Source organism: Proteus sp. G2675, assembly GCF_963886535.1.
GTDB lineage: Bacteria > Pseudomonadota > Gammaproteobacteria > Enterobacterales > Enterobacteriaceae > Proteus > Proteus mirabilis.
Genome location: NZ_CAWPCB010000014.1, coordinates 115,343 through 173,013 on the forward strand (window position 1 = coordinate 115,343; position 57,671 = coordinate 173,013).

Sequence of the window (57,671 nt, forward strand, 5' to 3'; positions counted from 1 at the left end):
ATACATCTCCCTTAGTCATATTCGTTTATTTATGCTGTAGATGGTAAATAGCCTGAACGTCTATAACAAGTTATATTGTTAGATAAAGATGAAATATAGTCTTTTTCAATGAGTCATGTATACAAATTATTCTACCAGTTAACAAAAGTTTGCTTTATCCTAGACAAAATCATTCTTTCTTCTTTTTATGGAATAAATTTAATATGTTTAATTTCAAAAAGATACTCGCACTTTCTATCTTGCTTCCTATGTCAATAATGGTGAAAGCTGAAGAAATTGGTTATGTCGATACGGTTTTTAAGTTTTTTGGTGCCAATCATAAAATTGTCATTGAAGCTTTTGATGATCCTGAAGTCAAAAATGTCACTTGCTATTTAAGCCGTGCTAAAACAGGGGGCATTTCCGGTAGTTTAGGGCTTGCTGAAGATACCGCCGATGCGGCTATTTCTTGCCAACAAGTAGGGCCAATCGAATTAAGCGAAAAAGTCTTAAAAGGTAAAAATCGTGGTGATGTTGTTTTTCAAAAAAGAACGTCACTAGTCTTTAAAAAGCTACAAGTGGTGCGTTTTTACGATAAAAACCGCCATGCACTGATATATCTTACTTACTCTGATAAGGTTATCGATGGCTCACCGAAAAATGCCATTAGTGCAGTACCCATCATGCCATGGAAAGAGTAATTTTTTTAATTAATTAACAAAATTAATAAGATTAAGTGTAAGAAATTTTTTTAGTTGATAAATTAGTTTCTATTTAAAATAGTCGCTAAGATCAATTTTTATCTTTTATGCTTTAATAAAGAAAAACCCCGAAACTGAAATCCGGGGTTTTTAGCATTATTTTTTACTAGGGTAACACTGATATCACTCGTCTAAATCACCACAGAAACGATAACCTTCACCATGGATAGTGGCGATAATTTCAGGTGTATCAGGGGTTGATTCAAAGTGTTTACGAATACGACGAATGGTAACGTCTACAGTACGATCATGAGGTTTTAATTCACGACCCGTCATTTTTTTCAGTAATTCTGCACGAGTTTGGATTTTTCCTGGGTTTTCGCAGAAATGTAACATCGCACGAAACTCACTACGAGGTAATTTATACTGTTCACCTGTAGGGCTAATAAGAGAGCGACTATTAATATCTAGCTCCCAACCATTAAATTTATAGCTTTCAACTAAACGACGCTCTTCTGTGCCATTCGCTAAATTCATAGTGCGTGACAATAAGTTACGAGCACGGATAGTTAATTCACGAGGATTAAATGGTTTAGTGATGTAATCATCGGCACCAATTTCAAGGCCTAAGATTTTATCAACTTCATTATCACGACCTGTTAGGAACATTAATGCAACACTTACCTGTTCACGTAATTCACGGGCTAATAGAAGACCGTTTTTACCAGGAAGATTAATATCCATAATAACCAGATTGATATCATGGTCGGACAGAATATTATGCATCTCGTTGCCATCAGTGGCTTCGTGTACGATATACCCTTCAGCTTCGAATATGCTTTTCAGGGTATTACGAGTAACTACTTCATCTTCAACAATCAGAATGTGCGGGGTTTGCATATTTGCTACCTAAAATTACCAAAAATAGAAAAAGGATATCTGTGTGTAACTTCTGTGTGTGCAAGGTGTGTGGTTATTCATTTTTGTTATTAGCACGCCAAAATTAGACCCAGATGAAAATTCGATAAATAACCATCACGTTATTAATTACAAACATGACCTATTTTACTGACAATGGACGTTAAAATCAGAATGTAAAATGCCCATAGTCTATTAACAGCAATATAACACCTGTTGTATTAAATACCATCTAAAAAGCTAACTTTTGTTGACACATATCAAAATCAAGATAACAGCTTAACCTTGATTTCAATAGTTAACTATATAATTTGATTTATGTAATGCAAAAGAAAAATATATGTTAAATATAGTGAGATTTTATCTTTTTACCAGTTTTGTTACAAAAAAAGAAGTGAAATAAAATACCTTATTATTTGTAAAAGTACAAATGTCTAAGTAACTCTTAAATGGTAGCGTTATTTTCTGTAACTCCCCCTTATTAGTAGTAATATGTATACTACAATATAAGTAATGCTCGAATAAATTTTATTTAAATTGTAGGTAAATTGAGGCAATAGAAAAGAAAAAATTTGACATCTCTCTCGCTTTGCTTTAACCAGTATAGGGTCAAACTAATTTTGAGACAGACAGGATTGTTATGCGTACTTACAGCCCAGTGACTATGAATACAATTATTACCACCACCACCACCGGAATTTTATATTGCGGGGCGGGCTGTCGCATATAAAAAACAAAAAACGAAAAAGCCCGCATTGAGAAATGCGGGCTTTTTTTTGGCGAAAAATCAGGAGAGCTGTATGCGAGTGTTAAAATTTGGGGGAACTTCAGTTGCCAATGCAGAAAGGGTGCTGAATGTTGCTGATATCGCTGAGAAAAAACGAGAGCAGGGACAAGTCGCTCTGGTATTATCAGCACCTGCCAAGATAACGAATTACTTGGTGGCAATGATTGAAAAAACGGCAGAAGGAGAAGAACCTCTCACTCAAGTACGAGAAGCAGAGCAAATCTTCGCTAATCTATTGCAAGGTTTACGAGAAAATCAACCTGGTTTTGATTACCAAGGTTTAAAAGACAAAGTTGAGCGTGAGTTTGCTGAGATTAAACATATCCTGCATGGTATCTCCCTATTAGGGCAATGTCCTGATAGCATCAATGCTGCGATGATTTGTCGTGGTGAAAAGCTTTCGATTGCCATTATGGAGTCGGTGTTACAAGCTAGAGGATATAACGTTACCGTCATTGATCCGGTTAAAAATCTCCTTGCTCAAGGTCATTATCTCGAATCGACAGTGGATATTCCTGAATCAACTCGCCGTATTTCCGCCCTTAATATTCCGAAAGATCATATGATCTTGATGGCAGGTTTCACTGCCGGTAATGAAAAAAATGAGCTTGTGGTTCTCGGTCGTAATGGCTCAGATTATTCAGCCGCCGTATTAGCCGCGTGTTTACGTGCACAATGTTGTGAAATTTGGACGGATGTTGATGGTGTTTACACCTGTGATCCACGCCTCGTCCCAGATGCACACCTATTAAAAGGCATGTCCTATCAAGAGGCGATGGAACTTTCTTACTTTGGTGCCAAAGTCCTTCATCCACGCACTATTGCACCTATTGCTCAATTTCAAATCCCTTGTTTAATTAAAAATACGGGTAATCCAGAAGCACCGGGTACGTTAATTGGTGATGGTCAAAAAGATGACAGCACGCCGGTAAAAGGGATCACTAACCTGAATAATATGGCAATGATCAATGTATCAGGGCCGGGTATGAAGGGAATGGTGGGTATGGCGGCTCGTGTCTTTTCCGTGATGTCGCGAGCAGGAATATCGGTAGTATTAATTACTCAATCTTCATCTGAATACAGTATTAGTTTTTGTGTACCGCAAAAAGAGCTAATTAGAGCGCAAAAAGCACTGTCAGAAGAATTCTATCTAGAGTTAAAAGATGGCGTACTTGATCCGTTAGATATTATGAACAATGTTGCTATCATCTCGGTTGTCGGTGATGGTATGCGCACCCTTAAAGGGATCTCAGCCCGTTTCTTCTCTGCTTTAACTCGAGGCAATATTAATATTGTTGCTATTGCTCAAGGCTCTTCTGAACGCTCTATCTCTGCAGTTATTGCTAATGATGCAGCGACGAATGCGGTGCGTTTATGTCACCAAATGCTCTTTAACACTAACCAAATCGTAGAAGTCTTTATTGTCGGTGTCGGTGGTGTTGGCAGCGCGCTAATCGAGCAGATCCATCGTCAACAAACATGGTTAAAAAACAAACATATCGACCTACGTGTTTGTGGGATTGCCAATTCACGTGCGATGCTAACCAATATGCAAGGTATCGATTTAGATAATTGGCAACAAGCGCTACAAGCAGCTAAAGAGCCTTTTAGCTTTAGTCAGCTTATTCGCTTAGAAAAAGAGTACCACTTCCTCAATCCTGTGATTGTTGATTGCACTTCAAACGAAATGATTGCACAGCAATACGCCAATTTCTTACAAAATGGCTTTAACGTTGTTACGCCTAATAAGAAAGCCAATACGATGTCGATGGATTACTATCATCAAATTCGCCAATCAGCGGAAGCATCACGTCGTAAATTCTTATATGACACTAATGTTGGTGCGGGTTTACCTGTTATTGAAAACTTACAGAACTTGCTTAATGCTGGCGATGAGTTGGTGCAATTTAATGGTATTCTTTCTGGCTCACTCTCTTATATTTTTGGTCAGCTAGATGAAGGAAAAAGCTTGTCTGAAGCGACACTTTCTGCGAAAGAAAAAGGCTTTACAGAGCCAGATCCAAGAGATGATCTCTCGGGAATGGATGTTGCACGTAAACTGCTTATTCTCGCTCGTGAAGCGGGCTATCAATTAGAGTTGAGTGATATTGATGTAGAACCTGTTTTACCTAGCTCATTTGATAGTACAGGTGATGTCGAGAGTTTCTTAAACCGCTTACCTCAAGTAGATGTTGAGTTTGATGCTAAAGTCGAAGAAGCCCAAAAGTCAGCGAAGGTATTACGTTATGTGGGGATCATCAATGAAGGGAAATGCCAAGTCAAAATAATGGCCGTTGATGCTAACGATCCTCTCTTTAAAGTAAAAAATGGTGAAAATGCGCTAGCCTTCTACACTCGCTACTATCAACCAATTCCTTTAGTTTTACGTGGATATGGTGCAGGAAATGATGTCACTGCTGCTGGGGTATTTGCAGATGTATTACGTACACTATCATGGAAATTAGGAGTTTAAAGGTGGTTAAAGTTTATGCACCGGCGTCAATTGGCAATGTGAGTGTCGGTTTTGATGTGTTAGGAGCCGCAGTTTCGCCTATTGATGGTCAATTATTAGGAGATTGCGTAACCGTTGAAGCGGCGCAAGAATTTCAACTTCACAGCAAAGGACGATTTGTTAGCAAATTACCTTCTGATGCTAAGCAAAATATTGTTTATCAATGTTGGGAGCTATTTTGTGAAAAATTAGGTAAACAATTACCTGTCTCGATGACACTTGAAAAAAACATGCCGATAGGCTCAGGATTAGGATCAAGTGCTTGTTCTGTTGTGGCTGCACTTGTTGCATTAAACGAATTTGCTCACAAACCATTTAGTGAAAGCCACTTATTATTAATGATGGGAGAGCTGGAAGGCCGTATTTCCGGTAGTGTGCACTACGATAATGTCGCGCCATGTTATTTAGGTGGTCTACAACTTATTTTGGAACAAAACGACATTATTTGTCAGCCTGTGCCAGCTTTTGACGATTGGTATTGGGTGATGGCTTATCCGGGGATCAAAGTCTCAACGGCACAAGCAAGGGCTATCCTCCCTAAACAATACGATAAAGCTGATATTATTAATCATGGTCGTTATTTATCTGGATTTATTCATGCTTGTCATACACAACAACCAAAACTTGCCGCAAGCTTAATGAAAGATGTGATTGCAGAGCCCTATCGAACACAGTTGCTCCCTGGTTTTGATAAAGCGAGAGAGGCTGCATTACAAAAAGGCGCGCTTGCATGCGGTATTTCAGGCTCAGGGCCAACGCTGTTTTCTATTACTGATTCATTGGCTATTGCCCAAGATGTGGCGCAATGGTTACAACAACATTATGTACAAAACGATGAAGGCTTTGTACACATCTGCCGTTTAGATACTCGTGGCGCAAGAGAGATAGGGTAAGTAATGAAATTATATAATTTAAAAGATAACCAAGAACAAGTCAGTTTTGCTCAAGCGGTTAAACAAGGTTTAGGAAAACAGCAAGGACTCTTTTTTCCCAAAGACTTGCCTTCATTTTCTCAAGCAGAAATTGATGCGCTATTAAAATTAGACTTTGCAACACGCAGTAGCCGTATTTTAAGTGCTTTTATCGGTGATGAAATTCCTGCTGATGTGTTAGCAAAACGTGTGAATACGGCATTTGCTTTTCCTGCGCCAGTGACACAAGTAGAAGAGGATATTAGTTGTCTTGAACTCTTCCACGGACCGACACTGGCTTTTAAAGACTTTGGTGGCCGTTTTATGGCTCAAATGTTATCAGAAGTCGCGGGTGACCAGCCTGTTACAATTTTAACGGCGACATCCGGTGATACAGGAGCAGCGGTCGCTCATGCTTTCTACAAGTTAGATAATGTCCAAGTCGTGATCCTCTATCCCCAAGGAAAAATCAGCCCATTACAAGAAAAACTATTTTGTACATTAGGGGAAAATATTCATACTGTTGCTATTCAAGATGACTTTGATGCTTGCCAAGCATTAGTCAAACAGGCATTTGATGATGAATATTTAAAGAACACCATGCATTTAAACTCGGCTAACTCGATTAATATTAGCCGCCTACTGGCACAAATCTGCTATTACTTTGAAGCAGTTGCACAAATTCCAGCTGAAAAACGTCAACAATTAGTCATTTCTGTACCAAGTGGTAATTTTGGTGATCTCACTGCAGGATTACTGGCTAAATCTATGGGATTGCCTGTTAAGCGTTTTATTGCGGCGACCAATGTGAATGATACCGTTCCTCGCTATTTAGATAGTGGTAAATGGGAACCACATCGGACAATAGCAACACTTTCAAATGCGATGGATGTTAGCCAGCCTAATAATTGGCCTCGTATTGAAGAGTTATATCGTCGCAAAGGTTGGCTGTTATCGGATCTTTCGCATGGGGCTGTGAGCGATGAAACGACGGAAGAAACCGTACGTGAACTGGCACAAAAAGGCTATATTTCAGAGCCTCATGCGGCGGTTGCTTATCGTCTATTACGTGATGAGCTACAAGAAGGAGAATATGGGGTATTTTTAGGTACAGCTCATCCGGCGAAATTTAAAGAAAATGTCGAGCGTATTTTAGGTGATACATTACCTTTACCAAAAGAATTAGCTGAGCGTGCTGATAAAAAATTACTATCGCATCTTTTACCGGCAGATTTTTCTCAATTAAGAGCATTTTTGTTAGAACGAGCACCTAAATAAATATAATTATTTATATTAATTAATTTTGTTTTTATTAAAAAGCTCACTATAAGGGTGAGCTTTTTTATTGTTTTAAATAATTTTATACCCAAATAAAAATAAGAAAATAATCATTTAATGCTAAGGAGAATTACACTAGTTTTTATCTCTTAATGTAATTAACAATAAAGAGGTAGACTATGGGTAGATTTAAGAAAATTAATATCAATGATGATATTGAAAGAATTACACTAGAAATAGTGAAATATATTAAAGAGCATAGTGTTGAATTACCTTTTAATATTGATTCAGTAAGACGCGTTTTAATTGAGAATTATATTTATATTCTTACTTATAAAAATGAATATGCTGCTAATGACTTTCTAATAAAAATAGAAAGTAATTTATCTCTTTATAATCGGGATAAATTTACTAAAGCGATTGATTTTATTGTAAAAGAGATTAATGCAAGTATAGAGAATTTATTTGTTAATAATTCTTATCTTACAAACAAAAATTATCAAAAGCTAAATAAAACACGTATTAATTCAGTATTTCAGCATTACCCATCAGGATTTTTTCACTTAAAAATAGAAAATAAAAACTTATTTATACAGATAGATAATACCAATCAATTATTTAAAATCATTGACTTTGAAGGTACAGTGGAATTCTTTTCTAAAAAAGATGACCTTATTCATACTATTAATCAAATGGTTAAAAACAGTGTTGCTGATAACTCTATATCTTACCGATTTTACGCTAAGAACGAATATTTTAATTTCTTTACTCTCGATAAATATTGGCAAGTAACACCTAAAGATATTTATGCCGAAGTTATTAATGATATTAAGGCAAAAAAACAGGTACATATTGATAGTCATTTAACTATTGAATTAATAGATAGCTATTCATATAAAAATATTTTTATTGTTAGAGACTCTAATGAAAACTCAGAAAAAATACTCCATATATATCTTAATAATATTGATGAAGCATTCTTGATTGCCGTAGCTAAACATCGTCAGCTAAAAGAAAATGGTGAACATTTACTTTATAAATTAAATAAGGATTGGTTCTTTACTAAAATGAAAGATAAATCCGTTAAATATTTTTCACAAACTTCTGATTTATTAATACCATTAGAAAAGATAATGGGCAGAATTAATCTTGTCGCTTCAGCTGAAAATAATTATAATTTTAGCCATTTTGATCCACTTTCAGGAGTATGTTATGGAATAAGTTTGAAATATTTATTGGAGGTTAGAAATAATGGTATAGAAGGAGGGAATAAATATTTACATTGGCTAAAGGAAAATATTAATCTTTACAAGGATAAAAAAGAAAAAATATCTGATAAGCTTGAAAAAATTATATTTGATAGTGTACAAGAATATGAAGTGTTAAAATTGATTAAAGAGATCAAAGAAATTAAATTTGCACAGATTTTTCAAATGGAGAGAATATATGAAAAAATAAATTATACAATTTTTGATTTAACAAAGGCGACCGAATACCGAAAAATTTTAGCAGAAAATGGCTTGAAAGCATCGAATGCAAATAGGCTAGAAAGTAGTCTCTCACAAATAAATTATCACTTAGAATATATAATGCAATATTATAATGAATATTATGCGATTATTGCATTTAAAACGCATGCCATTGCTCTTGCTTATAAGAGATATTCTAATAATCATTATAAATTTACGCTATTTGATTCTAATTCTGAATTGACGGAATTTTCTAATATAGAATCAATAAAAGACGCTTTGATAAAAACAATGGGCTCTTATACTCTAAATAAAGCTGATGGAAAAGAATATTTTATAATTGATGAATATAAAAGAAATCCTACAACAAAATATCGTAGTTTATGGGATCAAAATGAAATCGAGTTACATAAAGGTATTGCTGAAAATATAAAAAAAATTGGTTTTTCATTGCCTTTTAAAGATGGTGTTGTTGGACGAGTTATTCATTACAGTGAACAGCGTGAACTCATTTTAGAACTTAAAATAAATAGTAAATTAGTTGAAGTCGTGGCCAAAAATGTTTTTGTTGATGAGGGAATATTTTTAGTTAAAAATAATTTAGATAAAATTCTTGAGAATAATAAATCCAGTAAAGTAATTATAATGAGCAATAGTGATGGTATTGATATTCAATTTACTGAATTTAATGCACATCAAAAAATGAGTAAGCCAAAAGGATATCTGGAATTTAATGATGTTTATTATCGAGATTTAATTAAGATTAATAGTTATTTATTAAATGGTAAAAAATCATTTTCATTGAATAAAATTGTTTCATTAATTGATACACTAAGGGGGAATATTTATTTTGATAAAATAACAGCCAGTTTTTCTATAATTGATGAAATTATACTATTTAATCAAAACAATGAAAATATTTCTCTTGTTGATATCCTGAATCAAGTGAAACAGAAAATAGAAGATAAATTATTCTATGGCGATCTCCTTTATGGAAAGGAAAAGTTAATTGCATTAGCACAAAAAAATAGCCTAGTAGCAGCAATTTTTTATCGAATGATGGTTAATGAAATCAATGAAGGTTATACTGGAATTAGTAATTTTATTTATGAGCAAATTATTGATAACCATTTTTTAATATTAGATAAAAATAGAAATATCGGGGTTGTTGGTTATGATTATACGATTAATTTTAAAAATAATTATAAAGCGTTAAAAGAAATTATTGATGGTATTGATGTTTCTGAAATAAAAAATATTTTTCTTTTAGATGATGAAAATAGACTGCACTTAAAATTAACTTATCAAAGATTATCAGAATATAGAAACAACAAGTATGTTAATAAGCTTCTTCATTTGATTGAAGATGAAATTGATTCTATAAAAAAAACAGATGATACAGGTATTTATCGTGATTTATATCTTGAGTTTTTTAGCAATCATCAGTTTAATAATAGAGTGATTATTCATGAAATAGCACAATTAGAAAGTTATTTTAATAATAATTATCAGGAGCGAAACCATGGCTATCATCCTAGTAATTTTTATATTAATGAAAATGATCCTCTTACCCTACTAGAAAAGTCATTTAATCAGAACAAAAATGAAATAGATGGTAGTTATCTGTTATTTAATGAAAGTAAAGAAAATTTTGATTTTTTATTTGTTGATAATAATTTTATTACTAGAGATTTTGTAGATAATATTATTATTGAAAGCATTAGTAGCGTTTATCAAGATGATATCGTCATTTATTTCTATAATGGTGTAAAAAGTGAACAATTAACACAATACTTAAAAGATAAACCAGAAATAGGCCGTTTTCTTGATTATTGTTTAAAACATGAAATAAGAGTGATTGCTGCTGGAAATGAAGAATACTTTCCTGCCACCAATGCGCTTGTTAAGCAGAAAAGCCGTGTTGAATCACTACAAAATGTTATTTTACAACATCAATTTGTTGGTGAAAGAACAATTGTTTTTGCCAATAAGGAGACTTTATTTAGTTATCAAAGTGGTCATTTATTTATTGAAGGGATTGCTCAGCGGCTAAATATGCCTATTTATACGGTGACGGATAACAGTGTTATACTTGAAAATGAATACATTATGGTAAAACCGACGACTGAAAGTCAGTTTATTGGTCACCCTTTACTTGCTGATACAGGTGCATCTAATACGCTACTTACTGAAACAGTACCTAATGAGCCTAATACAGTGTCTAATAGGCAAAGAGTAGATATTGAAAATAAAAACTATGCTGCAGAAATCTATCAATTCGTCTCACACAATTACACTAATTATAGAGATAATCAAGAGTTTAAGTTAGGTTATCAGAATGAGATTAGCACTATTTTTCCTGACTATTCTGACAATATGACCATTGCTGATATTTTAAATTACATTCAGTTAAATCGCTATCAGATCAATTATGCTCAATTAGGTGCAATTATTAGGAAAGTCGATCAAATTAACCTTAAATATCATAAAGAAAAGCTTGCAGAGTTCAGTGATAAAATAATAAATCACGATTTACTCATTGATAATGCAATTGAGAAATATTTGGTTGAATTATCGGCAATATTTAATACGTCAGATAATAGTTTAATAAAAAGGAATTTAATTCAATCACTTTATGATCCCTCTGTTAATAAAGAATTTAACCAATTTTTAATGGATGGAACGAACTTTGAACAGTGGCAAGAAATAACTAATAAAGACTATGGGAACTATAGTTTAACGGAAAGAACGTATCAAGTTATTGAAATTATTCATGCGATTTATGATACTCCTCACTTAATAGATAATTTAAGTGAACTATCTAAAAATAGGCTTAATGCTTTTTTTGATGAGGGTAATAAAGGTATTTTATCACGAGTATTATTGAGCAAAATTTCAAGCTTTGAACTCTATAAAGAGACCATAAATAATTTAAAAAAACTCGCTGTTATCAGTCAGTCTGATGAAGAGATTAGCGCTTTATCACCAGTAGAAGCATTAAATAAACTCAATGAGTTTAAAGGTGAAGTTAACTTAGCCACAAGTGAAGATAGCTCTACCATTTCTTCTAAAGTGGAAATTAATAATCTTGTCATTGACAAAAGATTACTCTGTTATTTAGGTGCAAAGATAAATGGTGAAAGTATCGATGCGATAGATCTTAATCAGATAGAGAACTGGGATAAAAAAATTACTTTTGATCCTCAGCATCTTAATGATTATTTTTTATCTGTGACGGGCAATGAAAAAGATAAAGAAGTTATTGCATTATTACGTTATCTATTAAATAACAAACAAGATAAAATTAAATATTTTCTTTCTCATATGTCCAGTAGAGCTGATTATGTCGCGGCTCATGAAAGATTAATGAAAATAATAGCATTAGGTAGTAAACAGTATAATCAGCAAGATTGGGAAAATTTAAGAATACCTTCATTAAAAATTCCCAGACATATGAGAGTTATCAGTAAAATTGGTTACGCTAATATTAGCTTCGGTATATGGCAATCAATCAATTCAACCTTTATGCTTGCTGAGCAACTTAATAATCCGCTATTAACCCCTCAAGAGCATAGAGAGACCATCAATAATCTTGCCATAACATGGTCAGAAATGGCCTATAATGGCTTATCTGAACTCATTGAAATCGCTTTAGCTAAAGGATTATTAAAGTACCGTAATAATCCTTTGGAGTATATTAGTAAAACCAGCACTCGAATAGGTATCGGGCTTAATATCCTGTCTATTGGATTTGATATCTATAATATCTACGATAACTTTAGTCGTATCTCAGTAGAAAAAAATGAAAAACGACGGATTGACTATATTGTGAATGGCTCTTTAGCTATAGTTTCCGGATTGGTTACTTTGGGGGTTTCTATCGCAATGCTTGCTGGCTCGACGGTCGCGGGGCCTATTGGTATTGTCGCGGGCGCTGTTATCGCCTTAGCCATTTCAATTTATAATGCCGCAAGACTGATAGAAGAAGCGAAAGAAAAAATAGGATTTACACCACTAGAAGAACTTAATAATGGTTTTTATGCATTTTTAATGGGGGATATCTTACCAAGCAAAAAGAATGAAATCATCTATTTAGAGACAATATCACAGTTAGAAACCATGATTGACCAAAATGCGCAAGAACATCTTAAAGAAATAAAAAAACAGGAGCCTCACAGTTATTATTTTTATACGAATGAGAAACAACTTTATGAAGAACATCATTATTATAAAGTGATCCCTCGTATATTGGGGAAAACGTTAGATAATATACTTAATCCGTTTGGAGAAATTGTTGTACAACGAGTGGCGAAAAATTTAAGTAAAGAAGAAGCAGAAAAGATAGCTGCGCTTTCTCATTATCTTAGTGTCGAAAGAACGGAATATAAATACTATGTTCCTAAAGAAGCCATCGCAACAGATGAAATTCTCATTTTTGATATGGATTTTTATGTTAATCAATTAAATCGTTATACGATTAATTTTGCATTTGAAGATGATAATCCTGTTTTTGAGGATGAGGTGGATATCTCTTTTTTTGATAAAATAAGAACAACAAAAGAAAAAACATGGCAAAATTTATCATCAGGAGAATTAACAGATGATTTAATTAAATCAACAGCTGAAAAACAATATTTTGAGCCAAGTTGGCGTGAGAATGAGCTATTTTATTTTAATACTTATAATGGGGATGATATTATTGCTGCACCATTAATAACACAAAATATATTTGATGTTCATAATGGGACTAAACGATTAAGTGGAGGAGAAAAAGATGACACCTTTAATGTGTTCACTTCTGAATCTCCTCGTTATGCCAGCCGTTTTTATGGTAGAGAAGGTAATGATACATTACGTATTATTCAGACAGAAAAAAAATATATAGGGTATGAAGTTAATTTATCTAAAAATTATATTAAATTTATCGGGGGAGAAAATAAATCCAATAGCCAGAGTTTTCATGCCAGACTTTTTATCTTTCAAGAGCAAGGACAAATCTATACCCATAAATTAGCGGATACAATGCCTAATATAACACTACAAAGACAACCCGTTATTGCCTATTTAGAGAGTATTGAAAATGTAGTAGGCAGTGAAATAGGTAATGATATTATTTATGGTGACCAAAAAAATAACTATTTAAATGGCATGGGAGGAGTAGATTCATTATATGGATTAGCTGGAGATGATACGCTGGTATTACGGGAAGGTTATGCACAAGGAGGGGCAGGAAATGATAGTTATACTATTCTAAGAGCATCAAATACAGATAATAATGTTAAACAACTTGAAACTATTATTGATGAAGAGACGCATACAGAAGCTAGTCTTATCCAGTTAAATTATACTTTTGATGAAATTGCTGCTATTTCTCGTCGTGAAACAGATATTGTTTTTACGCTTAAAGTTAGTAATGATAAAGATCCTGATCAATTTATCGAGCATTTAATTGCATTAAGTCATGTATACCAAGATAAAAATAGTCAATTATTAGCCCATCGATATACCATTGTGACTATGGATGGTTTTATACTTACTATTAATGAAAATAATAATCAACCAAGAGAGGTATCATATAACTTTAGTTATTTAGAAAAGTATAATCAGCAAGAGAAGCTTCAACAGCTTTCTATTAATGACGATAAACGCACATTGTCTATTCAATCTGAAAATAAAACTAAACTTATTCAATTATTACCTGAGCTACAATACAGTGGTTTCTCTTCTGGAGAACATTTAAAGCTTAATCTACAGGGTAATAGCGAGAATAATCATTATGCTGGAATTGCGGCTCATTCATCAATTAAACTGAGTCGCGGTTATGACAATTATCAAATAAGCTCATTGCTAGCTAAAAATAGAAATGAAAAGATCATTATTTCTCTGAGTGATAATGATAAACAATTAACATCTGATTGTACTAGTCATTTCTTTTTATCCGATGTGAGTGGATTTGATTTGATGTTTAGTGATGGCGTTTTATCTCATCGCTATAATCCTGATGCTCATATTAAACTTGTTTTCGATACGGAAAGTGTTAGTGCTATTTTTAACTCAGGAATGACACTTCAATTTATTGATAAAGATAATCGAGTTTTTCATTTGCCTAAGCCAGACAGCGGTCAGCGTTTACTGATCCCCACTATCACTTTGGATGTTAGGTTGAGTCATCAAAGTGATGTTCTGATGATCCCACCCTCCCTACGTTTAAATAAAGAGGCATTATCATTGTATCCTCAGTATTTTCATAGAGAAGAACCATCATCACGTTCAACGCAATTACAGCGTATTATATCCACTCAAACACTAGAGCCTTATCCATTAAAGGTAACAGAATTACTGAGAGATGATATTGCTGTTAATGATAATCAACCTGTTAATTCTATTTTGTCTCTCAATAAACTATTTTCAAACAGATCACAAGATATATTCTCTCAAGCTATAGATTTATTACCAATGATAGAATTAATGGATGGTGATGATATTGTTGTTAATCATAATCAAAGTAGCTCAGTGATTGATGGGGGTAAAGGTGATGATCATATTGTTGTCAATGAAGGGCACCATATTTTAATTGCTGGAGAAGGTAATGATAATCTTAATGGCGGAAGTGGACATGATCTGTTTATTTCAACCTCAGGAAATGATTATCTAGGTGGAGGAAGTGGTAATAATGTTTATGTGGTACAAAAACGTCATGGTGAAGTGACGGTGTATGATGAAGGTGAAATGAGCCATATTTTTGTATCAGGATTATCTGAGCATGAAAAATTAATATCCTCTCAAGCAGGTAAAGATAAACAGTATCGAACGGCTGATAATCAATTTGTCTTGACTGTTAAAACAAACCGAGTAGAGAAAATAGAAACTGATCCTGTGAAGGTTATCGAAAAAGAACAGACATTATCAATGGGATCCCTTGCGACAATTATTCAACAAATGGCTCAATTTAATCAGCAACAACTATCGACGATGCAAGGCAGTGACGTTATTCCCTCATCAAACTGGTCGCCTTTAGCTGTGGTCGTTAAGCATTTATAATTTCCCTTGTGACCCAATAAAAATAGCCCTATTTTCAGGGCTATTTTTATGAATTACTATCATTTGATAGCAAAAAATGAGGCTTATTTTGCTAGATGTTCTGCACGTTTAAAGACAAGGGTATTGCCTTCAGACTCGGCGGCATTAAATTGATAACCCTCTAGATTAAATTCTTTAAGTTGTGCCTTATCACTTAATCTTTCTTGAATAATAAAACGGCTCATTAAACCTCTTGCTTTTTTAGCATAAAAACTAATCACTTTATATTTGCCATTTTTCTCATCAAGAAAAACAGGTTTAATAATTTCCGCATTGAGTTTTTTTGGGTTGACTGATTTAAAATATTCATCAGAGGCTAAATTAACCAAGATATTATCCCCTTGAGCTTCAAGGGCGTTATTTAACGTTTCAGTAATTATGTTACCCCAAAACTGGTATAGATCACTGCCTTTTTTATTGTTCAGTTTTATGCCCATCTCTAAGCGGTAAGGTTGCATTAAATCGAGTGGGCGCAATACGCCATATAAACCGGAAAGGATACGTAAATGCTGTTGTGCAAATTGAAAGTCGTCATCTGTGAAAAGTTCAGCGGCTTGCATTCCGGTATAAACATTACCTTTGAACGCTAAAATGGCTTGTCGCGCATTATCGGGTGTAAAGTCAGGTTGCCATTCACCAAAGCGAGCCGCATTTAGTCCTGCCAATTTATCACTGATTTTCATTAAGCTTGCGATATCACTGGACGACAGTTTTCGACATTCTGTAATAAGTTGTTGGGAATATTTTAGCAATTCAGGCTGGGTGAACTGCGTTGTTGCTAAAGGCGATTCGAAATCCAGTGTTTTAGCTGGTGAAATAGTAATTAGCATAATTCCCTCAATAGTTATTTTGATTTAGTTCTACTATAGCAAATTGTTTGGTAGATAAGTTAAATCATAATAATAGGAAAAAACAATACTTTCACCAATGTGCCATAAAATAGACATATTAAACGATTCAGCCTGAGTTGTTATTCTGTTTTTTGCTACTTTTGTTTTGCGAAATCGTTTGGCATTCAAATAATTGCTTTCGATGAATCTAAGCATCTTGTAGTGTGAGCAGTCCATGTTATTATCAATAGATATCCGCAGGTGACTGCAAACAGATTTACCTAGTAGATGAGATAAACAAAATGACCAACAAATTAACTTCTTTGCGTAAACTGACTACAGTTGTAGCTGATACAGGTGACATTGCAGCAATGAAACTGTATCAACCTCAAGACGCAACTACCAACCCTTCTTTAATTTTAAATGCAGCCCAAATTCCTGAATATCGTAAATTAATCGATGAAGCGATTGAATGGGCGCGTTCACAAAGCGATTCTCGCGAGCAACAAATCGTTGATGCGTGTGATAAACTTGCTGTCAATATTGGTTTAGAAATCTTAAAACTGATCCCAGGTCGTATTTCAACAGAAGTAGACGCACGTCTTTCTTATGATACCCAAGCCTGTATCGTCAAAGCGCGTCGTTTAATTAAACTGTATAACGAAGCGGGTATTAGTAACGATCGTATCCTGATTAAACTTGCTTCTACATGGCAGGGTATTCGTGCAGCTGAGCAATTAGAAAAAGAAGGTATCAACTGTAACCTAACTTTACTGTTCTCTTTTGCTCAAGCTCGTGCATGTGCAGAAGCTGGTGTATACCTGATCTCTCCATTCGTTGGCCGTATTATGGATTGGTATAAAGCCAATACAGATAAAAAAGAGTTTGCACCAGCAGAAGATCCAGGTGTTATTTCTGTAACTGAAATTTATAACTACTATAAAGAGCATGGTTATAACACCGTCGTTATGGGAGCTAGCTTCCGTAATATTGGTGAAATTTTAGAATTAGCAGGTTGTGATCGCCTAACTATTTCTCCTGCGTTATTAAAAGAGTTATCAGAAGCACAAGGTGAAGTAGAGCATAAACTATCCTTTAATGGTGAAGTTAAATCACGTCCTGCGCCAATCACTGAAGCTGAATTTTATTGGCAACATAATGCTGATCCAATGGCCGTTGATAAATTATCTGATGGCATTCGTAAGTTTGCAGTTGATCAGGAAAAATTAGAAAAAATGATTGCAGATTTATTATAATCTAATCTCTTATTCTCATAAATTAAGTTAATACCAATTGTAACTTGAATGAGATAATTAGGTTACAATTCCTCAAAACCCCATGTAATGCACATGGGGTTTTTCTTTAGCGATACTATAAACGCGACTTAATATATTATCATCGATAGAGTTCTTATAATAATTCATTCTGTGGATATGATTATTCATTTTATATCTGGAAAATAAAAATATTTATATTATATATAAATATAGTTTTAATATATTCTTAAATGTATTGTTATCAATAATATTATACCTGTTTTATTCATTAATCCTGTAAACATGATATGCAATATAAATAGTATATTGTTCAAAGAGTTAATTTATGAAAGTGATAATTAATATATTGTATAAAATATTATTTTATAGCTAATCAATATTAAATAATCAATATTTTTTGGAAATAAAAGGAGTTTATATGAATAATCATGTAATAACAATATTAGATAAAATTTTTGATCCTCTTGCTAAAAGAATAAAAGAATATATCAAAAATAACATAACAGATAAAACTATAGATTATAATGAAATAAAAAACTTACTTTTAGAAAAATATTTAATTCTCAGTATTTATAAAAATGAAGATATTGCACAAGATTATTTATCAGAAATAGCAGAAGGATTTGCTATTTATGATAGAAATAAAGAAACAAAAAATATGCAATCTATCAAAAAAAAGTTAGATGAGAATATACAATTATTTATTAACGAGATAGAGGCAAAAAAAGCAAAGAAAGCAAAGAATAAAATTACTACCAATAAAAGATCGTTAGAGTCATTATTCACGAATAATGAATATTGTATTTATGATCTTAATTTTTCTGGAAAGAGATTTTTTATTTATATTAATAATGAAAAAAATAAATATGAAATTATTAGTAACAATAAGAAAAAGCGTTCATTTAATAATAGAAAGCTTTTATTAGATTATTTATTTAACAATATAACTCATATAGATGAAAAAATTCAAGTTCAGTTAACTTCTTATAAGAAAAAAGAATTCACAAAATTAGCGAACAATATAGAGAAATGGGGAATAAATGAACGTTTTTTAAGTAAACAGATTATTAATAGTATAAAGATTAAAGAAGTTGTAAAAGTTAATGAAGATTTCTCCATTAAATTAGTAGAGTTATATAACTACAAAAAGATTTTTTTAGTAAAAAATAATAAAGATAATAGTGAAGTGATTGTTCATATCTATACAGATAATATTGAAAATGCAATTTCTTTGCTAACTGAAAACTATTCTAAAATTAAAAACAAACCTGAAAGTTTAATTTATCAGAAAAATAATAAATGGATGGTTGAAAAAATAAATGGCGAGAGAGTCGTATTTTCACCCGGTAAAGATTTAGTTTTACCCTTAAGAAATATGTTAGAACGACTAGATATAGCTATGAGTAGTTATACAGGGCAGTTGTTAGATATTGTGATGGAAGGATTAAATTTAAGATATTTAATAGAAGTTAGAAACAGTGGTATTGAAGGTGCAGAAAATTATCTAAAATGGTTAAGAAATTTTGCCGATCTATATAAAACTAAACCTAGTGATCAGAATGATGGAGGATTCAAGGAAAAAATACAAAAAGCTATTTATGAATACAAGTTGATGCAATTAACAGAAGAAACTAAAAATATCATTTATTTTCAGGCTTATCAACAAGAAAGAATTAATGGAATAATACATCACTATAATAGTTTTGATGGTCAAATTCCATATACCAAGGTATTAAAAGGTCTTGGATTAGAACCAGTTAATAAAGAAAATAAATTCTTAAATGAAGAGTTACTTTTTAAAAAAATAGATGGATTACTTACAGGAAAGGATAGCAGATATATATTTGTCGGGTATGAACGACATCAAATAGCGATCACTTATAAAAAATATTCGGAAGGAAAATATAAAATTTCTTTCTTTGATCCGCAATTTGGTACATTTGAATTTGATAACATCGAAGACTTAAAAAACATTATTAGAGAAAAACAAAAAACTTATGGGCTTACTAAAATAGAAAATGAATCATTGTTTTATTTTGATGAGTTTATTGAAGTTAAAAGTGAAAATTATAAACCTTTATTTAGTAATGATAAGTTATCAGAAAATAGAAAAACCTTTATAAATAAAGGTATTGCAGAAAATCTAAAAACAGTTGATTTTTCATTAGAACTTGCGAAAAATGTTACAGCTAGGGTAATACATTATGATGAAAGAGGTATTTTAATTGTACAAATAAAATATAATGATAAATTAATAGATATAAGTATTGTTGAAAGTGATGTAGAAGATGCACTTTATTTACTAAAAGATAATATAAATAAAATAATTGAATTTGAAGATGCCAGTAAAATAATCTTAAAAAAAACAAATAAAAATGTCGCCATTACACCAATAGAATTTAACACAGTATGGGGCGGGGATAGCCTTGCCAGATATATTAAATTTAATCATAATGAATACATTAGTATTATTAGTAAAGATCTCCACCGTTATAAGGGAGAGATTAAAAATAATATAACAAAAATAACAAAAATAATCAAAAAATTAAATTCTAATATTTACTTTGAAAAGCTAAAATCCAGTTTTGATTTGATTAATAATATTTCATATTTTATTAATAAATATGAAGAATTACCTATAAGTAATAAATTGCTAGAAATAAAAAAAAATATAGAAGACCTTCTTTTTTATGGTAAATTAGAGTGGGAAAAAAATAAAATTCTTACTCTGGCAAAAAAAAATAGTACTATCGCAACTAAGCTTTATCAAGTTATGGTAAAGGGAATAAATGATGGTAATTTTCAACAGAGTAAATTTATTTATGATAAAATTATTAATCATAAATTCTTAAGTGATGATATAAAAAGGCCTCAAGGGATAGTAAGTTATGACTATACAATAGTACTTGATCACAATAAAAAAAATATATTAGAAATAATAAAAAAAATAGATAATAATCAACTTAAGAATATGATTTATTATGATGGTAATAATCAAATCCATTTGAGATTAACATATGATGAATTAATGACATTTAACAATAACCAAGGTGTTAAAGAACTATTATCAATTATAGATAAAAAAATTGATAAATATAAAAAGAATAGTAATAAAACAAGACAAGAAATTTTTACTGAAGTATTCATTAATAATGAATATGTGAATAGAGTATTACAATTAGAAATTAATGAATTAAATAATTTTTTTCTTACTACAGAAAATCAATTAATTCAGCAAGATAGCAGTCAATATTCTCATCTTGATCCTATTGTTTCAGAGGGGGATATAAAAGAATTAGCTATTAAGAATATTAAAAAGGCAGGCATAGGTTTTATTTTATTTGAAAATAACGAAAATAGTGTCGATTATATAATAAATAACCCATCAAAACTAGCAAGCAATTTTAAAAAGATTATCACAGATTTAATACCGCGTATCTATCAGGAGGATTTAAATAATTATCTTAATGGAGTAAAAAATAATACTCGAATTATTAATTTATTAGAAAGTAATGAAAAATTAGCTAAACTAATTAAAATATGTAGAAAATATAATATTTCACTTATAGCTACGGGGGAGAATGACACTAATGGACTTCATAATGAATTTATTAAAAAAAATATTAGTATCAAAAAATTTTTTGATTTAGCTATAGATAATACAATTGAAAATGAAACAGTTTTAATTGTTGCTAATAAAGATAAGCTTTATAATTTTAAAGAAGGGATTATATATGTAGAAGGGCTTTCCAGTAGATTAAACACACCTATTTTTAATGTAGAAAATAATCAAATTAGAAGAACCCAAAATGATACTATTTATATTCCTTCATCAATAAATAACGAAAATACAATATGGAGGGAACATGATGGTTTAGCTGGAGAGTATGTCGCTTATGAACCTATTATAGGTGAAATAAAAGATAGTGATAAAATAAAAAAATATTTAGATAATATTTTTTACGCTAATAAAATATATGAAAACTTATCAATCTTATATCCTTTGCTGAGATATGAAAAAAGTTTTTTATTAGGATATCAAGATGATATAAAAGCAGTTATTCCTGATTATTATCATGAAATGACGATAGAAGAAATATTAGATTTTATCATATTGAATAAATATACTCTGAGTAAAAGACAATTAGGTGCTATTGTCAAAGAAGTAGACTTAAGAGTGGAAAGATCAGGAGCAAAAAATAAACAATATAAAAATTTCACTCTATTATTTGATAAAGTTAATAATAATGATGGTATAGATAATAAAGCAAAGTTATTATTATTTCCCCAGAAACAACTTCTGCTTAATTCAGAAAATAGTGCAGAAGGGGGAAATGAAGCACTGACAATGCTAATGTTAGTTGCAAAATATTTAGAACATATGGGGGATGTTGGAAGAAGTCGCAATTTTATTAGTAATTTAATGGCAGCATTATCAATAATAAATAATAAAAATTATGATGAATATAATTTAAGACAATTAAGTCAGGAACTTGTGTCGTGTTTTAATGAATTAAGTAAAAATCATCATGAAATTTCTAACACTGTAGGAAGCGTAAATAGTGATAAACGTTCATTAGATTATGTTATTAATAAGCTTACTAATAAAAAGCTTAATTCAGGTAGTTGTTATCTGCAATTATATACATCAGATCACGTTATTACCGTTTGGGCTAATTTAGATAAAAATAATGATAATTTTGGTCTTTACGATCCTAATTTTGGTATGGTTGAGTTTTCATCTAAAAGAAAATTCATATCTTATCTTAATAGATTTTTTAAATCTAATGAAATCAATGCTGGACTGCTATATGGTTTAGAAAAAAATAGTAAAAATAATTTTATTTTCAAAAAAATTATTGACATTAATGCTACAAAACTTGCTGAAATAAAAATAAATAATAAAACTTTAGATAGTATAGTTGGTAGTAATATTATTAATTATCAAGGAATAGCAATAAACCAACAAGAAAATGAAAAAATTAGTCATAATATCAAATATAAAGAATTATTTATTAGAAATAAAATAAGAGAAGGTGACTTATTAGCTATTAATGCAGCAGGAGTAAAAGGTTACTATTCCTTTTCTGATAAAAAACGAAGTACAATGAGAAAAGTTGTTCTACTTTTATCCGATATTGATAATTTAGAGACTCATTATTTAAACTTTGCTCAAGAATATCATAATGCAGGCTATGATTTTTTTATTATTGATGCTTCAACAGATATTGATGCAGGTGAAAAAGCATATGATTATTTAATTAAAAATTATAATGTTGATTTAGATTCAATATTGCTACATGGACATAATAAAAGTGGTGACAAAGTTTTTGATTTATGTCATTTACTAGGTAAAAGAGGTTATTTCCCTGAAGGGATCGTCTTAAGTTCATCTAATAATGATTTAATCTCAGTTGTAAACAAAGTAAAGCAGTTAAAATATAAAACTGGTATTTATATTGCCCATGATCATCAAATTACAGATGAAAATAATTTTTTAATCGATAGGATCTTAAGATCATTTGGCCATGAAGTTAAAAAATTTAGTTTCAGTCATCGTGAAGAATATAATAATTTTTACAATTGCAAATATCATCAACCAGATCCAGTTAGAAAATTTTCTATTTATCAATCAAGAAACTTGACGTTAGCGCCTATTGGGCAGGAGCCTATTCCTACTATTGGTATGCCTGAAAATGATCAGAAAGCATTTAGGCAGGCAGCGGATAGTGAAAATGTGATTATTGGCGTTAGACCTATAGATGCGCGATCAACGACATTAATTCAATCTAGAGAATACAGCAGTAAAGGGCTTTTAATTAAAGGGAAAAGTTCTGATTGGGGGCCTATGGCAGGGTTTATTCCTGTTGATCAATCTCTTGCTAAGTTATCAGCTAGAAACAATGTGGCTAAATATAATTTAGCGAATCAGGAAGCCCTCGATAAAGGGTATGCTATCTCAGTGCCACTCACACTTTCACCAGAGCGTGTTAAAGAACTGCAGCAAAATAATATTTTAAATTATTCTGATCTCTTAACAGATATTATTCAGGTGACATGTCGTGTTGATAATAAAGAATATTATTTCTATTTATCTAAAGTTGATCAAGACGGAAAAGTCGCCTATACAGTTAATTCTTACGATAATGGAAAATTAATCCCTGTTAATGTACTGGCTGATCCAATATCGAAAAAACCTATGATTGCAGATTATGATTTATTTACTGTTATGTATTCTTATAATGATTTAAGTGAGAAATCAACAGTAAGAAAAGCTATTCCATGGGAAGAATGGAGAAGTAGTGTTAATTATGATGAGTTATCACCTACTTACCAAGAATATTATAATAATAAAGATCTCTATGATCGCTATGAAGGTGAACAATTAGGTATAATTAGCCAACATGTTAAGAATATAAAAAATAAACTCAATAGATTATTACAGAGAGAAAAAGGAAAAGAGATGATCCATCATGGTGCTGATGATGCAAATCCTTTTTCAGTTATAACAGATAATTTTCCTGCGACTTTTTTTGTACCAAATGAGTTATTAGATAAAAAATTAAATGCAGATAACAATACATTAAGAGATTTTTTTGTTGTTACTGAGAACAATGTTATTATCATACGTGATGCAAAAGAATTTTCAGATTTTCAGCAATTAGTAATAAATAATGGATTTATATCACCTTTAAATGAAAAGTGGAATGAGGTAATCGAAGGAAATTATTTTTCAAGAAGAAGAAAGTCCTCTGAAAATTATCTAAATAATAGAGAGCTATTGGAAAAAATATTTTCAGCTAAAAACAAGTATAAATCACCATTAAATAAAATTAATAATGAATATTCAGATTATGAATTAAAACTAATAAGAAGTAATAAATTAGAAAATATTATAAATACAAGCTCACAACAAGCCGATAAAGAAATCGAGCTATTAAAATCGTCTTACAATCACATTAAGGCGGATAAGAAAGATATAGATAGTAATGGTGTTTATAACAAATTACCACTAAACTTAAAAAAACGAATTAATCAGTATAAAAGAGATTTATATTGGTTTAAGCGAGGGGGATATAATATTTTTAATTTTATTATGTCTACTCCAGAAAATTATTTAAACCGTTCTGATTCTATTCGGTTAAATAATATATTTAATATCATATTAGATTTGCCTGAAATAAAAGAACCAATTTATAAATCTATTTATGTTGATGATTTATCCACTTATACAAAAAATATTGATACCGGAGCAGTGATTGCCAATAATAGTGTTCTTAGAGGCAGTGTAAATGCTCAAAAGATAAAAAAAAATGACAATAATGTTTTTATATCTATCTTAGGAGAACACAATGCTAGAACGATGATGGGTATTAGTAATGGATTTACTGATCAGGTGATGATTGCTCCGGGTAAGCATTTTCGTGTTGTATCGCAAAGAAAAGAAAATAATAAATATTATGTTGTATTAGAAGCAACGGATATATTAATCCCAAGTGAGCCTATTTTTGATCTTTATGATGCAAGTTTAAAAGGCGTTGCTATCGATACTCATCGAAGCACCGTTACTGAAGCTTTAGAAGCTGTAATATCTGATAAACGATTACTTGATACAATTAATAAAATTAATACTGAATATATTGATACTACCATTGAAAATAATTTTATTGATAAAATCATAAATAAAAAGCTAACCCCAGAATATGCAGGTTATCGCTATTCTCAGGAATTATCAGAGATATTTGGAACTGAGAAAAATTATGTGGATATATTAAAACAAATTATTAATGATCCACTTTTAAATAAAAAATATAATCAATATATAAATAAAAAAATAAGCAGAGATGAATGGTTGGCTAGCTTTAATAGTGATTATTATTTAAATGATTTATTAAAAGAAAAGTTTATTAATGTTAAATTATTGGTTGATGCAACTTATGATCAACCTAGTTGTATTGATACATTATCTGATGCCTCTAAATCACTATTAATGGAGTTTTTTGCTGCTGATTTTGATACATTACGTGGTAAATTATTAAAATTAGTTTCTAATCAAGAAAGCTATACTCATTTTATTAGTGATATTGAAAAAACTCAGTTTTACTTAACACAAAAACATAATTTTAAAGATAATTCTATCCATGATGTTTTTTATGCTGTTAAGCAAATAGAGACAAATAGACAAAACATTAGCCATGCTATTTTCTTATTGAAGAAAAAATTACTTCAATCTTCTCAGAATAAAAATCAATATGATACGTTTATTTTAAGACTACCTTTTGATAATAACAGTGAGACCTCTTCTTTATTAACATTGCTATATGCTAGTTTAAATGGAAAAGTTAATTATGATACTTTAATGACACATATTAATCTATTAGAAAAGTTATATATAAAATTAGCGTATAATGAATTAACGCCACAGCAATTAGAGTACTTGTCTATTTTTAATGCATTACTGACCGATGTTTCACAAAAAGAAGTAATGAATAATAATATGTTTAAAATAGCAGATGGCATTCTTAATAATAAAATAAGCCAATTATCTATAGGTAATTATCTGTTAGAGATAAATACTAAAAAAATTAATTTAAATATATCGACTACAGAAGATGGTCGCTTTATTTATCGTGTTTTTCTTTCTGACGTCGGTGTAATTCATATAATAGGTAGTGATAGGGAACAAATGACCGTAGAGTTATTTAGTTTCTTAAATGAAATAAATAATGTTAAGAATAATATTGCAGTGGATTATTCAAATGAAACCTCTGTTTCTGGAGTTATTTATCATGTTAATGAAGAAGGAATTATCTCCTCTGAACTATTTGATAAATTTAATATACTTAAAAATAAAATTTCTAGTGATATAATTCAACAGAATATCATTAAAATTGCTGGCATTGAGATTGATAAAGCTATTTTATTTGATCTGGGATGTCGCGTTGATGGGAAGTCTATCATCAGTATTAATCTACAGGATATTCCAAATTGGCAAAATAAGTTAAAGTTTGATGCAGAAAAATTAAATGACTTTTTTTTATCCGCCTCTGGCTCTGAAATAGATCATAAAATAGTTTCTTTATTAAAAAAATTTCTAAAGAATAAAGAAAAAAATATTAAAAATATCCTTTCAGTAGATACGTCGAGAACTGATTATATTGTAGCTAAAGAACGGTTAATGAAAATTATTGAGTTAAATAATAGCAATATTGATTCTAATTATTGGCATGAACTACGAAATCCTTCTCTGAAAATACCTCGCCATATGAGGATCATATCAAAAATTGGTTATGTAAATATTGGTTTTGGAGTTTGGCAAACTATAGTTTCAACTTTAAATATGATTGAATCACTTGAAAATGGAAATTTAAAACCACATGAACGCAAAGAGATAGTAAGAAATTTAGCAATAATGTGGTCTGAAATGGCATATAATGGAATTTCTGAAATCATTGAAATTGCTGTTGCGAAAGGGATGTTAAAACATCGTTCTAATAAGTTAGAATATGCAGGGAAAATAAGTACTCGTATAGGCATTGCTTTAAATATCCTTTCAGTAGGTTTTGATATTTATAATGCCTATGATAATTTTAGTCGTATATCTTCTGAAACTGATACTAGAAAAAAAATCGACTATATTGTTAATGGTACTTTTGCTGTTGTTTCAGCATTAGTCACTATTGGGGTTTCAATTGCTATTTTAGCGGGATGTGCAAGCGCAGGCCCTATCGGAATTGTGATTGGTGCAGCTATTACCGCTTTTTTAGCTATCTATAATGCAGTAAGGGTAATTGAAGACGTTAAAAAAAGAATTAATTTTACTGTTAGTGAAGAGATAGAAAATGGGCTATCTGTTCTTTTTACTGGGGATTTAACTTCATCTAAGAAAAATGAAATAACATTACTTGATACCAAAAACTATTTTCGTACTAGAGTCGATGAGAATAGTAAGGCATTTTATAAAAAGCTTATTGAATCTAATCCTCAAAGTTATTATTTTTATACAAATGAAGAATATGAGTTTGTTGAGAAGAGATATTTCTCACTTTCTAATATACCCAAAGAGATTGAGTCTGGTTATGTTATTATAAATAATAAGCCAATAGTATTGACTATTGGTGAACTATATACTGAAACTGAAGCTGCTCAAATGAAATCTTTTTCAAATTCATTTGGGTTTTACTCAACAAGCCTTAGATATTATGAGCCTAAAAAAAATATAGGCACTGATGAAGTACTTATTTATGATATTGATTTCTATGTCAATGAATTATATAAATATAATGTTGAATTAGAATCTAATGAATATTTAAACTTAACAAGGAATACAAGAGAAAATATTAATTATAATAGAAGAAGTGCTGATTTGGGAACACATAATGTTAATGAGGTTTGTGCTGTATATGATTATTTAGGAAAGGATGATGAGTTTTTCTATTTTAATACGAATAATGGGAATGATATTATTTCAGCCCCAGCATATGCTCATAACGTATTTGATATTTATAATGGTATAAAAAGATTAAGTGGTGGTAACAATAATGATATTTTTAATCTTTATGTTACTGAATCACCTAATCATGCTAGTCGCTTTTATGGGCGAGGCGGCATAGATACTTTACGTATCGCTGATAATTCACCATTATACTCAGGTTATAATATTAATTTAAAAGATAATTATGTTAAATTTGTAAGATCTAAAAATCAGTTTAATAGTATTGGATTTGAACCTTCAACATTCTATTTCTTTGATAAAGAAACAGGAATAACCTCACCATTTATAATAAATGATTCAATGCCAAACATTTCCCCTAGAACTGATGAAGTTATTGCTTATTTAGATAGCTTTGAAAATATTGTTTGTAGTGGAAATAGTGATGATATATTGATGGGAAGTGATAATGATAATTATATTGATGCAGCTTATGGTAAAGATTATGTCTTAGGATTAAAAGGGAATGATACGATTAAGCTATCTGAAGGTTTCGCTAATGGTGGTGAGGGGCATGATACTTATATTATTTCACGACTAAATGCTTTTTATAAAGGGAAAGCAGAAGTATCTATTATCATCAATGAAGTAACTGGAGATGAAAAGCTAGAAAATAATCAAAATACTTCTGAGCAAAATATTGTTAAACTAGAACATAACTTAAAAGATATAAAATCAATAAAACGTATTGGTTCAGATATTGTTTTTTTATTAGATAATGGCTTTATTATCAATGAAGATAAGACACAAACGCCGCTTCCTGCAACATCGATACGTTTAAAAAACATATTTAAAAATGAGAACAGTTTTGATGTACTAACTAATTATTGTATTATTACAAATGATGGGTTTATTTTAAATAATAATAGCGATGCTAATTGTAATAGTGATCCGTTATTTAACTTTAGCTATATGGAGAATTATTCAAATCTTGATGATAAATATGAATATATATACATAAATAGCAATAATCATGAGTTTAATCTTCGTTCACGCTCCTGTTCTGTTAAATATAATATACTGCCTGAATTAAAATACAGCGGACTTGCTAATGGTAACTCGATAGAATTATCTATTGAAGGTGATAGTGGCAATAATACTTATTTAGCCATTGATCATAATGCGCGAATAACATTAACCGCAGGTGTTGATGTTTATCAGCTAAAAACGTTTATAGCTCAAAACAGCAATGAGCGTATTGAGATATTTCCTAGTAAAACAGTTGATGATGAAAGTGTTGATAATCTATCTACCTTTATTTTACCGGATGTTAGTGGGTATGATCTTAAGTTTGAAAATGGTGTTATCTCTCATCGCTATAATCCAGCTGCTCATCGCTTTATAGATATAAACATGACTGAAAAAAGTTTAAATAAAATTTTAAATTCAGGTATTCAAATCAGATTTATTGATAAAGATAATAAGATGTTTATTTTGCCAAATAGTGATAGCGCTGAACAGTTGTTAATACCTGTTGTTAAAGAAAAATTATCTATCAGTTATTTTGATGATTATGTTATTATTCCTGAATCCCTTATCTTAAATAAGATAATGATGGAAAATAGTAATGTTTATTTATCTCCGCCATTACAACAACACGCATTCTTATCTAATTTGCTTAAACATCATTCAATTCAAAATATTGAATTATTACCTATTATCGATTTGCTAACAGGTGATGATATGTTGATAAATAAAAATCAAGGTTGCTCTGTAATTGCCGGAGGTAAAGGAAACGATACTCTAATTGTTGAGGGCGGACAGCATATTTTATTTGCCAATGAAGGGGATGATAAGCTCTATGGTGGTAAAGGGAATGATGTTCTTATTTCAGAGAGTGGTAATGATTATCTGGAAGGTGGAGAGGGGGATGATATCTACCTAATTAACAAACATCATGGTGAGATCACGATTAACGATCATGTAGGGAAAAATGTTATTTTTATTACTGGGTTGGATAAAGATGAAGTGATGTTATCTTCCCGTGATAATGATGATGAAGTTCTTCTTTCTCAGGATAAAAGTTTTACTGTGAGAATAAAAAATAAATATAAAGAGGAGCTGCAGAGCACTTATCAGATTGAACAAAGGGAGGAGGTGCTGAGTGATGAAGCATTAGTCTCTATTGTGCATGAAATGGCTCAGTTTAATCAAACTCAGTTGTCTTCTATGCAAGGAACCTTTTTGCCTGAAGCTAAAGAATGGACTTTAATGCCAACCATCACTAAGCATTTAGGTTAAATATCAGATGCTCTAAAGTAAGTTATTATTTTATCTATTAATTATTCAGCTCATGCCTCAGTGGTGTGGGCTGAATTGCGAGTCATTTTCTAGGGGGGCTCTAATCTATCATTTCTTTTATTGTGGTTCAATTTGGTTAAAATGGTTGCGTGTTTCTTCTAATTTAAAATTAAATTTTCTTATTTTGTGACTTTTCATCTCTTTATAGTTAATTGTTGTCTTTTTTTTTAAATTTAAAAAATGTTTTGATTGATTTTAAGATTAAATTGATTGGAATAAATAATTTATCCGGTAATAATTATAGAAATTAATTATTAAAAACATCCTATTTATTATTGGTGAATTATGAAAAAGATGGTTTTGGCAACAGTACTGGCATCGCTCTTTTTTAGTAGTGTTGCTATGTCAGAAGATAAAACAGCCTTCTCTTTACCTGCGATTGAAAAAAGTGCGGAAGAAGGGAATGCCGCTTCTCAGTATCAACTTGGTGTTAAATATGAAGGTGGCGAAGGTGTAGAACAAAATACACAAAAAGCATTGGAGTGGTACACAAAAGCGGCTGAACAAGGTCATGCAGAAGCGCAATTAAATTTAGCGTTAATGTATGATATGAATGATGATATTGAGCGTGATGCTGAAAAAGCGGTTTATTGGTATAACAAAGCGGCTGTTCAGGGACTCTCTTTAGCACAATACAATTTGGCCGTCTCTTTTGATGAAGGGGATGGTGTAGAGCAAGATCATGAAAAAGCAGTGTATTGGTATACAAAAGCCGGTGAGCAAGGTGATAGCGATGCGCAGTATAATTTAGCGATTTCATATGATGAAGGTATTGGTATCGAACAAGATCATGAAAAAGCGGTGACTTGGTACACTAAAGCCGCAGAGCAAGGTCATGCTGATGCACAATACAACTTAGCTGTCTCTTACGATGAAGGCGAAGGGGTCGAGCGTGATGGTAGCAAAGCGGTATTCTGGTATACCAAAGCGGCAAATCAAGGTAATCGAGATGCGCAAAATAACCTTGGTGTGATGTATGACGAAGGTGATGGTGTAGCAAAAGATCAACGTAAAGCGAACGAATGGTATAAAAAAGCTGCGCTACAAGGTAATGGCTTGGCACAAAATAACCTTGCAATAAACTATTATTATGGCAAAGGGGTTAAACGTAACTTGAAAGAAGCCTATGCATGGTTTGCTGTTGCTGTAGAAAATGGTGAAGGTGATGAGGCTATGCTAAAACGAACCGCCCGAGCCCTCAATGCTGCCCAATTAGCAGAAGCTAAACTTTTAGCTGCTTCTTATATTGCTAAATATCTTGATGACTAAGATTAAATCATTAATGTGATAAAAAACGGGAGTATAAAACTCCCGTTTTTTATAGCTAAAATAACATAATAGCTTTTACTGAGATTGTTTTTAATTCACCCGTGTTCTCGTGTTAATATCAGCACGCTAATTGGCAGTTATTGATTAATTTGAGGTTGATATGAATGAATTACGTATAGGACTGGTTTCTGTTTCTGATCGTGCATCCAGTGGTGTTTATGAAGATAAAGGCCTGCCCGCTTTAGAAGCTTGGCTAAAAAAAGCAATCACAACCCCTTTTCATATCGAATCACGTTTGATCCCCGATGAGCAACTGATGATTGAACAAACATTATGTGAACTGGTTGATGAAGCAGGATGTCACTTGGTTTTAACAACGGGAGGCACAGGGCCTGCTCGTCGTGATGTTACGCCTGATGCAACATTGGCGATTGCTGATAGAGAGATGCCAGGCTTCGGTGAGCAAATGCGCCAAATCAGTTTGAAATTTGTTCCTACGGCGATTTTATCTCGTCAAGTGGGAGTTATTCGTAATCAAGCCTTAATTTTAAATTTACCGGGACAGCCTAAAGCGATCGCAGAGACATTAGAGGGATTAAAAGACAGTGAGGGACAGGTGATTGTCAGTGGTATTTTTGCCAGTGTTCCTTATTGTATTCAATTATTGGATGGCCCTTATATCGAAACTAACGAAGAAATTGTGGTTGCCTTTAGACCTAAATCAGCACGCCGTTCTACATCTGCTTAATACATTGCATCGGTTGTTTTTGTTATTAATATTGAATGTGAGTACGTTTTGCCCTAATAAGATTAAATAAGAACAACCTGCTATTTTTACCTATGAGTGATGCTTCTGTTGATGATTTATTGATCATTGAGATAACCCACTTTGTGTAATAATTGATTGAAACTGTTATATTTCAATTAGTTATTTTTTATATTAATGGATTATCGCTGTTGTTTTACATCATCATAATGGGTTAAAGACAATACTTGCTATAACCTATTGATATATAATATTTATTTTTTATATTGTTATTTTACTAGATCTTTTTTTTATCTTTTTACTATTTTTTTTTATTTTTCCCCTTGATGAATGTATTTATGACCCCATCTATTTTTCAACTGCAATTACCACTATTGAGTTGCGTTGATGTTTATCCGCTTTGTGATGATATTGAGTCCATTAATTTTTTGACTTGAAAAATGAATATTCATCCTCATATAGATTGGTAATCAAATTGATAAAGAATTCTCTTTGGAGGCGTTTAAATGGGTAAAATTATTGGTATTGACCTGGGTACAACTAACTCTTGTGTTGCTGTAATGGACGGTAAGAATGCCCGGGTTATTGAAAACGGTGAAGGCGATCGTACCACTCCTTCGATTGTTGCATATGCACAAGATGGTGAAATTCTAGTTGGTCAACCGGCAAAACGTCAGGCTGTGACTAACCCACAAAATACATTATTTGCCATCAAACGTTTAATCGGTCGTCGTTTCGAAGACGCGGAAGTACAACGTGATGTTTCTATCATGCCTTACAAAATTATTAAAGCTGATAATGGTGATGCATGGGTTGAAGCACGTAACGAAAAAATGGCTCCACCACAAGTTTCTGCTGAAGTATTGAAAAAAATGAAAAAAACAGCGGAAGATTACTTAGGTGAACCAGTTACAGAAGCTGTTATTACAGTTCCTGCTTACTTTAATGATGCGCAACGTCAAGCAACTAAAGATGCGGGTCGTATCGCGGGTTTAGATGTTAAACGTATTATTAACGAACCAACAGCTGCGGCATTGGCTTATGGTTTAGATCGTGAAGTGGGTAACCGCACTATCGCTGTTTATGACTTAGGTGGTGGTACATTCGATATCTCTATCATCGAAATTGATGAAGTTGATGGCGAAAAAACCTATGAAGTTCTGTCAACCAATGGTGATACTCACTTAGGTGGTGAAGACTTCGATAGCCGTTTAATTAACTACTTAGTTGATGAGTTTAAGAAAGAACAAGGCATTGACCTGCGTAATGATCCATTGGCAATGCAACGTCTGAAAGAAGCTGCAGAAAAAGCAAAAATTGAATTATCTTCAGCTCAACAAACAGATGTGAACTTACCTTATGTTACTGCTGATGCAACAGGGCCTAAACACTTAAATATCAAAGTGACTCGTGCAAAACTGGAATCTTTAGTTGAAGACTTAGTAAAACGTTCAATGGATCCAGTAAAAGTTGCATTAGAAGATGCGGGCTTGAAAGTCAGTGAAGTAAACGACGTTATTCTGGTTGGTGGTCAAACTCGTATGCCTATGGTACAAAAAACTGTGGCTGAGTTCTTCGGTAAAGAACCACGTAAAGACGTTAACCCAGATGAAGCTGTTGCTATGGGTGCTGCTGTTCAAGGTGGTGTATTAGCTGGTGATGTTAAAGACGTTCTGTTACTTGACGTGACTCCACTGTCTTTAGGTATTGAAACTATGGGTGGCGTGATGACTTCGCTGATTGCGAAGAATACCACTATCCCAACTAAACATAGCCAAGTATTCTCTACTGCTGAAGATAATCAATCAGCTGTAACTATTCACGTATTACAAGGTGAGCGTAAACGTGCGAGTGATAACAAATCATTGGGCCAATTTAACTTAGATGGTATTCAACCTGCACCACGTGGTATGCCACAAATTGAAGTGACTTTTGATATCGATGCTGATGGTATCTTGCATGTATCTGCAAAAGATAAAAACAGTGGTCGTGAACAAAATATCACCATTAAAGCTTCTTCAGGTTTAAATGAAGAAGAAATCCAAAAAATGGTACGTGATGCAGAAGCTAATGCAGAAGCAGACCGTAAATTTGAAGAGTTAGTGCAAACACGTAACCAAGCAGATCAATTAGTTCACGGTACACGTAAACAAATTGAAGAAGCGGGTGACAAATTAGCGGCTAACGATAAAGAAGCTATCGAAAAAGCGTTAAGCGAATTAGAAATTGCTTCTAAAGGTGAAGATAAAGCTGCTATTGAAGCAAAACTGCAAGCGTTAGTTGAAGCTTCAAAACCTCTGTTAGAAATTGCACAACAACAAGCTCAAGCGGGTGCAGGTAATACTGCCGATGCAACTGATGCAGGTGCGAAGAAAGATGACGATGTTGTCGATGCAGAGTTTGAAGAAGTAGACGGCAAAGATAAAAAATAATGCCCTTAACGGGCCGCGGTAACTCAATGATGAACAGTTACTGATACCGAAACACGGGCGTCGAGGCAACTCTACGCCCGTGTGCTTATGTCAAGGGTAATCCAGAATGGCGAAAAGAGATTTTTACGAAGTACTCGGGTTAAGTAAAACAGCCGATGAAAAAGAGATCAAACGTGCTTATAAGCGTTTAGCGATGAAATATCACCCAGATCGTAATCAAGGTGATAAAGATTCGGAATCTAAATTTAAAGAAATTAAAGAAGCTTACGAAGTTCTTAGCGATCCACAAAAACGTGCGGCCTATGATCAATATGGTCATGCTGCCTTTGAACAAGGTGGTTTTGGTGGTCAAGGCGGTGGCGGCTTTGGTGGCGCTGACTTTAGCGATATCTTTGGTGATGTATTTGGCGATATTTTTGGTGGTGGTCGTCGTCAACAACGTGCTGCACGCGGCTCAGATTTGCAATACAACATGGACTTAACGCTAGAAGAAGCTGTTCGTGGTATTACCAAAGAGATCCGCATTCCAACCTTAGAAACCTGTGATAAATGCCACGGTAGTGGGGCAAAAGAAGGCACATCAGCGGAAACTTGCTCAACATGTCATGGGGCAGGTCAGGTTCATTTACGTCAAGGTTTCTTCACCGTTCAACAACCATGCCCTACTTGTCATGGTCGCGGTAAAGTAATTAAAGAGCCTTGCTCTAAATGTCATGGTGATGGCCGTGTTGAGCGTTATAAAACCTTATCAGTTAAAATCCCGGCGGGAGTGGATACCGGTGATCGTATTCGTTTAAGTGGTGAAGGTGAAGCGGGTGAGCAAGGCGCACCGGCGGGCGATCTGTATGTACAGGTTCATGTTCGTCAGCACCATATATTTGAACGAGATGGTAATAACCTCTATTGCGAAGTACCTATTAACTTTGCGGTTGCAGCATTAGGGGGAGAAATTGAGGTGCCAACTCTCGATGGTCGTGTGAAACTAAAAATTCCAGCAGAAACACAAACTGGCAAAATGTTCCGCATGAAAGGCAAAGGTGTTAAATCTGTACGTAGCCATGGTGTCGGTGATTTAATGTGCCGTGTTGTTGTTGAAACGCCAGTGAAACTGAATGAAAAACAAAAGCAGCTTATGGAACAGCTAGGTGAATCATTTGGTGGTAAAGGTGGTGAAAAAAATACACCGCGCTCTAAGAGTTTCTTAGATGGAGTAAAAAAATTCTTTGATGATTTAACCAAATAATTTTTGCGTTATCTTCATTCCCAAAAAGCCTGATAATGTATTGCCTATCAGGCTTTTTCTTATTAATTTCATAAAAATACCTAGAAACTTATTCTCTGTTATCTTTAATAGTCATTCCCCTCTTATTTCATTAGGTATCCTCTGGTAACAAAAAAGGTTGAACAATATTATCTTCACCTCTTATTATTCTTGTGAATGAATTATCAACTATTCTTAATAAAAAGCACACTATAGTCACAATAATATGGATAAAAAATAGAATATTTACCTATTTTCTATCAATTCTTGTTTTAAATGTGAATTATTACTTATGTTTATCATAAAAAATAATTGTTTCAATAGGTTGTATTTTATTTTTTTTATTTTTGTTTTTTATCTTTCGTGATATTACTTATTGATTATTTTTTACATAATCCCTTCTTTACTCTTGATATAAGCGATTGAGATCGAAAAAGCCGAATTATTTTTGCTAAATAATCTGTTTTTTACGAATTCATAATTAGCATATTATTAACACAAATAGACATTTTTAGGTTAACAATATGACAGCAATTATTAGACAATTTTTAAGATTAGAGGCATCAGGCGGTATTCTTCTGATTGTTGCTGCTATTATCGCATTAATAATGGCGAATACACCTCTTAGTGCTTTGTATAATGAGTTTTTATCTATCCCAATAATGATTAAATTTGGGGCATTAGAGCTAGATAAACCGTTGATCTTATGGGTTAACGATGCACTCATGGCCATCTTTTTCTTAGTGGTAGGATTAGAAGTCAAACGGGAGCTAAAAGAAGGTTCCTTAGCGCAACGTGATCGCGCTATTTTTCCTGCAATTGCTGCAGTAGGAGGAATGTTAGCACCTGCTTTGATTTATCTATTTTTTAATCATGGCGATGCGATTGGTCAACAAGGATGGGCTATTCCGGCAGCAACAGATATTGCTTTTGCTCTAGGTGTAATGGCGTTACTAGGGCGTCGCGTTCCTGTGGAATTGAAAGTCTTTTTATTAGCGCTAGCCATTATTGATGATCTTGGTGTCATTGTGATTATTGCTCTCTTTTACTCTAAGAGTGTGGCATTAGTCCCGTTATTATTGGCAGCGCTAATCACCATCATGTTGTTTATTCTTAATTGGCGTAAAGTGAGTAATACAGCAGTTTACTTAGTCCTAGGCTTTATTTTGTGGGTGTGTATTTTGAAATCAGGTATACATGCCACAATAGCGGGAGTGATTGTTGGATTCTTGATCCCATTAAGAGATAAAGAGGGGGCTTCACCGTCGGAAGAGTTAGAGCATGTTTTACACCCGTGGGTTGCCTATTTAATATTACCGCTATTTGCTTTTAGTAATGCGGGGGTTTCTTTAAATGGCGTTACCCTTGATGGCATGTTATCGACCTTACCCGTTGGTATTGCATTAGGGCTTTTCTTAGGTAAGCCGATTGGGATTTTTCTCTTTAGTTGGGTTTCGGTAAAACTAGGGATTGCAAAATTGCCAGATGCGATTAATCTTAAGCAAATATTTGCCGTTTCTGTTTTATGTGGTATCGGTTTTACTATGTCTATCTTTATCGCAGGTCTTGCGTTTGAAGGTGCTATAGAAGCCTATAATACATACTCTAAACTGGGTATTTTAGTTGGCTCAACCATGGCTGCTGTTGTGGGATATTTATTGCTTAACTCTGTTTTACCGAAGTTGAAGCAGAAGCAAAAATAGCGAAATTGAGTAGGGAACTCGTTTTCTAAACACAATAAAAACCGAGCTATAAACATAAACCTACGGCGCAATACCTTGTATTGTGCCGTAGGTGTTTTTATGAGGATTGGAGAAAGGAACACCAATCGCTAATGCGTTGTTAACGAAGTCTGTGTGATGAGATCACAGAAGTTGAAAGGAAAATCACTATGCGTGTGTCACATCTCAATTTTAATCATCTTTATTATTTTTGGCATGTGTGTAAAGAAGGCTCTGTTGTAGGGGCTGCGGAAGCGCTGTATCTGACACCTCAGACAATTACAGGGCAAATTAAAGCATTAGAAGAAAGATTAGGGGGGAAATTATTCAAGCGTCAAGGGCGCGGATTAGTTCCCTCTGAATTAGGTCAGCTTATTTTTCGCTATGCCGATAAAATGTTTATGCTGAGCCAAGAGATGCTAGATATTGTCAACTATAGTCGAGAATCTAATCTGTTATTTGATGTTGGGGTTGCCGATGCGTTATCCAAACAACTTGTTAGTCGTGTATTAGAAACGGCGGTTATTGATCATGAACAAATACATTTACGCTGTTTTGAATCGACTCACGAATTGTTGTTAGAGCAATTAAGTCAGCATAAGTTAGATATGATTTTATCTGATTGTCCCGTAGATTCCTCACAACAAGAGGGGCTGTTCTCTGTTAAATTGGGTGAGTGTAGTGTCAGTTTTTTCTGTAGTCAGCCAATACCAGAAAAGCCATTCCCAGAATGTTTAGAAGATAGAAAATTGCTTATCCCTGGTCGACGCTCTATGTTAGGTCGTCATTTGTTAACTTGGATACGCAATAAAAATCTTCAAGTAGAAATTTTAGGTGAATTTGATGATGCTGCATTAATGAAAGCATTTGGTTTAAATCATAATGCTATCTTTGTTGCACCTTCTATTTATACCAATGAGACATTTGTCCAAAGTAATATTGAGGAAATAGGCACATTAGACTCGGTAAAAGAAGAGTATTACGTTATTTTTGCTGAACGAATGATCCAGCATCCGGCAGTACAACGTGTATGTAATACCGATTTTTCAGCTTTGTTTAGTGGTGAAAAGAAAGCCAATAACGAATGAAATACGTAGAGTTTGCATAGACAGAATGTAAAAAAACCGGCCTAAGCCGGTTTTTTAAACACAAAAACAATAATTACATTGCTTTGATTTGTGCTTGCAGATTAGCTTTATGACGTGCTGCTTTATTCTTATGAATTAAGCCTTTAGTTGCCTGACGGTCAACAATTGGTTGCATGTCATTAAATGCTTTTTGTGCTGCTTCTTTATCACCAGAAGCAACTGCTGCGTATACTTTTTTGATGTAAGTACGCATCATTGAACGACGGCTTGCGTTGTGCTGACGACGCTTTTCAGACTGAACCGCACGTTTCTTAGCTGATTTGATATTAGCCAAGTTCCAACTCCCAAATATATTCTAGCGAGGACAATACAAAGGTGAAGGAATATGCCTTTTCAACCTAAGTTTGTCAATGGATTTATACAAAATTAGCGTCGTTGTACGCGACACTGGTTTCGTTGTGATGGCGCAAGATTTTATCAGTTAAGACGGGTAGAATACAGTCTTTTGAGTGAAAAAATCATCAAAATCGTGTATATGAGTAATAAATAATAGATTCTAAGCGGATCTACGGTTGATTTTGTGCGATTTTATAACCAACAAGTGAGTAATCGTTTATTTTTTGTTAGCAGTGAGCATGTTAATTTAACAATCATAGTGAATTGACAAAGCAAGATATTACTCACCAATAAACATTGATATATTGGGTTACTCTCGAGCCTTTGACAAGGTATAATCCAATTATTTCCACGGTATTGAGCCAGTTATGGAGCTAATTCGCGGTATACAGAATATTCGAGCACAACATCATGGTTGTGTTCTAACAATTGGCAATTTTGATGGTGTCCATCGCGGTCATCAGGCATTATTAAAACACTTGAAGCAAGAAGCATCACGTCGTGGCCTACCTACTGTTGTGATGACATTTGAACCTCAACCTCTGGAGTTTTTTTTGCCAGAGAAAGCACCTGCTCGTCTAACGCGCCTACGCGATAAGATAAAATATTTGGCAGAGTGTGGTATTGATTACCTGTTATGTGTCAAATTTGATAAGCAATTTGCGGCACAAACACCGGAAGAGTTTGTTTCATCACTCTTAGTTGATAAATTAGGTGTGAAGTTTTTAGCCATTGGCGATGATTTTCGTTTTGGTAAAAATAGAGCAGGTGATTTTCATTTTTTACAACAAGCCGGTGCTCGATACGGATTTGAGGTGGCAAATACCGAAAGTTATTGTGACAAAGGATTACGTATTAGCAGTACGGCGGTACGAGAAGCCTTATTCAATGACGATTTAGCATTAGCTGAATCATTGCTTGGACACCCTTATAGCGTTTGTGGACGCGTGGTACATGGTAATCAATTAGGCAGAACTATTGGTTTTCCAACCGCCAATATTCCCATGAAACGCTTAGTGGCACCTGTTGCTGGTGTTTATGCGGTTGATGTTTATTTAGCCGACCATCAATCGCCTTTAGCGGGGGTGGCTAATATTGGCAGTCGTCCTACCGTAAAAGGTAAGGGTGTACAATTAGAAGTTCATTTAATCGACGTTAATATGGATTTATATGGACGTCGTATTGATGTTGTGTTACGAAAGAAATTACGTAATGAACAGCGATTTGCATCATTGGATGCGTTGAAACAGCAAATCGCAAATGATGTGGCTGCTGCTAGGGATTTTTTATTGCAGCGGTCGGAGTCATAAACTAGCGGAAACTTGGAACTGAGAATCGAATGAGTGACTATAAAAATACCCTGAACTTACCAGAAACAGGGTTCCCTATGCGCGGGGATTTAGCAAAGCGCGAACCAGAAATGTTATCACGTTGGTACAAAGAAGGTTTGTATCAAGCTATTCGTCAAGCTAAAAGTGGTAAGAAAACATTTATTTTGCATGATGGCCCTCCTTATGCCAACGGCAATATTCATATTGGTCACTCAGTAAACAAAATTCTCAAAGATATTATTATTAAATCCAAAGGGCTGTCAGGCTTTGATTCTCCGTACATTCCAGGATGGGATTGTCACGGATTACCTATTGAATTAAAAGTTGAACAAATTGTAGGTAAACCAGGAGAAAAAGTCTCTGCAGCTCAATTCCGCGAGGAGTGCCGTAAATATGCTTATGAGCAAATAGAGGCGCAGAAAAAAGATTTTATTCGTTTAGGTGTGCTAGGAGATTGGGACAAACCTTATCTCACTATGGACTACAAAACGGAAGCCAATACTATTCGTGCATTAGCGCGTATTATCGCTAATGGTCACCTATTAAAAGGGGCAAAACCTGTTCACTGGTGTACGGCTTGTGGTTCATCGCTAGCTGAAGCGGAAGTGGAATATTACGATAAAACCTCTCCTTCTATCGATGTGCGTTTCCGTGCGGTTGATTCAAACGCTGTAGCGGCTAAATTTGGTGTCGTCACTGATAAACCTATTTCTTTAGTTATTTGGACTACCACACCATGGACATTACCTGCTAACCGTGCAATTGCATTAAATGGCGAATTTAATTACGCATTAGTTTCATTTAATGATGAGTGCGTCATTTTAGCGGCAGACTTAGTTGAACACGTTATGAAACGTATCGGTGTCACAGACTGGGCTGTTTTAGGTGAATGTAAAGGTAGTGATTTAGAATTATTGCGCTTCAATCACCCATTTATGGGCTTTGATGTGCCAGCCATTTTAGGCGATCACGTTACATTAGATGCCGGTACAGGGGCTGTTCATACCGCGCCGGGTCATGGTCCTGATGACTTTGTTATTGGTCAAAAATATGGTTTAGAAGTGGCTAATCCGGTTGGACCTAATGGTTGTTATCTTCCTAATACGTATCCGACCTTAGATGGTGTGTTTGTTTTTAAAGCTAATGATGTGATTGTTGAGTTACTAAAAGAAAAGGGTGCTCTATTACATCATGAAGCAATGCAACATAGCTATCCTTGCTGTTGGCGACATAAAACACCGGTTATCTTCCGTGCCACTCCACAATGGTTTATCGGTATGGATAAAAATGGATTACGTCAACAATCCTTAAAAGAGATCAAAGGTGTTAAATGGATCCCTGATTGGGGCCAAGCACGTATTGAGTCAATGGTGGAAAACCGTCCTGACTGGTGTATTTCTCGTCAGCGTACTTGGGGAACACCAATGTCGCTGTTTGTGCATAAAGAAACACAAGAGCCTCATCCTCGTACTCTAGAGTTAATGGAAGAAGTCGCTAAGCGTGTAGAAGTGAGTGGTATTCAAGCTTGGTGGGACTTAGATATCCGCGAACTGCTGGGTGATGAAGCTGATGACTACATGAAAACACCTGACACACTTGATGTTTGGTTTGATTCAGGATCAACGCACTCAACCGTAGTTGATGCTCGTCCTGAATTCCATGGCAATTCAGCTGATCTCTATTTAGAAGGTTCAGACCAACATCGTGGTTGGTTTATGTCTTCTCTTATGATTTCAACAGCAATTAAAGGCAAAGCGCCTTATCGTGAAGTATTAACACACGGTTTTACCGTGGATGGACAAGGCCGTAAAATGTCGAAATCCATTGGTAATACTGTTAGCCCTCAAGATGTAATGAACAAACTGGGTGCGGATATTTTACGTTTATGGGTTGCCTCCACCGATTATACGGGTGAAATTGCGGTTTCCGATGAGATCTTAAAACGTTCTGCTGATACTTATCGTCGTATTCGTAATACAGCGCGTTTCTTCTTAGCGAACTTAAATGGCTTTGATCCAGCTAAACATCAAGTTAAACCTGAAGAGATGGTAATACTTGATCGTTGGGCGGTCGGTCGTGCGAAAGCGGCACAGGAAGATATCCTCAAACACTATGAAAACTACGATTTCCATAATGTTATTCAGCGTCTTATGCAGTTCTGCTCAGTAGAAATGGGATCTTTCTATCTAGATATCATTAAAGACAGACAATACACTGCGAAAAGCGACAGTGTTGCTCGCCGTAGTTGTCAAACTGCGCTATACCATATTATCGAAGCATTAGTACGTTGGATGGCACCAATTATGTCGTTCACCGCGGATGAGATTTGGGCACAGTTACCGGGTGAGCGTGCGAAATTTGTGTTCACTCAAGAATGGTACACAGATTTATTTGGTTTAGAGGCATCTGAAACCTTAAATGATGAGTACTGGGCGGAATTATTAGCCGTTCGTAGTGAAGTCAATAAGGTGTTAGAGCAAGCTCGTACCGATAAGCAACTACGTGGCTCTTTAGAAGCGGCAGTAACACTGTATGCGGATAAAGCCTTAGCGGAAAAACTGAATGCATTAGGAAACGAATTGCGTTTTGTTTTACTTACCTCTCAAGCGACCGTTGCTGATATTCATGATGCGCCAGAAAACGCGTTAGCATCTGATATGGCGGGGCTGAAAATTGTCTTGAGTAAAGCGCAAGGTGAAAAATGTCCACGTTGCTGGCACTATGCAACTGACATTGGTCAAGTGGCGGAACACGCTGATTTATGTGGTCGCTGTGTTACTAACGTAGCCGGTAACGGTGAAGAACGTAAGTTTGCTTAATTGATGAAGAAAACACTTTGCTCTACAGGTTTACGCTGGCTCTGGTTGGCTATTGCTGTAGTGGTGTTGGACTTAGGTACAAAACAGTATTTCATGCAGACATTCCGTCTGTATGAATCTGTGGCTGTCATGCCTTTTTTCAACTTCACTTATGCTCATAACTATGGCGCAGCTTTTAGCTTTTTAGCCGATAAAGGCGGATGGCAACGTTGGTTTTTTGCATTAATCGCACTGGCAATCTGCATTGTCTTAGTGGTGATGATGTATAAAAATAAAGCGAGTGCCAAGCTAAGTAATATTGCTTATGCGCTTATTATAGGCGGAGCATTGGGTAATCTTTCTGATCGTCTGATCCATGGATTTGTCATCGATTTTCTGGACTTTTATGTCGGTGATTGGCATTGGCCTACTTTTAATATTGCTGATGTGTCTATTTGTCTTGGTGCAGCTTTAATTATCATTGAGAGCTTTTTCCCTGATAAGAATGCCAGCCCACAAGAAGCCAACAAGCAGAAGTAATCTGACAGATCAGTTAACTAAAATAACCCCTGCCTAATGGCGGGGGTTACGCTTAATAGAAGGTATTAGTATGAGTATGCAGATCCTCAATAATAGTGCAGTATTGCTGAATTTCACCTTAAAATTGGCAGACGGCTCTGTTGCTGAATCTACACAAGCACATGGAAAACCGGCGTTATTTCGTCTTGGTGATGAAAGCTTATCGCCTGCTTTAGAAGCAGAGTTGGTAGGACTTAAAGAAGGGGAAAAGAAAACCTTCACGCTTGCGGGGGAGCATATTTTTGGTAAATATAATCCTGATCTTATTCAATACTTTATGCCTTCTGATTTTGCGCAATCCGGTATTCCTGAAACAGGTACCATTATGCTGTTTACGGCAATGAATGGTAATGAAATGCCAGGCATTGTGCAGGAAGTGACGGAAGATTCTGTTACTGTCGATTTTAATCATCCATTAGCGTTACAAGATGTCACATTTGATATTGAAGTCGTCAGTATTGATCCACAGGAGGAAACAACAAATGCAAATATTGCTGGCTAACCCACGAGGCTTTTGTGCGGGTGTTGACCGAGCTATCAGCATTGTTGAACGTGCATTAGAAATCTATGGCGCGCCAATTTATGTACGCCACGAAGTGGTTCATAATCGCTATGTAGTCAATGATTTACGCGAACGTGGTGCTATTTTTATTGAAGAAATCTCCGAAGTGCCGGATAACGCTATTTTGATCTTCTCAGCACACGGTGTTTCTCAAGCTATTCGCCAAGAGGCACGCTCTCGTAATTTAACGATGCTTTTTGATGCCACTTGTCCTTTAGTGACCAAAGTACATATGGAAGTCGCAAGGGCGAGCCGTAAAGGTAAAGAGGCCATTTTAATTGGCCATGCCGGACACCCAGAAGTTGAAGGGACGATGGGGCAATACAGTAACCCAGAAGGGGGAATGTATTTGGTTGAATCTCCAGATGATGTATGGAAACTAAAAGTGAAAGATGAAGATAATCTTTGCTTTATGACACAAACTACATTATCCGTCGATGATACTTCCGAAGTGATTGATGCCTTAAATAAACGATTCCCTAAAATCATCGGGCCCCGTAAAGATGATATCTGCTATGCGACAACCAATCGTCAAGAAGCTGCTCGAGAGCTTGCAGAGCGTGCCGATGTCGTGTTTGTTGTTGGCTCTAAAAACTCATCTAACTCAAATCGATTAGCAGAGCTTGCACAACGTGCAGGCAAACCCTCTTATTTAATCGATAGTGCTGAAGATATTGATGAAATATGGGTAAGCCATGCCAATATTGTTGGGGTGACAGCAGGAGCATCAGCACCAGATATTTTAGTTCAACAAGTCTTAGCACGATTAAAGGCCTTTGGTGCAGAAGAAGTGATTGAGCTATCTGGCAGAGAAGAAAACATTGTTTTTGAAGTGCCAAAAGAGTTACGTCTTGACTATAAAGTAGTCGAATAATAACAATAGCTATAAACATTTAATTTACCAAGCAGAGCCAAGGCTCTGCTTTTTTTATCTCCTTTTTTATAAATCGTAAAATTTAATGAATAATCATGCGGTTCATCGCTTTTGCTGATGATCTCTATCCTTTTGTTCGTTTTTCTTATTATCGTCGTTAAATGCTGGCATCAAACGAATGACATCGTTAATCTGTAAAGTATTAATAAAGATCATAAGTGTTACTAAGGAGAACATAGATTATGTCTGCAACAGAACTTCGTCTTGCCGTAGTGGGGGCTGGAGGGCGTATGGGGCGCCAGCTGATCCAAGCGATTAATCAGCAACAAGGTGTGGTATTAGGTGCTGCTTTTGAACGTACTAATTCTTCATTGATAGGGGCTGATGCAGGAGAGTTAGCGGGAATTGGTCATATCGGTATCACTGTTACTGATAATTTATTAGCTCAAGTCGGGCAATTTGATATTTTAATCGATTTTACGCGTCCTGAGGGTACGTTGTCCCATCTGGCATTTTGTGTTGAGCATCATAAAGGCATGATTATTGGAACTACCGGTTTTGATGAAGAAGGTAAAAAAGCCATTAATTGTGCTGCACAAACTATTCCTATTGTCTTTGCTGCTAACTTTAGTGTTGGCGTTAATTTAGTGCTTAAATTATTAGAAAAGGCAGCTAAAGTGATGGGATCTTATAGTGATATTGAAATTGTAGAAGCTCACCATCGTCATAAGGTTGATGCACCATCTGGTACGGCCTTAGCGATGGGCGAGTCGATTGCAGAGACTTTAGGTCGTGATCTGAAAGATTGTGCGGTTTATCAACGAGTTGGACATACAGGAGAACGTGATCCTCGCAGTATTGGCTTTGCGACTATTCGTGCAGGGGATATTGTGGGTGAGCACACTGCTATTTTTGCGGATATTGGTGAGCGAGTAGAGATTAGCCATAAGGCATCGAGTCGAATGACCTTTGCAAATGGCGCGGTTAAGTCAGCTATTTGGCTAAGTGAAAAAAAATCGGGTCTTTATAATATGAAAGATGTGCTTTCTTTAGAAGAATTATGATTTTGTTTTATATTTAATTCCTTGAAAACCCATGATTATTTATATTATTTGTGGGTTTTTATTGTTGTTTGTATAGTTTTTGTTTGTTGTTTTTATTTTTTAATAACTTCCTTTGTTTTCTTCCGTTTTTATAGTTAAAATTTCGCTTAAGTCTCTTTTTTTCTTTTTTCTATCATCTTTTTAAAATATCTTGGTAAGCAAACGGTTAAATTTGTAAGATGGGTGATGGAAATTGTCACTTAGCTGATTAAATTGCTAATGATCGATATTTTTTTAATTAAAAGAGTGTTTTTTCTAGACATCTGCTCATGGGATCTTTAGAATGCGCCCAATTTGCCAAAAATTTGCCCAAATTTATGTTTTTGGCATTGATTTAGAGTCTTAAATCTGAATTAATATGCATGAAATGTGATTTATTATTCTCTGGAGGGCGTTTTGATTAAATCAGCTATACTGGTTCTAGAAGATGGGACCGAATTCCACGGCAGGTCGATAGGCGCAGAAGGCGCTGCTATCGGTGAAGTCGTTTTTAATACTTCCATGACCGGTTACCAAGAAATATTAACCGACCCTTCTTACTCCCAACAAATTGTTACTCTCACCTATCCTCATATTGGCAATACCGGCGTTAATTCCTCAGATGAAGAATCAGCAACTATCCATGCTCAAGGGTTAATTATTCGCGATTTACCCCTAGTGATGAGTAATTATCGTGCCGAAGAGAGCTTAGCCGATTACCTTAAACGTCATCAGATTGTGGCGATAGCTGATATTGATACACGTAAATTGACGCGATTATTGAGAGAAAAAGGCGCACAAAACGGTTGTATTATCGCAGGCACTCATCTTGATGCTAAACAAGCGCTTGAAAAAGTGAAAGCGTTTCCAGGATTAAAAGGAATGGATTTGGCGAAAATGGTGACAGTGAAACAACCTTATCAATGGACACAAGGCAGTTGGACATTAAAAGGGGAGTTGCCCGCCACTCAATCACCACAAGATCTCCCTTTACATGTGGTGGCCTATGATTTTGGTGTGAAACGTAATATTTTACGTATGTTGGTGGATAGAGGCTGTCGAGTGACAGTGGTTCCAGCACAAACCTCAGCCCAAGAAGTGTTAGCGCTCTCACCTGATGGCATTTTTCTCTCTAATGGTCCGGGGGATCCAGAGCCCTGTGATTATGCAATTGACGCCATCCAAACTTTCTTAACTACCGATATTCCAGTATTTGGTATCTGCTTAGGGCACCAATTATTAGCCTTGGCGAGTGGTGCAAAAACCGTAAAAATGAAATTTGGTCATCATGGTGGTAACCATCCCGTTAAAGATTTAGATAATAACAGTGTGATGATCACCGCCCAAAACCACGGCTTTGCTGTTGATGAAGCATCGTTACCTGATTGTTTAAGGGTGACACATAAATCACTATTTGATGGTTCGCTACAAGGTATTCATCGCACAGATAAAGCTGCATTTAGTTTCCAAGGTCACCCAGAAGCGAGTCCAGGGCCGCATGATGCGGCGCCGCTTTTTGATCACTTTATTGAACTTATTGAGCAATATCGTCAAAACCTGCAATCAGTGACAAACAAATAAATCAGGAGTGAAAAAAATGGCTAAAAGAACAGATATTAAAACAATCCTGATTTTAGGTGCAGGCCCGATTGTGATTGGTCAAGCGTGTGAATTTGACTATTCAGGCGCACAAGCGTGTAAGGCACTGCGCGAAGAGGGATATCGTGTTGTTTTGGTAAATTCAAATCCTGCTACCATTATGACAGATCCTGAAATGGCAGATGCCACTTATATTGAGCCTATTCATTGGCAAGTGGTCAGAAAAATTATTGAGAAAGAGCGCCCTGATGCCATATTACCGACAATGGGCGGACAAACGGCATTAAACTGTGCCTTAGAATTAGAGCGTCAAGGGGTGTTAGCTGAATTTGGCGTAACAATGATAGGTGCAACGGCTGATGCTATTGATAAAGCGGAAGATAGACAACGCTTTGATAAAGCGATGAAAAAAATTGGTCTGGATACGGCTCGTTCAGGCATCGCTCATACTATGGACGAAGCATTTGCAGTGGCTGAGCAAGTGGGTTTCCCTTGTATTATTCGCCCTTCATTTACTATGGGGGGAACGGGAGGCGGGATCGCCTATAATCGTGAAGAATTTGAAGAAATTTGTACTCGAGGTTTAGATTTATCACCGACAAATGAACTATTAATTGATGAATCATTAATTGGCTGGAAAGAGTATGAAATGGAAGTGGTGCGCGATAAAAATGATAACTGCATTATCGTTTGCTCCATTGAAAACTTTGATGCGATGGGGATCCATACCGGTGACTCTATCACGGTTGCTCCAGCGCAAACGCTAACAGACAAAGAATATCAAATTATGCGTAATGCCTCGATGGCAGTATTACGCGAGATTGGGGTTGAAACTGGTGGCTCCAATGTGCAATTTGCCGTTGATCCTAAAACAGGGCGTTTAATTGTTATTGAAATGAATCCTCGTGTTTCTCGCTCATCAGCATTAGCGTCAAAAGCAACAGGTTTCCCAATTGCAAAAGTCGCGGCAAAACTTGCAGTAGGTTATACCCTCGATGAGTTGATGAATGATATCACTGGAGGAAGAACCCCAGCCTCTTTTGAACCTTCTATTGATTATGTAGTGACTAAAATCCCTCGCTTTAACTTTGAAAAATTTGCCGGTACCAATGACCGTTTAACCACGCAAATGAAATCTGTTGGTGAGGTGATGGCTATTGGGCGCACTCAACAAGAGTCAATGCAAAAAGCATTACGCGGACTAGAGGTTGGTGCAACTGGGTTTGATCCTAAAGTAAACCTCGACGATCCCGAAGCGCTCACCAAAATTCGTCGTGAATTAAAAGAAGCCGGATCGGATCGCATTTGGTATATCGCGGATGCTTTCCGCGCTGGAATGTCGGTTGATGGGGTGTTTAATCTCACCAATATCGATCGTTGGTTCTTAGTGCAAATAGAAGAGATTGTTCGCCTAGAAGAGCAAGTGGCACAACTTGGTTTAGCTGGTCTAAATGCTGATTTCTTGCGTCAATTAAAACGTAAAGGTTTTGCTGATGCGCGCCTAGCTAATATCTTGAATGTGAAAGAGCAAACCATTCGCCAATTAAGAGAACAATATCAATTACACCCAGTTTATAAACGGGTTGATACTTGTGCGGCAGAATTTGCTACGGATACCGCTTATATGTACTCCACTTATGAAGAAGAGTGTGAGTCGGATCCAAATCAAGACAAACCTAAAGTGATGGTCTTAGGTGGTGGTCCAAATCGTATCGGTCAGGGGATAGAATTTGATTATTGTTGTGTTCATGCCGCTCTAGCATTACGGGAAGATGGGTATGAAACCATTATGGTCAATTGTAATCCAGAAACGGTTTCAACGGATTATGATACCTCCGATAGACTTTATTTTGAGCCAGTCACCCTTGAAGATGTATTAGAAATAGTACGGATCGAAAAACCACAAGGCGTGATTGTGCAATATGGTGGTCAAACGCCATTAAAATTAGCAAGAGCTTTAGAAGCTGAAGGGGTGCCTGTTATCGGTACCAGTCCTGATGCAATCGATAAAGCAGAAGACAGAGAACGTTTCCAAAAGGCCGTGGATAAGTTAGGGTTAAAACAACCAGAAAATGCCACAGTGACGACATTAGAAGAAGCGGTAGATAAGGCAAAATCTATTGGTTACCCGCTGGTGGTACGTCCATCTTATGTCCTTGGTGGACGAGCAATGGAAATTGTTTACGATGAAATTGATTTACGTCGTTATTTCCAAACGGCGGTCAGTGTTTCTAATGATGCTCCCGTACTGTTAGACCGATTCCTAGATGATGCCATTGAAGTGGATGTTGATGCGATTTGTGACGGTCAACAAGTGGTGATAGGCGGTATTATGGAGCATATCGAACAAGCGGGTGTTCACTCTGGAGACTCAGCTTGCTCTCTACCTGCTTATACTTTAAGCCAAGATATTCAAGATATAATGCGCAAGCAAGTACGTGAACTCGCTTTTGAATTAGGTGTTAAAGGGTTGATGAACGTACAGTTTGCGGTGAAAGGTAATGATGTTTATCTTATCGAAGTGAATCCTCGCGCCGCACGTACAGTGCCTTTTGTCTCTAAAGCAACCGGTGTGCCATTAGCAAAAGTTGCTGCTCGAGTGATGATAGGACAAAGTCTTGAACAGCAAGGCGTTACCAAAGAGGTGATCCCTCCTTACTACTCGGTTAAAGAGGTGGTACTTCCCTTTAATAAATTCTCAGGTGTCGACCCTATTTTAGGGCCTGAAATGCGATCTACCGGTGAAGTGATGGGGGTTGGTGCTACTTTTGCACAAGCTTTTGCTAAAGCGATGTTAGGTAGCAATTCCACCATGAAGAAAAAAGGAAGAGCGCTACTTTCGGTTCGTGAAGGTGATAAAAAACGTGTCGTTGATTTAGCAACTAAGCTATTGAAAAATGGTTTTGAGTTAGATGCAACACATGGTACTGCCATTGTCTTGGGGGAAGCCGGTATCAATCCTCGCCTAGTGAATAAAGTGCATGAAGGGCGACCTCATATTCAAGATAGAATTAAAAATGGTGAGTATGACTATATTGTCAATACGACTGCCGGTCGCCAAGCTATTGAGGATTCAAAACTGATCCGCCGTAGTGCATTACAATATAAAGTTCACTATGACACTACATTAAATGGCGGATTTGCGACAACACTGTCATTGAGTGCTGATCCTATTATTGATGTTATTTCAGTCCAAGAGATGCATGCAAATATAAAAAAATCTTAACTTTTTAGTTGTCGTTATACCAATCCCGAATAGGTATTAATTACCTATTCGGGATTTTTCTTTTTTTCTATGTAATAGAAAAAAGAAAGCCCCACATAACGACATGTAGGGCGAGTGCAAAACAAAGAGGTGGGTGCAGATCTTTTTTCAAGAATGGAGGCAAGAAAATAAAATAAGTAAATTTCTTTGTTTTAGCGGATTGATTTTGTCTTTTTTAGATGTCAGTGTCAACAAGAATATTTATTAGTTATTCATGTAACATGTTGTTTTAATTTGATTAATTTTAAAAAATACTACCAGTAAGGTATAGAGGTGAGGGAAAATTCTGCTACTATAGCGGTGGGTGCTTGGATCGTTTTGGTTCAAGCATTGCGCTAGAGCCAAAAAGACAAAAGCCCCGAATTTTATTTTCATAAAATCCGAGGCAGTCTCAAAGCTCAACAACTTGATTCTGCCTCCTTTATTAAAAGGAGTCAATCAAATTGACGAAAATAACCTTATTTGGCATTACGGTTGTCTGTGTGACGGTACTTATGTTTGCTTTAATTGTCGGTGAACGATTATGTTCGCTTAACATTAGTAACGGAAACATGGTCGTTCAAGCTGTTTTGATGTGTCATCAATAGCTTGATGGGGGAGGTTTCCTCCCCCAATTTTTGTTCAAGTTGTGAGATATGTGGTACAAGCACCCGGTCTTTAAAAATATCCCCCTATTTGGCCATCCCAATGAAATTCTTTTTTAAGATAACTGGATCTGTTACCTATGGTTATATTTGCTTTTAACGTACCATGACCAGAATCATTAATTCTACATTCTTCGTCTAATGCGTAGTGTGCTGATGTCGGCGATATTTCAGCTATTTTTTTAGAATGCTCGCTAAATATAATCTTATCTGGATAAGTTAATTTCTCATTAATATGTCCGATGAGTTTATCCGATGGATTTAATGTTACATCATATAATTCCGTAGTAATATAAATGGGATAAAGTAACTTTTTCGGCTCACCTTTAAATACTAATCTTGGCGTTAAAATAAGATGTGTTGTAGTGGTTGACCAACCATTTTGACAAGATGAAGCAAGGGTACCTGTATCTGTATAGATAAATTTAGAATTATAATCAAGAGAGATTATTTTATATGCGTTATTGGCAGGAAAATAGTCAATATTAATTTTATACTTTTTAGGATCGACATAAGGCTGATTATTACTATCAAAGGTTGTGACTTCTAGTGTTAATTGTTTTGGACTGGTTAGATATTGTTTCGGTACCTGAATTTTTACTGGGTCATGTATATTATATTTAGGTGCATAGTTTTGTCTTTCTTCTAAGGCGATAGAAGTGCCATTTTCATCAAATAACTCGAAGTTAATCGCTTTAGGTGTGTCTGATGAAGACCATTTAACAATAAACTGATCGTCTGAAGTGTATAAAGGTTGCCAAGTTAAATCATCCAAATGTGTATTTGATTTGCTCTCTCCCGCAGATAGAAACTCAAATGAGTTAATTTTGATGCGAGGCGATGCTTGTATAATGACGTTATAGCTTTGCTCATGATCTTGAAAATAATTATTATTTTTCACCTCAAGTGTTAATGTTGTTTGCCCAATATTAAGGTTTTTGATAATCCCATCTGGGGTGATTTCAACTATGTTAGGTTGACTACTATACCAAGTTGCATTCGCTTCAACGGGGACATCTGGCGTAGGGCTTTGAGCCATCAATAATTTATCTGCAGCAGAATCAGTTGTTAATACAATATAATTCTTTTTAAAATAATAACTTAGTGCGGCTTTTCCTTGCTGATAGTCTACAGTTTGGCTATCCGCTAGGAATTTATCTGTAGCATCACTTTGTATTACTATTTTTGTTTTTCCTGGTTTAATGGCGGTTAAGTTACCTTTACTATCAATGGTGGCTACCAAGGTATCGCTACTAGAGAAATGAATGGGGGTATTTTTAACCTCTGGATTATCAAATTCCGCTGTTATTTGATGGGTAATGCCATCATTCCAGATCGATTGTATGGTGTGAGGAGAGGTTACTTTCAGTTTTGGTGGCGCTTTTTCTATCACTAAAGGATAGCTATTTTTAGCTGATGGATATTGCTCATTACCTAAGGTTTGTAAGGTAATAATTGTAGTACCAGCCTTTTTCATGGAGATTTGCCCACTTGTTGTATCAATGGAAGCAACAGTAGGATCAGAGCTTGACCATATTACCTGCATATTTTGTGGTACACCTTTATAACTTAACGCATCAATCACAGTTGATTTGTAGATTTCCTGTTGGATAGGTTTCTCAAAGGTAATTTCAGATTTAGGGATTGCCACTTTAATCGTCAATGGCTCTGCGATAGTTATTGTTTCAGCTTGAGCGGTTAAGATAATATCGGACATCGTATTTGCTGTAACATTTGTTTGATATTCACCATTGCCCACTGACTTTAATGGATTGTCACTAAAATTAGGCTTACCACTGATAGTTTTAATCTCAACATTCTTACCATCAATGGTATTACCGTATTTATCCATTAATTTTACGCTTAATAACGTACTATCTTTATTATCAGCATTTATAGAACGACGATGACTATTAAAGGTTGATTTATGAATATCTATTTCAGCCGGTATTACAGTAATATCTTGTGTTGATTTATAATTATTAGAATCAAGATAAGCGCTCATCTTCAAGCGTCCCGCGACATGACTAGTCACTCGATTCGTTGCTATCCCCTTATCATTAGTATAAGTGCTGTAATGATAATCATCTGCTGATCCGAGTAATTTCCATGACACAATAACATTAGGTAATACATTATTATTGGCATCAACGACAGTTGCTTGGTAGTTAACACCTTTATCTCCTGCGGTTATAGTTGTTCTATCAACCTCAACAGCGCGTATTTTCCATGTCGTCACATCGGCATTAAGTTGTAATATTTTTTGTTTTTTGAAATGGGTGCCATTTACCATAACACCAATTTGTGCTGTGCCCGATTGAGTTCCTGTTATTTCAATCTCATAGCGTCCCGGTGATATTTGTTGTGCTTGACTAAATTTGATGGTTGGATTTTTAGAAAATCCGCTTACTTGTTGGTTGGGGATGATATTTCCATTTTTATCTTTAATAACAAATGTCAATAATGCCTTATCTTTGCCATTAGCAATGATTTGACTCGGGTTCAACGACAGTTCTGACATCGTTTCATCAATGTGACCCGTTAAAAAGTGAACATCATCTGCTATATAAGTACCTGTTGCTAATATTGCGCTGACTTTGGCAACACCGACAGAGCGTCGAGATAATCCAACTATTGCTACACCATTATCATCTGTAAAAGTTAATGGTGTTTCGAGTTGACTACCTTCATTCGTTGACCAAGCGACAGGTACACCTATACCGACGGGATTATCATGGTTATCAACCAAATAGGCTTTATAAGTAATGGACTCCCCAGCATGTGGTTGCATATTGCTAATAGTAAAGTTTTTCACCTTTGCTGTTGTGTTATTAGGGAGCACCGTTAAAGAAACGGATTGTTTTATTGCTAATGGAGCAACGTGAGCCGATAACGAGGTTTTTCCGGTTTTTAATGCGCTCACTTGGGCTTGATAAATGCCTTTTTGTTTCTCTTTAAAGGGCGTAATCGTTGTTTGTAAATTAGTCTGCGGCGTTAAGGTGATTTTATTGGCTAAGTTGGGCAATAAATTACCTTCTTTATCCTTTAAGGTTATTGTTACGGTCGCTTTATTTGCCCCTGCGACAATAGTGTCAGGGAATATGGCAACAGTAGAAAGAGAGGCCGAAATATCACCTTCCGTAAAGGTGACAATGTGATCAGCATTGACAGATTGTTGGTTATTGAGCACTGCCGTTACTTTCGCTTTTCCTGCCTGAGTACTTGAGAGGGTAATTTCAGCTATTCCTTGCTTATTGGTCATGCTTAATGGTGCTGCAAGCTTACCGAGATCACTTATCCAACCGACAGTAACGCCTTTTGATACTGGATTGTTATGTTTATCGGTGATTTGTGCTTGAATAATGACTTTGTCTTTACCATTCGCTGTTACGGTATAAGGTGCCATAACCTTAACGGAGTGGATCTTGGCTGTTTTATTATCTGTTAAAAATCCTAAAGATTGCGTTACCGTAATACTATCAATAGTGGCGGTAATTTGACTGAGTCCCGCTTTTGTACCTCTAATATGTGCTTGATAATTGCCGTTAGCCGTTTCTGTGATTTTACTGAATTGGATGGTGCTGTTATCCCCAATTAACGCAATATCGTTACTACGACCTATTACCGGATTATCAAATTTATCACGCAGGTCTATTTTACCCACAGCAAAGGCATTGCCATCGGCAATGATAGATTGTGGTTCAATCGTCAAATAACTATTTTGTTGCACTGGCGCCCCCGCAACAAAGGTTACTTGAATGCTTTTTTTCTCTTTATTTGATAAATAGGCGGTAATTGTTGTTGGCTGTGCTTTGGTTCCTGAAATGACAACTTGCGTTCTGCCTTTTTCATCTGTTTGAGTAGTAGTTTCATCAATATGATTGATACTTGATTGCCAATAGACAGGGGTATTTTTCAATGGGTTATGATAAGCATCAGTTAAGTTTGCTACTACGGTAATGCTATCTTGGTTATCTGCTATGGCAGATTGCTTATTATTTAATGTCGTTAATGTGAGAGTGGCACTTTTGAGATCTGCAACGGCAACTAAGTTAGTTTGTGCATGTTGACCATTATTTAATCGCGCGGTGATGGTTGTGATACCTGATTGTGATGTTGTTAGCGTATTTTTGGCGATACCTTGAGCATCGGTCTTAGTTTGTTGCTGAGCAAATTGAGTACCAGCACTCCCTTGCCAATTAACAATAGCATCAGGAAGTTGATTACCCAGTTTATCTGTTACTATTGCAGTAAGTTCTGCGGGATCTTGCTTATCTGCAACAATCTGATTTTTATTAACCAATAATTCACTAATCAAAGCTTGTTGCCCATTAGCAATAAAAGTAATTGGCTCAGCAGTAAAGGCATTGTTATTTATACGCGCAGTTACCCGCACACTGAGTGCTTGTGTACTGGTTAACTTGTTGGTGGTGATCCCTTGCTCATCAGTCATTGTGGTATGTTCAATGTTAACAATACTTTTATCGTGCTCAGTTTCCCAGCTAATTTGTGCATGAGGGAGCGGCTCACCGAACTGATCTTGTACTAATGCAGTAAGGATGACCGGGGTTTGACCATCTGCGACATGAGTTGTAGAGGATGGGGTTATGGAGACAATAACCCCCTTAGCTTGGTTGGCGATAAATTGGGTTGTCGTGTGAGTCATCTTGTCGTTTATTTTGGCCCTCACGGTGACCGTACCGGCGACTTTACTTATCATGGTGGTGGTCGCCTTACCTTGCTCGTCTGTGGTTAATATGGTTTGTTTTAATTGTGCTTGGTTATCTGCCGATAATGTCACATGAGTAGCGGGTATCGGATTATTTTGCTTATCAACAACTTGTAATGAAATGGTTTTTTCTGTTTTACCATCGGCTAGAGAAAGTGGTGGTGTGATCGTGAAGTTTTGTTGTGGAATATAGGCGCTATCATTATCCACACTAAAATGGGCTTCAGTCGAATAGGTTATCCCTTTTACTTGTACACCAATCTGCGAACTCCCTACTTGAGTATTAGTCACTGAAGCAATAATCTCACCTTGTTCATCCGTTTTTCTTGAGCTAATGACATTAGCACCATTACTGGCAGTAAAGTTGACTGGATAATGAGCCAATGGATTGTGGTTGCTATCAGTGACTCGTACTTTGATTTTATTTTGACTTTTACCGTCGGCTGGCGCGTTATCTTTTGTAACCGTTAGGTTGCCTTTTGCAATATGGGCAGTTTGATTATCGGCAATAAGTGTCACGGTTGCTGAGTTGAAGGTATTATCACGGAATACGGGGGTTAGGGTTAATTTTTCCGGTATGCTTCCTGCTGTAACCGTTAATTGATATTTCCCAGCAGCTAAACGAGAGAAAGTAGAAATACGGCTATTGCCTTTTTCTGTATCAGACTGTTGCTGTAAAGTAATTTCTTTACTATCAATATCAACGGGTAAATTATCATTATCAACGATGGATAATATTA

The 57,671-nt window shown here is 34.9% G+C and carries 27 protein-coding genes and 1 other annotated feature (2 of these 28 running past the window's edge); of the genes, 22 read left to right on the forward strand and 5 right to left on the reverse strand.

The window, feature by feature from the left end; translation table 11 throughout:
• Nucleotides 1–2 carry a 2-nt sliver of an MDR efflux pump AcrAB transcriptional activator RobA gene (robA, locus tag AACQ49_RS04030; RefSeq protein WP_012368859.1) on the reverse strand. 901 nt of this gene lie to the left of the window's left edge, so a 2-nt sliver of its 903-nt coding sequence is all that appears in the window; only part of the start codon is in view: it crosses the left edge, with 2 bases visible at nucleotides 1–2; its stop codon lies off the left edge, out of view.
• Nucleotides 3–203: 201 nt separating this feature from the next.
• On the opposite strand from robA, the gene creA reads away from it, so the two are divergent.
• On the forward strand, nucleotides 204–680 hold the full coding sequence (gene creA, locus AACQ49_RS04035; RefSeq protein WP_004248955.1) for a protein CreA: 477 nt from the start codon (nucleotides 204–206) through the stop codon (nucleotides 678–680).
• Between the two features lie 183 nt (nucleotides 681–863).
• On the opposite strand, the gene arcA is transcribed toward creA, so the two are convergent.
• The gene (gene arcA / locus AACQ49_RS04040) at nucleotides 864–1,580 is read right to left on the reverse strand and encodes a two-component system response regulator ArcA (RefSeq protein WP_004245226.1); all 717 of its coding nucleotides are present in this window, start codon (nucleotides 1,578–1,580) and stop codon (nucleotides 864–866) included.
• Nucleotides 1,581–2,258: 678 nt separating this feature from the next.
• Nucleotides 2,259–2,377, forward strand: a sequence feature (Thr leader region).
• A gap of 21 nt (nucleotides 2,378–2,398) precedes the next feature.
• Here arcA and thrA point away from each other — a divergent pair.
• The 4 genes from thrA (at nucleotide 2,399) to AACQ49_RS04060 (ending at nucleotide 15,596) form a co-directional block, all read left to right on the forward strand.
• Nucleotides 2,399–4,858, forward strand: a complete 2,460-nt coding sequence (gene thrA / locus AACQ49_RS04045; protein ID WP_004252645.1) for a bifunctional aspartate kinase/homoserine dehydrogenase I — start codon at nucleotides 2,399–2,401, stop codon at nucleotides 4,856–4,858.
• A gap of 2 nt (nucleotides 4,859–4,860) precedes the next feature.
• Nucleotides 4,861–5,790 (forward strand): homoserine kinase, encoded by a 930-nt coding sequence (thrB, locus tag AACQ49_RS04050; RefSeq protein ID WP_004248956.1) that lies wholly within the window; start codon nucleotides 4,861–4,863, stop codon nucleotides 5,788–5,790.
• Nucleotides 5,791–5,793: 3 nt separating this feature from the next.
• Entirely contained in the window at nucleotides 5,794–7,086 is a 1,293-nt protein-coding gene (thrC, locus tag AACQ49_RS04055) for a threonine synthase (protein WP_004245220.1), read from the forward strand.
• Between the two features lie 179 nt (nucleotides 7,087–7,265).
• Entirely contained in the window at nucleotides 7,266–15,596 is an 8,331-nt protein-coding gene (locus AACQ49_RS04060) for a calcium-binding protein (RefSeq protein ID WP_161778895.1), read from the forward strand.
• Between the two features lie 83 nt (nucleotides 15,597–15,679).
• On the opposite strand, the gene yaaA is transcribed toward AACQ49_RS04060, so the two are convergent.
• Complete coding sequence (gene yaaA, locus AACQ49_RS04065; RefSeq protein WP_161778896.1) at nucleotides 15,680–16,465, reverse strand: peroxide stress protein YaaA; 786 nt, start codon at nucleotides 16,463–16,465, stop codon at nucleotides 15,680–15,682.
• 302 nt (nucleotides 16,466–16,767) lie between these two features.
• Here yaaA and tal point away from each other — a divergent pair, with 302 nt between their 5' ends.
• The 8 genes from tal to nhaR all read left to right on the forward strand — a co-directional run bounded on the left by tal (nucleotide 16,768) and on the right by nhaR (nucleotide 39,072).
• Complete coding sequence (tal, locus tag AACQ49_RS04070) at nucleotides 16,768–17,721, forward strand: transaldolase (RefSeq protein WP_004245217.1); 954 nt, start codon at nucleotides 16,768–16,770, stop codon at nucleotides 17,719–17,721.
• 439 nt (nucleotides 17,722–18,160) lie between these two features.
• Nucleotides 18,161–30,475, forward strand: coding sequence for an anthrax toxin-like adenylyl cyclase domain-containing protein (locus AACQ49_RS04075; protein WP_161778897.1), 12,315 nt, complete (start codon nucleotides 18,161–18,163; stop codon nucleotides 30,473–30,475).
• Nucleotides 30,476–30,820: 345 nt separating this feature from the next.
• Nucleotides 30,821–31,804, forward strand: a complete 984-nt coding sequence (locus tag AACQ49_RS04080; RefSeq protein WP_004245216.1) for an SEL1-like repeat protein — start codon at nucleotides 30,821–30,823, stop codon at nucleotides 31,802–31,804.
• A 160-nt stretch (nucleotides 31,805–31,964) separates the two neighbouring features.
• The gene (mog, locus tag AACQ49_RS04085; protein WP_004245215.1) at nucleotides 31,965–32,552 is read left to right on the forward strand and encodes a molybdopterin adenylyltransferase; all 588 of its coding nucleotides are present in this window, start codon (nucleotides 31,965–31,967) and stop codon (nucleotides 32,550–32,552) included.
• A 524-nt stretch (nucleotides 32,553–33,076) separates the two neighbouring features.
• Nucleotides 33,077–35,002 carry a molecular chaperone DnaK gene (gene dnaK, locus AACQ49_RS04090; RefSeq protein ID WP_004248962.1) on the forward strand — a complete coding sequence of 642 codons (1,926 nt, stop codon included), beginning with the start codon at nucleotides 33,077–33,079 and terminating at the stop codon, nucleotides 35,000–35,002.
• A gap of 106 nt (nucleotides 35,003–35,108) precedes the next feature.
• Nucleotides 35,109–36,245, forward strand: coding sequence for a molecular chaperone DnaJ (gene dnaJ, locus AACQ49_RS04095; protein ID WP_004245212.1), 1,137 nt, complete (start codon nucleotides 35,109–35,111; stop codon nucleotides 36,243–36,245).
• Nucleotides 36,246–36,787: 542 nt separating this feature from the next.
• Nucleotides 36,788–37,966, forward strand: a complete 1,179-nt coding sequence (gene nhaA, locus AACQ49_RS04100; RefSeq protein ID WP_004245211.1) for a Na+/H+ antiporter NhaA — start codon at nucleotides 36,788–36,790, stop codon at nucleotides 37,964–37,966.
• Between the two features lie 188 nt (nucleotides 37,967–38,154).
• Complete coding sequence (nhaR, locus tag AACQ49_RS04105) at nucleotides 38,155–39,072, forward strand: transcriptional activator NhaR (RefSeq protein WP_004245210.1); 918 nt, start codon at nucleotides 38,155–38,157, stop codon at nucleotides 39,070–39,072.
• Between the two features lie 73 nt (nucleotides 39,073–39,145).
• Here nhaR and rpsT read toward each other — a convergent pair whose 3' ends face one another.
• Complete coding sequence (gene rpsT, locus AACQ49_RS04110) at nucleotides 39,146–39,406, reverse strand: 30S ribosomal protein S20 (RefSeq protein ID WP_004248964.1); 261 nt, start codon at nucleotides 39,404–39,406, stop codon at nucleotides 39,146–39,148.
• A 430-nt stretch (nucleotides 39,407–39,836) separates the two neighbouring features.
• Here rpsT and ribF point away from each other — a divergent pair, with 430 nt between their 5' ends.
• From ribF to AACQ49_RS04155, 9 genes are all read left to right on the forward strand, one after another.
• On the forward strand, nucleotides 39,837–40,778 hold the full coding sequence (gene ribF, locus AACQ49_RS04115; protein ID WP_004245208.1) for a bifunctional riboflavin kinase/FAD synthetase: 942 nt from the start codon (nucleotides 39,837–39,839) through the stop codon (nucleotides 40,776–40,778).
• Nucleotides 40,779–40,807: 29 nt separating this feature from the next.
• A complete protein-coding gene (ileS, locus tag AACQ49_RS04120) occupies nucleotides 40,808–43,618 on the forward strand; it encodes an isoleucine--tRNA ligase (protein ID WP_004245207.1) in 2,811 nt (936 codons plus the stop codon).
• Nucleotides 43,619–43,621: 3 nt separating this feature from the next.
• Entirely contained in the window at nucleotides 43,622–44,137 is a 516-nt protein-coding gene (lspA, locus tag AACQ49_RS04125) for a signal peptidase II (protein WP_004248970.1), read from the forward strand.
• A gap of 70 nt (nucleotides 44,138–44,207) precedes the next feature.
• Nucleotides 44,208–44,678: an FKBP-type peptidyl-prolyl cis-trans isomerase gene (gene fkpB, locus AACQ49_RS04130; RefSeq protein ID WP_004245205.1), complete on the forward strand. Its 471-nt coding sequence runs from the start codon at nucleotides 44,208–44,210 to the stop codon at nucleotides 44,676–44,678.
• Nucleotides 44,659–45,612: a 4-hydroxy-3-methylbut-2-enyl diphosphate reductase gene (gene ispH / locus AACQ49_RS04135; RefSeq protein ID WP_004245204.1), complete on the forward strand. Its 954-nt coding sequence runs from the start codon at nucleotides 44,659–44,661 to the stop codon at nucleotides 45,610–45,612. Before fkpB ends, ispH begins: the two co-directional genes overlap by 20 nt.
• 242 nt (nucleotides 45,613–45,854) lie before the next feature.
• Complete coding sequence (gene dapB / locus AACQ49_RS04140; RefSeq protein ID WP_012367441.1) at nucleotides 45,855–46,676, forward strand: 4-hydroxy-tetrahydrodipicolinate reductase; 822 nt, start codon at nucleotides 45,855–45,857, stop codon at nucleotides 46,674–46,676.
• A 435-nt stretch (nucleotides 46,677–47,111) separates the two neighbouring features.
• Nucleotides 47,112–48,275 (forward strand): glutamine-hydrolyzing carbamoyl-phosphate synthase small subunit, encoded by a 1,164-nt coding sequence (gene carA, locus AACQ49_RS04145; protein WP_161778898.1) that lies wholly within the window; start codon nucleotides 47,112–47,114, stop codon nucleotides 48,273–48,275.
• 16 nt (nucleotides 48,276–48,291) lie between these two features.
• Nucleotides 48,292–51,519, forward strand: coding sequence for a carbamoyl-phosphate synthase large subunit (gene carB / locus AACQ49_RS04150; RefSeq protein WP_161778899.1), 3,228 nt, complete (start codon nucleotides 48,292–48,294; stop codon nucleotides 51,517–51,519).
• Nucleotides 51,520–52,001: 482 nt separating this feature from the next.
• On the forward strand, nucleotides 52,002–52,145 hold the full coding sequence (locus tag AACQ49_RS04155; protein ID WP_004245198.1) for a Hok/Gef family protein: 144 nt from the start codon (nucleotides 52,002–52,004) through the stop codon (nucleotides 52,143–52,145).
• A 70-nt stretch (nucleotides 52,146–52,215) separates the two neighbouring features.
• Here the strand turns inward: AACQ49_RS04155 and AACQ49_RS04160 are convergent, their stop codons facing one another.
• Nucleotides 52,216–57,671, reverse strand: partial view of an Ig-like domain-containing protein gene (locus AACQ49_RS04160; RefSeq protein WP_161778900.1) — the 3' portion only. It continues 1,621 nt past the right edge of the window; 5,456 of the gene's 7,077 nt are visible here — the last part of the coding sequence; its start codon lies off the right edge, out of view; it ends in the stop codon at nucleotides 52,216–52,218.

What these genes read in the sequence shown, in the direction of transcription:
- creA (WP_004248955.1), top strand. Translation starts at nt 204, where the DNA reads ATGTTTAATTTCAAAAAGATACTCGCACTTTCTATCTTGCTTCCTATG.
- arcA (WP_004245226.1), bottom strand. Translation starts at nt 1,580, where the DNA reads ATGCAAACCCCGCACATTCTGATTGTTGAAGATGAAGTAGTTACTCGT.
- thrA (WP_004252645.1), top strand. Translation starts at nt 2,399, where the DNA reads ATGCGAGTGTTAAAATTTGGGGGAACTTCAGTTGCCAATGCAGAAAGG.
- thrC (WP_004245220.1), top strand. Translation starts at nt 5,794, where the DNA reads ATGAAATTATATAATTTAAAAGATAACCAAGAACAAGTCAGTTTTGCT.
- AACQ49_RS04060 (WP_161778895.1), top strand. Translation starts at nt 7,266, where the DNA reads ATGGGTAGATTTAAGAAAATTAATATCAATGATGATATTGAAAGAATT.
- yaaA (WP_161778896.1), bottom strand. Translation starts at nt 16,465, where the DNA reads ATGCTAATTACTATTTCACCAGCTAAAACACTGGATTTCGAATCGCCT.
- tal (WP_004245217.1), top strand. Translation starts at nt 16,768, where the DNA reads ATGACCAACAAATTAACTTCTTTGCGTAAACTGACTACAGTTGTAGCT.
- AACQ49_RS04075 (WP_161778897.1), top strand. Translation starts at nt 18,161, where the DNA reads ATGAATAATCATGTAATAACAATATTAGATAAAATTTTTGATCCTCTT.
- AACQ49_RS04080 (WP_004245216.1), top strand. Translation starts at nt 30,821, where the DNA reads ATGAAAAAGATGGTTTTGGCAACAGTACTGGCATCGCTCTTTTTTAGT.
- mog (WP_004245215.1), top strand. Translation starts at nt 31,965, where the DNA reads ATGAATGAATTACGTATAGGACTGGTTTCTGTTTCTGATCGTGCATCC.
- dnaK (WP_004248962.1), top strand. Translation starts at nt 33,077, where the DNA reads ATGGGTAAAATTATTGGTATTGACCTGGGTACAACTAACTCTTGTGTT.
- dnaJ (WP_004245212.1), top strand. Translation starts at nt 35,109, where the DNA reads ATGGCGAAAAGAGATTTTTACGAAGTACTCGGGTTAAGTAAAACAGCC.
- nhaA (WP_004245211.1), top strand. Translation starts at nt 36,788, where the DNA reads ATGACAGCAATTATTAGACAATTTTTAAGATTAGAGGCATCAGGCGGT.
- nhaR (WP_004245210.1), top strand. Translation starts at nt 38,155, where the DNA reads ATGCGTGTGTCACATCTCAATTTTAATCATCTTTATTATTTTTGGCAT.
- ribF (WP_004245208.1), top strand. Translation starts at nt 39,837, where the DNA reads ATGGAGCTAATTCGCGGTATACAGAATATTCGAGCACAACATCATGGT.
- ileS (WP_004245207.1), top strand. Translation starts at nt 40,808, where the DNA reads ATGAGTGACTATAAAAATACCCTGAACTTACCAGAAACAGGGTTCCCT.
- lspA (WP_004248970.1), top strand. Translation starts at nt 43,622, where the DNA reads ATGAAGAAAACACTTTGCTCTACAGGTTTACGCTGGCTCTGGTTGGCT.
- fkpB (WP_004245205.1), top strand. Translation starts at nt 44,208, where the DNA reads ATGAGTATGCAGATCCTCAATAATAGTGCAGTATTGCTGAATTTCACC.
- ispH (WP_004245204.1), top strand. Translation starts at nt 44,659, where the DNA reads ATGCAAATATTGCTGGCTAACCCACGAGGCTTTTGTGCGGGTGTTGAC.
- dapB (WP_012367441.1), top strand. Translation starts at nt 45,855, where the DNA reads ATGTCTGCAACAGAACTTCGTCTTGCCGTAGTGGGGGCTGGAGGGCGT.
- carB (WP_161778899.1), top strand. Translation starts at nt 48,292, where the DNA reads ATGGCTAAAAGAACAGATATTAAAACAATCCTGATTTTAGGTGCAGGC.